A 56556-nucleotide genomic window follows, 5' to 3' on the forward strand; every position below is an offset into this window, starting at 1 on the left:
CTTCCTCCAAACTAAAACTGCCTGGATTGTTTTGAGCTAATCCTAAGGTCATAAAAAATAATGTGAAGACCGTTAAAAAAGTATTTCGCATCCTATTCTTGATTTGAGTTGATGATTGAATTTAAAACTTTCCTACCCTTGGGCGTTACAATGCCACGTAGGTGATATTCCAAAAAAATGTCTTGTAAAACCGTCATGGGAAACATTTGTACCGGGAATAATCTGTAATCTTTAATACTTGTTACGCCAGAGAAATAGATACGCGAAACAAAATCCACGTTTAGATTTTCCCTATAAATTCCTTGCTCTATACCTCTCCTAACATTGTCCACTACACAGACCTGCATTACCTCAAATTGTTTTTGCTTTAGGGTATTGAAGATTTTTGGATAGTATTTCTGTAATTGATATTGCGGAGAAGATTTTTCGTCCTTAAGATGAAGCATTACAAACTTTTTAATATCGTAAAGTTCCTCTATCGGATTCTTTTTTAAGGCTGATATTTGATCTATTCCATTAGATATGATCCAAAAAAGGCGCATTGTACTTTCTTCTACCAGTTGCGTTTTATTTTCGTAATGCGCGTAGATAGTTTTCTTGGAAATGCCCATTTCACTGGCCAAATCGTCCATTGTAACGCTTTTGAAACCCAGGTTCAAAAACATTTCCGTAGCCGTTACTAATATCTTTTCTTTCATAATTGGACGCCAAATATAGGCATGGAAACTCTAAAAACATTTAAAGTTTCCAAAGTTTTACATTTTTTTAACAATTACTTTTAGTTCTCTAAGAGCTATTGGAAATTTGGCTTAATTGGGCAAAGGTATTGCCCAGGGCATGGGTAGGACAATATAAAATGCCCAATTGGCTATACGCCCGTTGAACTGCCAAAAAACTCACCTGAAATGTACATGGACATATGGCAGGGATAATCTGAAGTATCGTGATACCTTACTTTTGGGGATTTAACCTATTTTTGAGGCAAATTTTGGTTTCAATGCAGACAATTGAACATTATCGTTCCGAGTTTATTACCTATTTGGCTTTAAAAACGAAAACTAGGCAGCCAAAAAATCTATATGAACCTATTACCTACATCCTGGGTTTAGGGGGTAAGCGACTACGCCCCGTATTGACCCTAATAACCACGGAAGTCTTTGGGGCGGATTATAAAAAAGCATTGGATGCAGCGCTTGCCGTGGAGGTTTTTCATAACTTTTCACTTATCCATGATGATATTATGGATGATGCGCCCCTACGTAGGGGACAACCAACAGTACATGAAAAATGGGACACCAATACAGGTATACTATCTGGCGATGCCATGCTTATAACCGCTTATCAGCTTTTTGAAAACTACGATAGCACTATGTTTCGCGATTTGGCGCAGCTGTTCAGTAAAACTGCGCTGGAAGTGTGCGAAGGGCAACAATACGATATAGACTTTGAAACCAGGGAAGATGTAACCATTGCTGAATATCTTAAAATGATTGAATACAAGACCGCTGTATTGGTAGGGGCGGCCATGAAAATGGGTGCTATTATCGCGGAGGCACCACTATCGTCCCAAGATGGGATATACGACTTTGGTAAAAACCTGGGTATTGCTTTTCAATTACAGGACGATTATCTAGATGCTTTCGGTAATCCTGAAACTTTCGGAAAGCAAGTTGGGGGAGACATCATAGAAAACAAGAAGACCTTCCTTTATCTTAAGGCCTTGGAACATTCCAGTGCACAACAACTTAGAGAGTTAAATCATTTATTTTCTCTTAAACCAGAGGATGCCGATGAAAAAATAGCGACCATAAAGGGTATTTTTATCGAGAGCGGGGCGGCAGACCTAGCAAAGAAAGAAATTGAAAGTTACACGCAAAAGGCTTTTAGGACCTTAGAACGTTTAGATATATCCAAAGATAGTATGCAATTGCTAAGGGAATTTGGGAAAAATCTTATGTACCGGGAAGTTTAGAAGATTCTTTTGAGCAGGGCTTTAATGAATGCCATTTTTGGTGCCGCAAAAATTACGGATAGGTCTCTAAAGAAATGGCTTTCCTCATCCAAAAATTCAAAGATATATTGCGGTTTTCTTTTCTTAAAAAGAGACTCAAAAATAGACTGCCCCATGGAATTGTCCATATGCAAAATGTCCAATAAAAGCAGATCATAATACCAAAACCTGTTCCTTTTGGCAAAAGAGTTCAGGGATTTTTGGTTTTTAAGATGCTGAACAAGTTTTTGGGTCTTTTTATGGGTGTTCCTAAAAGTATAACCCGTACTGGGTTTTCCCCAACCCCCCGCTGCTCCAATATGAAGCATATTCTTTGTATCGCCAACGCTAAAATTATAACAGGTCATCGGAATATTACCTTGTTCTTTGCCCAATATTTCATAGGACGTACAATGTAGATTTTCCTTAAGATAACTAGCAATGGCATTCTCGTAGGCTTCCTTTGGAAGAAGATTTTCCGAGAATAACGTATACTCTACCAAGGCCTCGGTTTCGGAAAATGGAAGCACATACATAAAACGGGTATTTCCTTTCTGAGGTATGGAAAAATCCATAAATGTGGCTACTTCTTTAGTAAAAATAGGGCGTTGTGTTTGCACAAACCACCCAACAAAATGTTGCTGTAAGACCGGAAATTTTTGCTGAAGTTTTGCCGGACCATAATCAAAAATACTATTGAAAACTTTATTGCCTATATAGACTTCGTTATTGGTAGTAATTAAAATTTCCCCATTTCTATCAGACACCTTGGAGACGGCCTCCACCACAAAATCAATATTGGGTGCCTCGGTTATGGTGGCCAGCATCGATTTGTAAAAATCGACCCCACGTATCATTTTGTAACCATAAGGTTTTATGGATAAGGTTTCGGCATATTCCTTACCTCCAAAATAGATTTGGTCCCAGCGTTTAAAAACAATATCATCAAAATGACCTTCATCTTTTTCCCAAAAACACCATGTACGATCATTGTTACTTTTTGTATCCTTATCCAATATCAAAATAGAACTTTGGGCAAAAAAGGTATCCTTGGCCATTGCTTTAGCCAGCATTAACCCCGCGGCGCCCGCTCCAATAATAATATAATCGTACCTCTTCATGGAAATGGAATAGCCCGCAAGATAATCAAGATAACCAACAAAAAATAACCAAAGTATTTCGGCAGAAGTATATGCTGCCAAGTGTAGTAAGGATGGTATGGAACATACCGGTGTATTGATTGAACCCTGCAAGCAATGAGCCAGCTCTAGGCCTTTGTTTGTATTGACGGCAATAAAATTTAGACAGGGCTAAAAATATGTTTTTACAAATAAAAATGTATTTTTGTTAAAAATTCTAAGTGACACATTCCGAGGAGAACTATCTAAAGACAATTTTTCATTTGGGGAGAAACGGTAAAGGATCGGTTTCTACCAATGCCATAGCGGAACAGGCAGAGACCAAACCTTCCTCCGTTACCGATATGGTGAAGAAGTTATCAGAAAAAGGATTGGTAAACTACAAAAAGTATCAAGGGGTATCACTAACCCCCAAAGGAACAAAAATGGCCTTGTCCATCGTACGTAAACATCGCTTGTGGGAAGTTTTTTTGGTAGAAAAATTAAATTTCAGCTGGGACGAGGTACATGAAGTTGCTGAACAATTAGAGCATATTAAAAGCGAAAAGCTGATCGATAAACTGGACGAGTTATTGAACTATCCAAAGTTTGATCCCCATGGAGACCCAATACCTTCAAAAACTGGCGAATTCCAAGAACGAAATAAGCAACTGCTAAGTATGATGCCCATTCCTTCCAAGGGCATCTGCGTTGGGGTAAAGGACTCTTCGGCAACCTTTCTCAAATTTTTGGACAGAAATAAAATAGCATTGGGAAATGTATTGGAAATAGTGGAGAAAGAAGCATTCGATAATTCCCTTCATATAATCGTTAAGGGAGAAAAATTACAGATTTCCAACCAAATTGCTTCAAACCTCTACGTAAAACCAAATGAATAATGATAGACCAAGTAGTTGATTATTTTGAAAGTATAAATCCCATCCTAGCTGCTTTTTATGCTACCCTGTTTACTTGGGGGTTAACCGCTGCAGGTGCCGGATTGGTGTTTTTCTTTAAAACGATGAACCGTGCCGTTTTAGATGGCATGTTAGGTTTTACAGGAGGGGTAATGGTAGCGGCAAGTTTTTGGAGTCTCTTGGCCCCTGGAATTGAAATGAGTCCGGGCGAGGGTTTCGAAAAAGTGATTCCCGCGGCCATTGGGTTTTTACTTGGGGCACTATTTTTATTTGGCCTGGATAAGGTACTTCCGCATTTGCATATCAACTTTAAAGAAAGTCAAAAAGAGGGTATTAAGACCCCGTGGCATAGAACTACCCTGCTTACTTTGGCCATAACCTTGCACAATATTCCGGAAGGATTGGCGGTAGGGGTTCTTTTTGGAGGAGTGGCGGCTGGTTTTGATGGTGCTACCATAGGGGGCGCTGTAGCACTCGCCCTTGGGATAGGACTGCAGAACTTTCCGGAAGGATTTGCCGTGGCCATGCCATTAAGAAGACAAGGGCTTAGCCGAACCAAAAGTTTTATGTATGGCCAGGCCTCTGCCTTGGTTGAACCTGTAGCAGCTGTTTTGGGCGCTTGGGCAGTACTAACGTTTCAGCCCATATTGCCCTATGCTTTGTCCTTTGCCGCAGGTGCTATGATTTTTGTGGTTGTGGAAGAGGTAATACCTGAAACCCAACAAGATAAATATACCGATATAGCCACCATGGGATTCATCGGTGGATTCATAATCATGATGTCTTTGGACGTAGGCCTTGGTTAACCCACTTCAATACGTTAAAGGACGTTCATAGTAGTGGTCTTCTCTTGTAATACTGTTGCTAATTATCTAAGTTTAGGGAATCAATTCTAAAATGGATGCTATGCAAGCCAAGATGTCTTTCTTTTCCCTAATTTTTCTGTTCTTCCTTTTTACCGGAAATGGCCAAAACAAAACCTTTTCCTACCTCGATATATTTGACCTTAAATATGTTTCCGACCCCCAAATAGCCCCTGCTAATGACTGGATCGTCTACCGTAGAATGGGGTTTGATATTATGGAGGACAAAGCTGTTGGTAATCTCTGGATGATAAAGTCCGATGGTTCTCAACATCAAAAATTAACCTCTAGAGAAGTTGATGAATTTGGCGCAAGGTGGTCGCCCAATGGAAAAAGACTTGCATTTATTAGTAAAACAGGGGAAGGATCGGAAATATATATGTATTGGCTAGATTCTGGTAAAATTGCAAAGATTACCCAGTTGCCACATAGCCCAAAATCCCTTACATGGTCGCCACAGGGAGATTTACTGGCCTTTTCTATGAACGTGGACAAAGAACAACCGGTCTTGGCAAAAATCCCCAAAAAACCCAAAGGCGCCAAATGGGCGGATGCACCTAGGATTACTGATAGGTTATATCATGAAGCGGATGGAAGGGGTTATATAAAACCGGGGTTCGATCATATATTCATTATCCCTGCAACGGGGGGCGCACCCAGACAGGTTACTTCCGATGATTATCACCATAGGGGACCCATTTCTTGGTCCATAGATGGAAAAAAACTTTACTTTTCTGCCAACCGCAATCCAAATTGGGAATACGATTTTAGAAATAGTGAAATATATTCGGTAAGCACAGTTACCAACGAAATTACCGCACTTACCTTTAGGAGTGGCCCCGATTATAACCCTACGGTATCTCCAAATGGAAAGTATATAGCGTATTTGGGTTTTGAAGATAAAGTGCAGGCCTATCAGCTTAGAAAGCTACATATAATGGAAATTGGGGGCGCCAATAAAAAGGTAATATCCCAAAATTTGGATCGTGGAATAAAAGATATTACATGGGATGCAAAAAGTGGCGGGCTCTATTTTTCATATGATGATAAGGGCAACAGCAAAATAGCACATATCTCCTTGAACGGAAAAATTACCGTATTGGCAGCTGACATGGGCGGCACCTCTATAGGAAGACCGTACCCAGGGGGGTCTTTTAGCGTTTCTCAAAACGGCACAATTGTGTACTGCCAAAGTAGGCCCCATTATCCTGCCGAGTTGGCAATTTTTAATCCTAAGCAAAAAAAAGTCTCAAAAATAACAGATTTGAACGGCCCCTTGCTAAGTTTTAGGAACTTGGGAAGCGTAGAGGAAGTATGGTATAAATCTACCTTTGATCAACGGGATATTCAGGGATGGGTAGTATACCCGCCAGGCTATGATGCTAGCAAAAAGTATCCCTTTTTGGTAGAGAACCACGGCGGTCCTATCCTAAATTACGGAGACCGCTTTTCTGCTGAAATGCAGTTATATGCCGCTGCTGGCTATGTGGTGTTTTATCCCAATGCCAGAGGTAGTACTGGTTACGGTGAGGAGTTTGGTAATTTGTTGTTCAACAACTACCCCGGGGAGGATTATAATGATGTAATGGATGGCGTGGACCATTGCATTGCCAAAGGTATTGCACATGAAGACCAACTTTTTGTTACCGGAGGCAGCGCAGGTGGTATAATGTCTGCTTGGATGATAGGAAAAAACAATCGTTTTGAAGCGGCAGTGGTGGCCAAACCGGTGATGAACTGGATAAGCAAAACCTTAGTGGCCGACAACTATTTCTATTATGCAAATTCTCGTTACCCGGGTCAACCATGGGAAAATTTTGAGGGGTATTGGAAATTTTCGCCCTTGTCCCTGGTAGGAAATATTGAGACCCCAACAATGGTGATGGTGGGCATGAACGATTTACGCACGCCTCCTAGCGAGGCAAAACAACTATATCACGCGTTAAAATTGCGAAAAATAGAAACGGTATTGGTAGAAATTCCGGGAGCAAGTCATGGTATTGCCAGCAAACCTAGTAACTTGATTACGAAAATTGCCCATACCCTGGCATGGTTGGAAAAGTATAGACATACCAAAGAAAAGTAAAATGATCATAAAAAGAAGGCGACATTGGTTTTGGAACCTGCTTATAGTACTTACATTGATTGTATGTGCCCTTGCCTTTATGGCTCATTACAAAAGCTGGACAAAAATAGAAAACGATACTTTTAAAGTTTTATCCGGAATTTATTATAAAGAGTTGCCTTTTTTGGAAATGGATAGTGTTGCAATGGTTGAAAAAATCCCACCAATGGAACGAATCAGTGGATTCTCGGTGAAGGCCATGGAAAAAGGAGTTTTCAAGGATTCCTTGTCCCAGGGCAAGACCTATGTCTTTGTAGATGACCTGCACAAGCATAAAATAAGGCTGGTATATAGGGACTCCCTAAAGCTCTTCCTTAATTTTTCGGATTCTACGGAGACCAGTAAAATGTATCTATTTTTGAAAGCCAAAATAGATACACTTCAAAAGTAATTTTTTCTAAAAAATGGAGTTAGTACATTTTATATGAAGCCATTTATGAAAGCGATACTAGTGCTCCTTTTTCTTATCCCTTTCTCTGGACTTTCCCAGAACACGCTTTCCGTTGTAGTGCAAAAAGTAAACAGTTCTTCGGGAAGAGTGAGTGTGGCCGTGTATAACGAATCTGAAGGCTTTTTAGATTTTGGGAAGGTGTATAGGAGTGGTTCCACCAGGGCAAATATGGGCACCACCACCGTAACGGTAGATGATTTACCTAACGGCATTTACGCCGTTGCCGTCTTCCACGACATTAATGACAATGACGAGTTGGATACCAACTGGATGGGTATACCCAAAGAAGATGTAGGTTTTTCCAACGCCAAGATGAAACTCTTTGGTCCCCCAACTTTTAAAGAATGCCGATTTACTATAAACTCGGATAGCGAGATCCAAGTATCACTGTAATCAACGACCCTCCCATTAGGTACATTACATAACCTCATCCGAGGCAAATAAAACCCCTTGAAAAACTAAAATAACGTTAAAACCTTTTTTGAAACGATAGTTTCAATATATATTTGTTGAGCAATTAGTATAAAATGGCAAGAGCGGAAGCATTTGATAGGGAATTGGTATTGAGGCAGGCCACCAATGTTTTTTGGGAAAAGAGCTATAATGGTACTTCTATGCAAGATTTGGTAGACGCCACTGGTTTAAACCGCTCTAGCATCTATAATTCCTTCGGATCAAAATTGGAACTTTATCGGACCACCCTGGACCATTACCAAAAGAGCAATAACAAGTATTTTCAAAATGCCATGGTAAGGGCCAATAACCCTTTAGAGGCCATTCAATTTATTTTTGAGGCATTCTTACCGGAGATGTTGGGTGAAGACAAAGATAAAGGCTGCTTTGTAATGAATTGCAAGTCGGAAATGGGAAATCAGCACCCCGATATAAGGAAGTGGTTGTTGGCCACCCAGGAGCGTAGTCTTTCTTTGTTTCAGGATCTTGTGGAAAATGGGCAGGAACAGGGCATCATAAACAAAAACCAGAACAGTAAAAGTTATGCGTATTATCTTTTTAACTCTTTTCAAGGTTTTCGTATGACTGGTATTCTGGTCAAGGATAGGAAAGTGTTACAGCAGCTTATAGATAATAGCCTATCCGTATTAAAGTAATTTTTTTAATTTAAAATGAAACGAACGTTTCAAAATAAACAATAATTAATATAATAATTCAGTAATGAGTAAATTTAAAGATAAGGTAGTAGTAATTTCCGGTGGAAATTCCGGAATTGGATTAGCATCGGTACAAGGATTTTTGAGAGAAGGTGCCAAAGTAGTGTTTTCGGGGAGGAGGCAAGAAGCTTTGGATGAGGTTTCGCTCACTTTGGAAGGAGATTTCAAAGCCGTTCTGGCAGATCAATCCAAATTGGAAGACAATAAAAAATTGATCGATGAAGCCGTAAGTACCTATGGAAAGATCGATGTGCTTTTTGCAAATGCAGGGGTGGCCTATTTTGTATCTAGTGATCAAATCGATGAGGATCATTTTGATACCCAATTCAACATCAATGTTAAAGGCCCGGCTTTTCTGGTTAAAAATGCCCTTCCGCATCTAAATGATGGTGGATCCATAATATTCAATACATCGATAGTAAATCAAAAAGGTTTTGAAGGTTCAGCGGTCTACAGTGCATCAAAAGGGGCATTGCGTTCCTATGCCAGAGTACTTACCACGGAGTTGGCACCTAGAGGCATACGAGTAAATTCTGTATCACCCGGACCTATTACCACACCACTTTTTGGTAAAATAGGTTTCTCGGAAGAAGTATTGGATGAGGTAGGCAAGGGCTACGCAGAGGCGGTTCCTTTAAAACGTTTTGGCGAGCCTAGGGAAATTGCAAATTCCGTAATGTTCCTGGCTTCGGAAGAAGCTAGCTTTGTAAACGGCATTGAGTTGGAAGTTGATGGAGGCCTAAGCCAAATTTAATTTCTTTTTCCTTAGTAGAGATACCCATTGGTTCTTATCAATGGGTATTTTTTGTTTTCTTTGGATATATCGCAATGGTTATCTTTGGAAAAACAAAACAATGATTCTTTTAGTACAGGTAATGGGTGCGGTTTATGGTCTGTTAGCCGTAATTTTTGGGGCTTTCGGGGCCCATGCGTTAAAAAAACGGTTTACGGACGAGCAACTCAAAAGTTTTGAGACCGGTGTTAAATACCAAATGTACCACGCCATATTACTACTTGTTTTGGGGTTTAACCTAGGGTTTACCACAACCATTGAGACCTCAATGGCCTACCTTTTTATTATTGGTACTTTCTTGTTTTCATTTAGCATCTATGCCCTATGCCTAAGTGCGGCAAAGGGCATGAAATTGAGATTTCTAGGGCCTATAACACCCGTTGGGGGACTACTGTTGGTTTTAGGTTGGGGACTGTTGCTTTATTTCTTTGTAAAAGGGTTTGTATAATTTACCAAATAGTTTTAAGATCCTTCACCTAAACTGAATGTAAAGTTAAAGTCGTAAATACATATTTCCGTTGATGGTATTTAAACGTAGCCTGCTAGCGGCATTATTAAAATGACCTTCCACTTTTTGGCCTACATGCCTATCCGTAGTTTTAAAACTTAGTTTTTCATCCGCATAGATATTACCGTGAATGGTCTCGGCAACAAGATCCGTGTTTATCATTTTTAGGTCAATTTCACCATTTATGGTACTCAAATCTAAATTTCCCACATACTTTTTTATTTCGATATTCCCGTTAATGAGATCGGCGGTAAAATCGCCTTCCACTAGTTCCGACTCCAAATTTCCATTGATACTGCTTACCGCGAATGTGGCATTTTTTGGAACGTACAACGTATAGTTAAATTCATACTCGTACCCACAATTGTAGTACTTTCTTTTGTTGTCCGGATTTTTTTTATACCGTTCTTCCTGAAATTTTTCAAAAAGAGGTTCCGCCTTGGAAACAATATCAATTCTCGAATTTCCCTCTTCTACGTGCAGCTCATAAAAATCTAGATATTTGCCTTCATGGGTGTTTAGATCTGCCTTAAAGTATACCGCGGATTTATCCCAAGTTTTTACTTCAATGTTCTCTGCAAATTTTACATCTAGATGGATAGTTTGATTTTTGTAATCAATGTTTTTTTCGATGATTTTTTGGGCATTAATAGGTGTCGATACCAATGCCAACAATAGGATGATTATTAAATTTTTCATGACGATCGTTTTTTTGATTATTGCTTTCTAAGATAAATATTCCCGTTGGTAGACCTCAATTTTATATTAACACCACCATTGTTGATAGTCCCTTTTATGTTTCGACCAGATATTGATTTTAGACCGTTCTTGTCGGGTCTTTTCAGGTCAAAATTGGTATATATTTCTCCATTGACCGAACTAAGTGTTAAATCTGCCGGCGTATTTGGGGGCATGGTGACATCCACTTCACCGTTAGTGGTATAAATTGAAATGGGAGAGTTTTGCTTCACGGTTTTAAATAATACATCCACCTCGCCATTAAGGGCGTTAGCCGTTACCGGTCCGGATACTTCACGAATATCAATACCTCCGTTTAATTGCGCGTCTGCCTCTATTTCACCTGTAAAACCTTCAATTTCAATATCTCCGTGCCAGGTGCTCTTAACAGAAATGTTTTGTGTGGCCGGAAGGAGTATTTCCGCATCTTCTGATTTTCGGAGACTTTTAACGATTAAATTGTTTCCTTCTTTGATGACATAGAAACCTACATCGGTATTGTCCGTACCTCCATTTGCCACCAATTTTAAACCTTTTGCTTTTTCGGGGGTTTTCATAGAAGAATTTACCTTGATCAATAGTTGGTTCTTACTGTGTGTCTTCACCGTAATATCTGCCTTTGATTCAATTTTCACCCATTCGATACCGTCCAAAGATTTGGTGTAATCCGTTTGGGCTAAAAGGGTGCTGGTAGCAATGCACATTAAAAAAATAATTGTTAACTGTTTCATGATTTTCGTTTTTTGATGTTTATATGATACTTGGTAAAAGTGATTTGATCTGTTCTTTGACAAAGGGTTGTGTATCTTCCCGCTCTAATAATTCTTTCATGGGGAGTATTGCTTTTCTCTCTTGGATCTTCACTAAGGCTTGAATAATGGTAATTTGGATACTTGGATCTTTTTCAGTCTTTAAAGCGGCTATAAAGGCACTTTTTACGGTTTCCGAAGCTGTAAATTTCCTCAAAGCGTCTACTGCGGTTAACCGAACATTGCTGTTTTCATCATAACGCATTCTATCTGCAAGGGCTTTTACGATATCTTCGTCCGGATCTGAAAATTCTTCTATATAGTTAACACCTTGAATACGTTTACTGGCCGATTTGTTTTCCATCAGCGACAGCATTGTCATCTGCTTTATTTCTAGGCGTTCATCCATTAATAGTGTAATCTCCTTATTGGATGCTGTTTCCTGTTGGTACTTGCCAAACAGGAATGCCCCTACCAATAAGGCAATACTGGCAGCGGTTTTTAAGGTGTTTATTACCCATGGATTTTTGCTCGGCTCCGCTTTAGGATTAAGGGCAACCAATTTGTGTTCATTTCGTTTTTCGTCCTCCAAAAGTGCATAAAAGTTGTCTCTCACCCTTGCGGATGGGGTAACTTCCTTTTCTTTTTTAAAAGCTCTGTAGAGTATTTTTAGCTCCTCCAATTCTTTTTTACAAGCCTCACATTCCTTTATATGTGCCTCCACCTCCTTTTTTTGGAAATTGCTAAGGGCGTTGTCCAAATATTCGGGGATTAAATCTGCGATATGGTTGTTCTTCATCACTAAATATTTTCAAAATAGATTACCTTCAATTTTTTTAGGGCCCTGCATACCTTTGTCTTTACAGCACCGGGGGTACTACCTACTATTAGGGCCAGTTCCTCATACTTTATTTCTTGGAACTTGTTCAGGATCAACAGTTCCCGATCAGAAGCTTCCAGACTATTTAGCGCCTTCTGTAGATATGAATAGTCCTCCTCTTTTTCCTCTTTTTTTTCCATCAATTTATAAGCTGCCACATCCAAATCAACATAGGCGTCCTTAGCTCTTCTAAAATGTGTTCTTAAACTGTTTCTGGCGATAGTAAATAGCCAGGAAATAAACTTGCCATTGTCATAAGATGTGCGGTACTTCATCAATTTATAAAACACTTCTTGTGTAATATCCTCGCTCAACATTTTATCGCCGCACATTTTATTTAGAAAGTTAAATACATGAACGTGATGTCTTTCAAAAAGAACACGGAGTGCATCCAAGTTTCCACCAGCAACTTCTGCCATCAATTTTTCGTCCGTTGGTTCTTTCAAAAGAGGATATTTTTAGTCGATCTTCATAAGTATATAACCAAAAATTTGCAAAAGGTTACATCTACCCTATAAATTTATATCAAGAATATCCATAGGAGGGTAAAATGAAGGATTAAAGAGAGTAATAAAATATGGAATTTGGAAGGACAAGTCTTAGTGACACCCGCAATCGTCCTGGCCACAGGCTTTGGCACTTTTCTTTTTAGAGGCAAACAGCGATTTAGGCAGGAAAAACTTTTTCGCAATAAAACCAATGGCTACTGCCAAAACAATATAAGTTAATATGGGTTGTACGTAACTCATGCTATTTAATGATTTGGTAGGCTACCAATGCTACAATATACGCAAATCCGCTCATAAAAACCAGTTGTAGGGTTGGCCATCTCCAACTGTTGGTCTCTCTTTTTACAATGGCCAAGGTACTCATGCACTGCATGGCAAAGGCATAAAAGAGCAGTAATGAAATCCCTGATGCCAAGTTAAACAACGGTTTTTTGTTTACCGCATTTACTTCGGCTGCCATTCTATTTTTAATGGTCTCTTCCTCGTCGCTCCCAACGCTGTAAATAGTGGCCAGTGTACCCACAAAGACTTCACGTGCCGCAAAGGAAGTGATGACGGCAATACCTATCTTCCAATCGTACCCCAACGGTTGTACAATGGGTTCAATGGCTTTACCGGCGTAGCCAATAAAGGAATGTTCCAATTTATAGCTGGCAATCTCCTGTTTTTGGGCACTAGCTTCCAAAAGGGCCCTTTTTATGGAGATAGAATCTTGCAAGATATTTAATGCCGCATTGGACTTATCTAAAGCACTAACCTCTGTATGCTGCTTATAGGCATCCAATTTGTTCTTTATGTAGTTCTGACTATAGGTAGAGAACCCGTTATTTGCTATGCGTTCGTTTACTATTTGCTCTGCATTTTTAAATTGGTCGGAATAACCATTGGAGCCCAAAAACCATAAAATAATGGATATGGCCAAAATAATTTTGCCTGCGCCATAAACAAAACTTTTGGTTTTTTCTAGAACCGTATAAGCCACATTTTTAAATAAGGGCAATTTGTAGTTTGGCATTTCCACAACGAAAAAAGACCTGCTCCTAATTTTTAGTATTTTATTCAATAGCATGGCAGATAGTATTGCCGCTCCAAAACCAATAAGGTACAATAGCATTAGGGTCAGTGCCTGATAGCTAAGTCCCAAGAATCTGCCGTCCGGAATTACCAAGGCTATTATTATGAGGTAAACTGGCAATCTGGCAGAACAGGTGGTAAACGGGGTTACTAAAATGGTAATGAGTCGCTCTTTCCAATTTTCGATGTTACGGGTCGCCATTACGGCGGGGATGGCACAGGCGGTACCCGAAATTAAGGGGACCACACTTTTACCGCTAAGTCCGAAGGGCCGCATCAACCTATCCATTAAGAAAACCACGCGGCTCATATACCCGCTTTCTTCCAGTAAAGCGATAAATAAAAATAGAAAAGCGATCTGCGGAATAAATATCACAATACCACCGATACCGGCCAAAATACCTTCAGCAATTAAATTGGTAAAAACCCCTGGGGGCAAAGTGTTCTTAACCCACTCACTGGCGGTGGCAAAGGACTCGTCTATAAAATCCATTGGATAACTGCTCCAATCATAGATTGCCTGAAAAATGGTAAGCAATATCATGAAAAAAATGAGGTAACCAAAAATCTTATGGGTAAGTACCTTATCCAAACCTGCCCTAAATCCCTTTGCGGCAGTCATATCTACCTTATAAGTCTCCTTTAAGGTGTCGTTTATAAACTTATAGCGAAGTATGGTCTCTTTTTGTTGCAATCGTTTAAGCTCTGGTTTTGATTTAGTATCAAAAGAAGAGGCGTTCTTTACCAGTTTTTTTTCGATCGGGGTAAAATTGACATCTTGGGTAATAACAAGCCAAAGTTTGTAAATATCTTCTTTCGGGAAGGCCGCTTGCAACCCTTTAAAATATTCCGGAGCAATACGTGTGGTATCGATATTTGAAGTTGCCGGCAAATTCTTATAATCGGCTATCAATTCCCTAATTTTTTCAATACCATCACCTTTTCGGGTACTTACCAAAGCAATTTTGGTATTCAATTTCTTCTCCAATAATGCTATGTCCAAAGAAATACCCTTTCTAGACATCCTATCGGCCATATTAATGATTAAGATGGTAGGAATCTTTAGGTCTTTGATCTGGGTAAAGAGCAATAGGTTTCGCTTAAGGTTTTCTACATCGGTAACAACCATGGCAACGTCCGGGAAATCCTTGTCGTTTTTGTTGAGTAAGAGTTCCGCCACTACGCTCTCATCCAAAGAAGTGGTATTTAGGCTATACGTGCCGGGAAGATCTAAAATGTGAGCCTTTAAGCCACGGGGGAGTTTACAGATGCCCTCCTTTTTTTCAACGGTAATACCAGGATAGTTGCCCACTTTTTGTTTTAAACCCGTAAGCTGGTTAAAAACCGAGGTTTTTCCGGTATTCGGATTGCCTATTAGCGCTACATTTATCTGCTTGCTCATAAGGACTTGGGAGATTCAACAATTTCCAACTCTATTTGAAGGGCCATGGATCTTCTTATGGCAATATGGGAGCCATTTACATTGATATAGATAGGATCTTTTAAAGGAGCTACCTGCACCAATTCTACAGTATTTCCGGGTAAGCACCCCAACTCTAATAGCTTAATGGGGAGTATGTCATCGGCCATTTCCTTTATAATACCCTTCTCACCTATTTGCAAATCTGCGACAGTGCTGCTCAATTTTTATTTAGATTGATTTTAAGTAAGGACAAAAGTAAAGGAAAAATATCAATTAAAATGGTAAAACTATGGTAAATATGAACGTGGCGGATTACTCTAAATAAGAAGCTTTAAGCACCTCTAGATCTTGCAGCAATGTAAGGATTTCCTCAGAATTTGTGCCGTCATACGTGCCCCTTATCCTTCCTTCCTTATCAATGAGCATAAAGTTTTCGGTATGGATCATATCAAAAGGTCCCCCATCACCATCGTGCTTTACCGCTAAATAAGATTTACGGGCCAATTCATAGATGTGTTTTTTATCTCCTGTAACCAGGTTCCATTTATAGTCTAACACTCCTTTTTCCAAGGCGTATTTTTTTAATTGGGGTACAGAATCGATTACCGGGGTAACGGAATGGGATAGTAGCAACACATCAGCATCATTTTTAATCTTTTCTTGGATCTCTGCCATGTTTTTGGTCATTATGGGGCAAATGGTTGGGCAAGTGGTAAAGAAAAAATCGGCGATATAGATTTTGTCCTTATAGTGGTCTTGGGTAATGGTCTCACCGTTTTGATTGAGGAGCGAAAAATTGGCTATGGTATGATATTTTTTTTTGGAATGTAAGGAGCTATCCACCAGTTCCTGATTAAAATCGGCAGGCTGATAAATGGGTAATTTTTTCTTAGGCTGCAAGGCGTTATAAAAAAGATAAATAATAACGACCGATAACCCTAAAAGGACTACACCGAAGAATTTGTATTTGGTAAAAAAAGAAAGCATAAGTTTTCTGCAAAGGTACAACTGCAGTAAAGATCATTCAAGAATTTAGTGCCGCTTTGCTGCCAAATCTTTCATAAAATGTTTGGGAGATACAGTGTTCCCTTTTATAAGACCCTGTAAAAGTGTACTTTTGTGCGTTTTAATTTTAGAAAAGTTAGATGAGCCCAATAATAGTACAGACCATACAATTCTTTTTAAGTCTTTCCCTACTGATAGTACTTCATGAGTTGGGTCATTTTATACCTGCAAAGTTATTTAAGACACGGGTAGAAAAGTTTTATCTTTTTTTTGACATAAAGTATTCGCTCTTCAAGAAAAAAATTGGTGAGACCGTTTATGGTATTGGATGGCTGCCTTTGGGCGGTTATGTTAAGATTGCCGGGATGATCGATGAGAGCATGGACACGGAGCAAATGGCAGAAGAGCCCAAACCATGGGAGTTTAGGAGTAAGCCGGCATGGCAACGCCTTATTATTATGTTGGGTGGGGTTACCGTTAATTTTGTTTTGGCAGTTATTATTTATATAGGGATGGCCTATTCTTATGGAGACCAGTATATACCATTATCCAGTCTTAAGGATGGGGTATGGGTAACGGAAAAAAATATCGGAGATAAATTAGGGATACAAACGGGGGACCATATTGTTTCCATTGATGGTGAGCAAGTAGAGAAATTCAATAGTTTGTTCGGGGGCATCATAAATGGAAATACAATAACTATAGAACGAGAGGGTAATACTATTGAGAAAGAGATCCCGATAGATTTTATTGCCACCCTTTTAGAAGATGAGGATCGAGTGCGTTTTCTAGGACCTAGAATTCCGTTCGTCGTCGGTAAAATTGCCAAAGAGTCTGCAAACAAGGACTCGGGCCTGCAGGAAAATGATCGTATTGTTGCCATTGGCGATAGTCCCATTACCTATTTTGATCAGGCCAAACCTTTGTTGGAAAATTATAAAGGAGCCACCACAACACTTACCGTTGATAGGGAAAATGAAATCCATAAGATTCCGGTAAGTATAAGCGATTCTGCTACCGTTGGCGTTACTCTGGGAGCTATGACTTTCGAAGACTTGGAATCTGAAGGGTATCTAAGTCTCAAAACAGAAAAGTATACGTTTTTAGAATCTATCCCTGCAGGAATAGATAAGGGAGTTACTACCTTAACAAGTTATGTAAAGCAACTAAAAAAAATCTTCAACCCACAGACCGGGGCTTATAAAGGTGTCGGTGGTTTTGCGGCCATCGGAAGTATGTTCCCGGATACTTGGAACTGGGCAGCTTTTTGGAGTACTACAGCACTGATTTCCATAATTTTGGCGTTTATGAACATATTGCCAATACCTGCTTTGGATGGGGGACATGTTATTTTCTTGTTGTACGAGATGGTTTCGGGTAGAAAACCAAGCGATAAATTTTTAGAGTATGCACAAATGGTAGGTTTTTTCCTTTTGATCGCCTTATTGTTGTTCGCAAATGGTAACGATATTTACAAATGGATAAGCAAGTAGAAAACTGCTTTTTTTTGTTTGGGGTAACTGAAAAAACATTTATATTTGCACCCGCCTAATCGATATAAAGGCAATTTAATTTTCCTCCTTAGCTCATCCCGATAGCTATCGGGAGGTTAGAGCATCGGGAAAGAAGTTCTTTTTAGATTTTGATAAATTGTGTTTACGTTATTTATTCGGTTGGTTTAGACCGTTTCTATGTGGGAGAAACTTTGGATATTGAAAAAAGGATAGCGGATCATAACACAGGGTTTTATAAGGGTTCTTGGACCACCCAGACCAATGATTGGGAGTTGTTTTTAAAGATAGCTTGCTCAAGCAGGTCGCAAGCCAGGAAAATAGAGGCCCACATCAAAAAAATGAAGAGTTCAAAATATATTCAGGACTTAAATCGATATCCTGAAATTGTGGAAAAATTAAAAAATAGATATAATTAATTTTCCTCCTTAGCTCATCCCGATAGCTATCGGGAGGTTAGAGCATCGGGAAAAAAGTTCTTTTTAGATTTTGATAAATTGTGTTTACGTTATTTATTCGGTTGGTTTAGACCGTTTCTATGTGGGAGAAACTTTGGATATTGAAAAAAGGATAGCGGATCATAACACAGGGTTTTATAAGGGTTCTTGGACCACCCAGACCAATGATTGGGAGTTGTTTTTAAAGATAGCTTGCTCAAGCAGGTCGCAAGCCAGGAAAATAGAGGCCCACATCAAAAAAATGAAGAGTTCAAAATATATTCAGGACTTAAATCGATATCCTGAAATTGTGGAAAAATTAAAAAATAGATATAATTAATTTTCCTCCTTAGCTCAGTTGGTTAGAGCATCTGACTGTTAATCAGAGGGTCCTTGGTTCGAGCCCAAGAGGAGGAGCAAGTAAAAAGTCAGTTTTAAAACTGACTTTTTTTGGTTTATTCTTAGCCCCGTAGTTCAAGGGATAGAATAGAAGTTTCCTAAACTTTAGATCCAGGTTCGAGTCCTGGCGGGGCTACTTTTTAGGGTTAAAGAATAACGATAAAACCCAAAACCTGTTGGTTTTCAATTACATAAGAATTTTTAACTTTTTTCGATTTCATTTAACACGATATATTTGAGTTCATAAATCGTTAATACCATTAAGGACAAAAGTTGAAATCCCTTTTAATAATGGGCTCACGGAGATAAGTGCGATTCTTGCCAGGGGCTACTTAATTTTCATTCGCATTTTCATTTAAACAAATCTTGTTTACCTTAGTGGAAAAGAATTTGTAATGTCAGAAAAGCCGTTAAAAAATGTGTTTGTAGCAGGAGCGATAAGCCCCGAGTTTATTGCAAACTCCATTGCCAAACATCAATCTAAAACACAAATAGGGGCACACAATATTTTTTTGGGTCAGGTACGGGCCGATAATATCGATGGCAAGATCGTACAAGCCATTGAGTATTCGGCCTATGAAGAAATGGCCAACCAAAAATTTCACGAGATACGCGAAAATGCCTTCGAAAAATTTAACCTCACCTGTATGCATATTTATCACAGTAAGGGCATTGTGAAGGTTGGTGAGGTCTGTTTGTTTGTTTTTGTGTCTTCTCCGCATCGTAAAGAAGTTTTTGAGGCTCTGCATTTTATTGTAGAAGAAATAAAAGTACAGGTCCCCGTTTTTGGAAAAGAACTTTTTGAAGACCAAAGTTATCAATGGAAGGTTAACAACTAATTATGGTAGACATAACCCACAAAGACCCCACCCTTAGAACGGCAGTTGCCCAGGCCATAGTAGGTGTTAGTAAACAAGCGACCATAGATGCCATACTACAAGGTACGGTTCCCAAGGGAGATGTATTCGCTATGAGCAAGGCCGCCGGCCTGTTGGGGGTTAAAAAGACGGCAGATCTTCTCCCAGATTGTCATCCACTTCCCATTGAGTTTACCCATATCGATTTTGAGATCAACGAGCTTCTTATCAAAGTTGTGATTACGGTAAAAACTATATACAAAACGGGTGTTGAGGTAGAAGCCATGCACGGAGCAAGCATAGTTGCCCTAAACATGTACGATATGCTGAAACCTATAGACAAGGGCATTGAAATACACCAAATTAAACTGCTTGAAAAAACAGGAGGTAAATCGGATATCAAAAATTGATTTTTTTCTAAGACTCACCTATAAAAAGTATTGAAACTCTTATTGGAGAAGTATCCAAATGGTTACTTTCTTAGATTCTTCAGCATTTCTTCCGTGGTTTTTTCTAGATTAAACCCTGGCTGCCATCCCCAATCTTTAGTAGCGCAAGAATCGTCTATACTATTGGGCCAAGAATCGGCAATGGCCTGTCTAAAATCGGGATTATAAGTTATCCTAAACCCTGGAATCTGCTTTTGTATACTTTTTGCAATTTCTGCGGGGGTAAAACTCATGGCCGCCAAATTGTAAGAGGACCTAATGTTGATATTTACTGCGTTACTTTCCATGAGATCGATGGTGGCCCTAATGGCATCGTCCATGAACATCATCGGTAATTTTGTGTCCGGATTCAAAAAACAACTATAACCCACCCCTGCGACGGCTTTATGAAATATTTCAACGGCATAATCAGTAGTGCCACCTCCAGGGAGTGTTTTCCAACTAATCAGCCCAGGGTATCGAACGCTGCGTACATCTACTCCATATTTATTATAGTAATAAGAACACCAGCGTTCTCCCGATTGTTTGCTGATACCATAAACCGTACTGGGTTCCATAATGGCACTTTGGGGCGTGTTTTCTTTTTGGGTATTGGGGCCAAAAACCGCAATACTGGATGGCCAAAACAATTTATTGATCTTTTGTTCTTTAGCAAGGTTCAAAACATTAAAAAGCGAGTTCATATTTAAGCTCCAGGCCCGCATTGGGAACTTTTCCGCCGTAGCGCTCAACATTGCCGCCATTAGATAGATCTCCTCAATTTCATAATGTACTACCACATCTTCCATGGCATCGTAATTTGTGGCATCCAATAGCTCAAAAGGTCCGGATGCCATAAGTTCATCGCCTCCTTCCCGTATATCACTGGCAATTACCCGATCGTTTCCGTACTTCTCGCGAAGGGCAAAGGTGAGCTCTGTACCTATCTGCCCGGAGGCACCCAATATCAATATTGATTTTTGCATCAAAGGGGGTTAATTTAGTTTCTGGTAAAGATAGCTTTTATTAAAATTTGTACATTCGTCCCATGAGAAAATTATACCCGCTTCTCGGTGCATTGGTGTTGATTATATCCTGTAACCAAGGAAAAGAAAATGCAGGGGAGGATGTTACTTCCGGTACTGATTTTGACATTGCACAGTTGCCAAAAAAAATAAATGCAAATGCAAAATCGAACGAGATTTTGCAGGCTTGGCCAGAGTACAATGCCTTGGAGACAAGTTTTGATCTACTTTACAATGCCAAAAACAAGGAAGATCTTAAATTGATGATCGAGGACCTTATCGAAAAGCAAAAACTATTGGAGGCTTCCGAATATCCCGAAACGTTTAACAAACCCCAAATAAAAAGTAGGCAAAAAGTATTTAAGACCTACGTGTTAAAAGTGAAAGCCAGTTTGGAAGACCGCAAGGAGACCATGACGCCCGCCAAGGAAATGGTGACAGCCTATAATGCGTTAAAAACCCAGTTCAATGTTATTGTTAACAATACGTTGGACACAACACTTATATTGGATGAATAGAATTTTATTGTTACTAGTTTTAGCTTGCTTTTCCCATCAGCTTTGGGCACAGCAAGGAGCTTCTGAAAAAGAGATAAACACTGTTTTGGATGCTTGGCACAAAGCTGCTTCGGATGCAGATTTTGAGGCCTATTTTGATAAAATGACCAATAATGGGGTGTTTATTGGCACTGACGCTTCCGAAAATTGGCAGAACCAAGCCTTTAAGGAATTTTCAAAACCGTATTTTGATAAAGGCAAGGCATGGAGTTTTACTGCCGTGGAGCGGAATGTTTATATAAATGACACTATGGACTTTGCTTGGTTTGATGAACTCCTGGATACCCAAATGAAGTTGTGTAGAGGCTCGGGGGTTCTTAAGAAAGAGGATGGTACATGGAAAATAGCGCATTACGTACTTTCGATAGCAGTACCCAACGAAAATGTTACGCAATTGATCGAATTAAAGAAAGAAAAAGACAGTCTGCTGATTCAGAAATTAAAGGTACAGTAGCAAAGTGATTACGTGAAATAAAAAACGGGGCAATTGCCCCGTTTTTTATCTAACCGCTATACTATTCTTTAGCTTCCGGTTGAGTTTTTCTAGATTCTAATGCCTGCTTGCTTAAGCTGGCCAAATTAAAATTGGGATCGAGTTTTAAGGCTTCATCAATGGAGGCAATTGCAGCATCAATATTGTCCTTGTTGTTATTGTATTCCACTAATCCTTTTAAGTGTAAAAAGGCCGCTTTTAGTGGTACCTCATAAGGCTGTTGTCTTTCGTAGAAGGCATACTTCATATCTTCTTTAGCATTGGTTATGCCATATTCTATGTTTATGGCAGCACCCGTGTTATCCCCGGTCTGTATCTTTAGATCTGCCAATTCATAGGCTAAATATGCCGAAGGTGTACGGGTATTTAGGATCTCGAACTGCTCTAACGCTCGTTTAGGTTGATTCAAAGCTTTTAAGGAAATGGCTTTAACCCGGACCGCTAAATCAGAATCTGTTTCGTTTTTCTCTATACCAATCGTATTGAGCGCTTGTAGATGCTGGTTGCTGTTTACATATACAAAGGCCAAAGTATCTCTCCTTTCTTTGGAGGGTGCCAGTACATTTAGGTGTGTCAACGCATTGATTACTCCGTTAACATCTCCCTGCAATCTCATTTCTTTGTAAAAAGCCTCGTAGTGCTTTTGCAAATCGCTCGTTGTTTGTGCACTCGCCACAGTACCTACGGCCAATAGTACAACAAAAAGGTATTTTTTCATTTTAGTTAATTTTGGTGCGCAAAACTATTAAAATATTTTTAGTTTATATGTTAATGAAACGCTTAAACCGTTATGAGTAAGTAAAAAAGAAGATGCAAGGTGCTATATGGCAGTACCTATCAATCCGTTACCGGGGTGGTAAATTGAAAGTCCTTAGCGTTGTTCAATTTGTTTGATACTACAATTTTTCCTGTTTTAGGCCCGCTTGCACCATAGGGAGGAGGAGGTAAATTCCTTTTTTTGGCCTCTAACGTATAGAACTCTTTTTTTGTGGGATGATAGGGGTAAACTCCATTAAAAATTTCGTTCCACCAGTCATGTTCTATAATGCTACCAATGATTTCCATACAATCATTCAAGTGTATTAAATTTATAGCGGCATTGCCATTGGTAAGCTTGGTCTTGTTGGATAAATGAACTATGGGATGCCTGTTTGGGCCAATGAGTCCACCAAAACGAACCACAGTGGTCATCAGCGTCTCATCTTCCTTAAAAATGTTTTCCGACAACAACAACTGCCTTCCAGATTCCGACTGGGGTTCTGGTATGGTATCTTCGTTTACCTCTCCATTAATTTCCCCATATACAGACGTACTGCTTACAAAGACTATTTTTTTTACTGTACTGGCAGCTATGGCCTCATGTAACCGCCGTATTTTTTTTACGTAGTTTTCCTTATTGCTACCTCTTAGTTTTGGCGGTATGTTGATGATCAGAATGGTTACTCCTTCTAAAAAATCACTGATCGATGCTGTTATTTTGCCTTCTTCCAAGACAAGCAAAAAAGGAACGATACCTGCCTTTTCTAAAGCTGGTATTTTTGCCATAGAGGTGGTACTGCCATGAACCGTATAGCCCTTCTTTACCAGAGCACTTGCCAAGGGGAAGCCCAGCCATCCACATCCCAAAATGCCTACAACCCTATTCAAACCGTATTTTTTTGGTCACCAAAATGGCGTCGTTTATTACAAAAGGCATGGCAATGTTGTCTTGCGGTCTTTCGGGTATTGTAAATAAAGAATTTTCCAAAAGATCAAAGGAAGACTCAAACACAATAAGTTCCATAACCGAATCTTTCGGGAAAGCAAGTTGCAATTCAGTGTAGGCATTATTACTTAAATGATGGGTAATCAATTGTGAAGCCCTTCTGTTTTGAAGACGCTCTTTTGGTATGGGGATATTGTTTATTGTGGCACTAGAGATACTGGTCTTTCCTTTGAATATATCCAACCGGTTTACCAGCCGTTGCGGTCTTATACATAGTTCTACAAATCTTGTGCCCGCAGCTATGGTATCCTTGGTTTTTTCGATCAATGATAAAGGAATGTCTTTTACCGGTGCTTCGGATACGTAGGTAAATCCGGAATTGTATTTGCTGGGGATGGTATTATTGGCCAGGGTTGTTGGGGTCTCTTTCTCGGAGCCAAGGTATTGTGCCGTCCATTCCGAAAGTACTTTTTCATAGGTGGCCCATTTAGCCTTTCCAGAATCGGCATCGAGAACATATAATAAGCTGGTGGGTTTTGGGGACGCTATAGAGAAATTTGAATTCCAATGCGCGGAGATCATGAACCCAATGAAGAGGAGTGCGCAGATAGATGCAAGCTTATTTTTTATTTTGTAGTAGCCAAAGACGGGCAGAAGCAACATAAAAGTAAGGGTGGTAAGCGCAGTTGCCGCCACCATCATTTTTAGGCCCAGGGCTACCGGGAACAATTTTATGTAAGGAGAAAAGATCAGCAAGGCCGGTAAAGCCAAAAAAGTGAGTAAATAGGGGCTAGGATCCTTTTGGTTTATAACAACAAGGAAAGATGCCAAGAGGGGAAATACCGGAACAATAAAGAAGCTGGCTCCGGGTAAATAAACAGCGATCGCCCCACAGATTATTAGCCATAAAAAGATAGGTGCTACCAATAAATTGGGCGTATCCACTTTTCTGAATTTATGATAGATCCAGAAGCATGTTCCTGCTGAAAACAAAACAAAGGCGGCTATATAGGTATACCCATTATAGGTAAAACCATGAAGAATATCCTTGTAGTGTGGGTAGAGCCATTTTAGAATGGACCAACTATAAAGGCCCACCACAACATTTATAATTAAAGCCAGGAGCAAGGGAACAAAGCCTTTTAGTATTTGCGGTAAGTGCAATGCTTTTTTTCGAAAACCGGCAATCAATAATACCAGGAACAAAACTATGGCCAAACCCAGCATGGGCCATATCCAGGTAAAAGGGTAGGTTACCAACCTAAAGAAAGGGATATTGAAATAGATATAGTCGTCCGATCTTTTAAGGTCGTTTAGCGATGTATTGCTAAAATGTTTCAATAAGGGCATCAGGTAACTGCCCTGATGTGCCAAGGTGTTTTGGTCTAATCGTTCTGCTATGTCGAGCTCAGTATGGTAGTCAAAATGATCGTCTATAAAAGCAAAATTAAAACCTTCTATATCACCATCTTCCCTAAATATGGTAAGGTCGGTATCATTTGGCAACATTTTGTAAACACTATAGGCAAGAGAGTTGGCCGCCGGATATTGCAGGTTTGCCGCTGCAAATTCTTCAATAAGCTTGCCGTTGCCGCCATTGGTTTCCATGAACATATAACTGGCCCCACCGCTACCCCTAGATTCGAAATTAAGGACCAATCCAACATCTTTGGCCCAAGGATGTTCATTAACGAATAGATGGGCACCGTTGAGGTCCAATTCTTCGCCATCCGTAAATAGGATGATAATATCATTCTTAAATTCTTGGGTTTCGGACAAAAATGCCCTTACACCCTCTAGTATGGTTGCAACACCACTTCCGGCATCACTGGCTCCAAATGAGGTATGGGGATCACTATCGTAGTGCGAAAGCAATAGAAGAGCTTTTCCCGTCTCGGAACCTTTCAATTTTGCCAAAATGTTGGTAGCTTGGCACAATTCCTCGTCCTCCAAACCAAGGGTTAGGCCTTCTTGTAAAGAAGTTTCCAGCCCCATTTCGTTAAGTTGGCCAACAATGTACTCCCTAACCGTGGTGTGTGCGGTAGATCCAACACCATGGGGTGCTATGGCAATGTGCTGTACATGAGCCATGGCCCGATCAGTAGAAAAGGAAGTATCGGGGAGCTCTATATCCTTTTGGTAGGTAGGAAGAGATGCCTCAAAACTCCAATAAATAGCAAGTAAAATTAGTAATAGGGTAGTGAGGGAAGCAAATTGTTTCATAAAAGCAAGTTATACCTTAAAAATATGAAATTCCTAAGGGTTGCCATATTTTATGCTAATTTTTTACGAAATTCATTAAAATTCACTATCTTTATTAATCAACCTAAAATGTAAATGTCATGGGGATCAAGAGTTTTCAAGGGATACGGAAGGCGACGAAAAAGGAGTTTGACGCCCCAATACTGGTAGAGGATTATATGACCACCAAGCTGGTTACCTTTAGTCCGGAACAATCAATTTTGGAGGTTATGGAGGCGTTTGCCAAGCATCATATTTCCGGAGGTCCTGTAATGGACGACAACGGTTTTTTGGTAGGCATTATTTCCGAGGCCGATTGCATGAAACAGATTTCAGAGAGTCGTTATTTCAACATGCCCATTTTGGATAAAAGTGTAGAAAGCTACATGACAAAAAATGTGGAGACCATTCCGCACGACATCAGTATTTTCGATGCTGCCGGTATCTTTGATAAGCATAACAGAAGAAGATTGCCCGTTATGAAAAAAGGTATTTTGGTGGGGCAGATAAGCCGTAAGGATGTGGTTGTGGCCGCACTTAAGCTAAGCGGTCAAAACTGGAAATAGCCGCCGCTACTCTCGCTTTACAATCATATAGAAATCGTTATCTAGGGGAAGATACCCCAGATCATACAAAAAATAGTACACCGTACCTTTTTTTGTGGTGTATATGTTGGTGAAATAATCAAAATCGAACCCTTTATCCAACAATCGATTTTTTGTAGTCTTGGTCTTATTTTCCTTTAATGGAAAACTGTCCAGTATCCTGTAGTTTTTGCGTAAACGGTTATTGATGTTTCGGATAAGGTTTTTGCTATCCTTGTTTATTTTGTTATTGTAGGCGTTACGACAATAATCCGAGCAGAATTTCTTATCTACCCTTCCCGTTATTTTCTCACCGCATTCCAAACATGTTTTTTGCATGTAGGCACTATTTTTTGTAATTGAATTTCACCTCTTCTTTAACACCATCACCCTGCGAAATTACAACATAAACATTCATTTCATTATCACTAATTCTTTCAAAGGTAAAATCATTGAAAAAGATTTTATCCGAGGTTATTTTGGCCAGTTTAAAATCTACGGTCTCATTTTTTTCTTCCCACCCTTTAAAATCGCTGTTGAAATGCTTCAATTGTAACAAAAGAGTTTCATCTACCTGTCTAATGCCTCCTACCTCATAGAACTGCACCTTGTCTTTTACCACCAATTTAAATACAAACATCATGGAACCTCCCAAAGGAGGGCTCCAAATTTCTTCTGTAATACCGCCAAAGGCTTCTCCTTTCCAATGGCCTGCTATCCATGATACTTGCGAGAGATCGGCAACGGGGGAGGTGCCCTCTTCGGGAAGTGATATGGTATTTTGTGCCAAACCGCTCATCGACACAAAGAAAACAAGCCCTAACAGATATTTCATCGTACCCGTTTTTAATGTTAATCAATCCGTTAAAATAATGGCCGGCAATTGCAATGTTTTATATAGGGTGTTAAATGCGGACATTTCTGTTTTTACAATGGCGTCCCTTTCGTTCTCAAAGGTCTTCCAATCTGCCATTAGGTCATTAAGACGTTCTTTGGCGCCTTGGGTAACTTTGGGCTCCGCGGTGTCTATAAATCCTTTTAGATACATCAACTCTGCGTTCAGTTGATTGTTGTAATTAATAACATCCTGAAAAGTCTTTTGTTTGGACTGTATTAGATTTTCTTCCCAGACGTTTATACGTTCTGTAAGTTGTTTTCCCTTGTCCAATAGTTCTTTGGCAGTGTCATTGTCCTTTAAGAGCTCGGCATAGGCTTTCAGTTGTTTTTTGGCCGATCGCATTTGATTTACGGATTCATGTATATTTAGAACTGTAGCTTCAATTTGCATTAAAACGGCCTGTTGCTGTTGATAATCGGCCGTGGAAGCCTGTACTTTGGGGTTTGGCAAGATCTTTACCTCGGTCTCCGAAATTTCATCCTCCAAGGTTAATCTTAGGGTGTAATTCCCCGGAGCTACCCGAGAACCATTGTAACCTCCAAAAACAAATACTTTGTTCACTGAAGGAAGGGTTTCTCGTCTAAAATCCCATGTAAACCTATTATAACCCTTCTTGGAGGGAAGTGCTTGGGGTTTTGAAGGGCCGCCGGGCCAAGACTTAAAATCCTTTTCTTTTTTGTTTGTAATGGTACGGATAACCTTTCCATTTTGCAGAACCTCTAGTTTTAAATCCAAACTATCCGCAGTTTTGCCCAAATAATAGTCGAAAGTTACGCCCTGTTTGGGGTTTTGTCCAAGGCCGGGAACGGGCTTGTCAGCACTCTCACCAAATAATCGATAGGTGTCCTTTGGTTTAAACAATGTTACGGATCCCTTTTGGGAAGTACTGTGCTGTATGGCCGCCAAATCATCCAAAATCCAAAACGAGCGGCCAGCGGTAGCAGCCACCAAGTCATTACTTTGAATAATAAGGTCATTGATCGGAACCACCGGAAGGTTTAGCTGAAACGGCTGCCAATTATTGCCTGCGTCCAAGGAAATATAAAGTCCCGTTTCAGTACCCGCATAGAGCAACCCTTTAGTTTTGGGATCTTCACGTACTACCCTTACAAATGTATGTTGGTCCGTTATTCCGTTTACGGTTTTTGTCCATGTTTCTCCGTAATCCGTAGTCCTAAAAATATAGGGTTTAAGATCCATGGACTTGTAGCGCATTACCGCCACAAATGCTGTAGCCGGATCGTGCGGAGAAACTTCAATGCTGTTAACAATGCCTTCTTCGAGATTGGGTGGGGTAACATTTTTCCAGTTTTGGCCGTCGTCTTTTGTAATATGTATCAACCCATCGTCACTACCGGCCCACAGCACGCCTTTTTCGTGGGGAGATTCGGTTAAATACATAATGGTGTTGTAATTTTCGCCACCTGCAGCCTCATTGGTATAGGGCCCTCCGCCCGGCCCTTGTTGCTCTTTGTTATTTCGGGTAAGGTCTTTGCTTATTATAGACCAGCTATTTCCGCTATCGGTAGTCTTAAATACTACATTGCCTGCATGGTAAATGGTGTTTCGATCGTGAGGAGAACTAATGATGGGAGCGTTCCAGTTGTATCGAAATTTAAAACCGTCCGGGGCATTGCCCAAGGCCAATTCCGGATATTCTTTGATCTCCTTACCCTCACGGGAGGCACGCACCCATTTTTCTATTATGCCTTGGTAGCAACCACCGAAGACAACTTCGGGATTATCCGGATCAAAGGCCAAATAGGCACTTTCGCAACCCGCTACGGAATACCAATCCTTCCATCCAACACCTTCGCCATTGGTTCTACTGGCAATTGCAATGGCAGAGTTATCTTGCTGACCACCGTACACATTGTAAGGAACCAGATTGTCCGTTATTACCCTATAGAACTGAGATGTGGGCTGGTTCCGTTGGGTGCTCCAACTTTTACCCTTATTGTTGGAAACGTTGGCCCCACCATCATTGGAATTGATCATTTTGGTATTGTCAGTAGGATTTATCCAGAGATGGTGGTTATCTCCATGGGGCGTAGGCAAGGGTGTAAAAGTTTTGCCACCATCTATGGATTTCATTACTGGGGCATTAAGCACATAGACGAGGTTCTCGTCCTGGGGATCGGCAAAAATCTCCATATAATACCAAGAGCGCGCTATGTTTACGCGGTTAGAATTTACCTGTTTCCATTTTTTTCCGGCATCGTCCGAACGGTATACCCCGCCCTCTTTATCTTTTGCTTCCACTACGGCGAACACCAGTTCTGGATTTGCCCTCGAAACCGAAATACCGGCCTTCCCAAATTGCTTTGGTAGGCCTTCCTTAAGTTTTTTCCATGTGGTACCCCCGTCAGTGGATTTGTATAGGCCAGACCCTTCCCCGCCCGATTCCATGGTCCAAGGATATCGCCGATGTTGCCATAGGGCCGCATATAATATTAAAGGGTTTTTCATATCCATGGATAAGGAAGATGCACCTGTATCGTTGTTTACGAACAGTACCTTTTCCCAGCTTTCCCCACCATTTGTAGAGCGATAAATGCCTCTTTCCGAGGTAGCGCCGTATTGTGCCCCTTGTGCAGCGATAAAAAGGATATTCGGATTTTTTGGATGGATGACAACGTCAGAGATATGGCGTGTTTTGTCCAATCCAATATGTTTCCATGTCTTTCCGGCGTCTGTAGATTTGTAGACACCATCGCCCATGGAGGTCATTACTCCCCTAGCGGCATGTTCTCCCATACCTACAACCACTATGTTAGGATTGCTCTCCGACACCGCAATAGCCCCAACCGTACCGGTTTTAAGGAAACCGTCGGAAACGTTCTTCCAGGTAATGCCGTCGTCTACCGTTTTCCAGACCCCGCCTCCGGTACTGCCCATATAATAGGTCATGGGTTGCCCAACAACTCCACTGGAAGCTACACTACGACCGCCACGGAACGGGCCTATATTTCGCCATTTTAATCCATGGAAGATAGAATCTTCCAAGACAATTGGGGCAGGAGCATTCTTGTTCTTTCTTTTTTGACTTAGTAAGGTGGTAGGTAATATCAATAGGGCAACTAGGAGTAGTTTGATAATCTTCACAGTGGTCGGTTTTTAAATTATTGAGGATGTAAAGTACAAAAAGTGCTGTAAAGACCAGTATGGGTAAGTATAGAATATCGCTATTTCCTTCGTCCGATAAGAAGTACGGAATCACCTTCGTCAAACTCCGCATAATTTTCTAGAAGCGCAACCTCAAAATAAGGCTCAAAAAATTGCCTTAAACCTGCCTTGGTATGGTAATTTACGAACAGGCCCTTAAATACTTCGGAGCCTTCACCCCTCCAAAACGAATGGCAGATAATACCATCAGCTTCTAGGATACTATGTTGTCGTTGAATGGAAGCTGCGAGCTCTTGGTCTTGGAGGTGATGTAATACTTTATTGGAGTATAGGGCGTAGAACTTTTTCTCAGTCTTCAGGGTAACCGCATCCAACTCTAAAAAACTACCTTTAGGAAATTTTGCGGAAAGGTATTTTAAGAACTCCAAAGAATTATCGGAACCTACGGTTTTATGGGTTTGGGAAAGTATGTTCCAATCCGTACCCGGACCAGATCCAATCTCCAGGATTGTGGCCTCGGCGGGGAGAAATACCTTCAATTTTTCAATAAGATCGCCACCATGGACATCTTTGGCAAGCTTGGCATATTCCGCCACAGATTCTTTGGTTTTATAATATTCTCCTTTCATAGATCTGTTTATAACGGGACGGTTACCCAGTACGGCTACTTATTGTATTTGCTCCGTAATCCAAGTTTTGTATGCACTTACGCGGGTATAGTTTTCTATTACACCATAAACTCCTTCCTGCCCATTGTCCATTTGATGCGAACTGACGCCCAATATATAACGTTCTCCTGCAATATCTACAAAAGCTGGGCCTCCACTGTCCCCAGGACCGCTAACGCCTTCCATGGGAGTGGCATTGTCGGAGCCAGGCGCATCAAACGTAAAATATATCCAATCTCCCCTAGTGCCATCTACCCTGTTGGTGGCCGCCCTGGTTATCTTGTCGGTTTTTTGCGGTCCGGTTAATCCCGTACCAAAATCGCCCCTGCCCACAAGAACAATCTGTTTTCCCTTTTCGTCTTTGTCATTGTATAACTTGGCAATTGGGATATGGGTTACTGCTTTTTTAATTTTAATTAGGGCAATATCACTTGTAATTGAGGTATTGGTCAGTTCAAAATTTGGGTGTAACACTACTTTTTCTACGGGGTATTGTTCTTCGTCTATAATGACTTCTGGTGTAAGCCCGTTGTCTAATTCCTCTTTTAATACAACTGCAGCATGTGCGGCTGTAAGCACCCAGTTCTGGGCTATAAGGGCACCTTCTCCATCTGCCAAATGACAAATTTGCGGATAATCTTTCCCTAGGGATATAAACTTATCCAAAGACACATCGTGCCTAACAATAAGACCCATACATAGATAGGATACTGTTAAAACAACAACAGCTAGAGGTAATTTTTTCATGTAGTAAATCTAAGATAGCAAGTTTAAATGTAAGGATTTTATGTTTACAAAAAAGGCATTGCTAATCACTGCAAAAAAATACAATAATTATGGAAATACAGTTATGACCACATTTCCCTTTTTATGACCTTTGTCAACGTATGCATGTGCCTGTACTATTTGGTCTAAGGGATAGGCGCGGTCCATTACCGGTTTTAGGACACCTTTTTCCACAAGATCCTTTATATAGAGAAGTGCTTTGGCCGTTTCGGGCGAGTTGTTACTCATCACCATTTTCTTTTTGGTGGTAATTGAAGCCCAGATCATGGCCCAGCTTGGGAACGGCTCGGTTACGTTCATATAAATTCCTTCCTTTTTTAAATGCTGATTACAGATGTGAAAGGGAAGTTTATCCACCGCCAAAAGAATGATGTCGTACTCTTCCAACTGTTGAACGAAGTCTTTTTTAGTATAATCAATTACCTTTTGAGCTCCTAGGGATTTTACCAAGTTTAGGTTGGTATCACTACAAACGCCGGTTACTTCTGCCCCAAAATGTTTTGCTAGCTGCACAGCATACGTGCCTACACTGCCTGAAGCTCCGTAAATCAAAACTTTTTGCCCTTCTTTTATATTTGCCTTTTTAAGAAAGTGTAAGGCGGTCCTTGCACCGATAGGGATGGCAGCAGCCTCTTCAAAACTGAGATTTATTGGTTTTAGAACCATGGGCCCATCTTGGGGTAGGCAGTTGTACTCGGCATAGGCTCCAAAGTTTTTTAGCGTGGCAGCAAAGATCTGATCACCTCTTTTAAATTTGGTAACATTGGCCCCTATTGCTTCCACCACCCCTGAGAGTTCCATGCCCAAGATGTCTTTTCGGGGTTTTTTAAAACCTAGGGCAAGCTTTACCAAGAACCTTACCGATTTGGGTACGGTAAAACTTCGGACCCTAAAATCCGCAGCCGAAACAGTGGTAGCATACACTTTTATGAGTACTTCGTTTTTTTGGGGAATTGGTTTTTTCAATTCCCGTAGTTGAAGAACCTCTGGCGGGCCATATTTGGTGCATACTACTGCTTTCATAAATGAAATAGATATGTTTTGATGTTCTTTTACGTAAGGATATCAACCTATATGAAGACGATTTATTAGAAGGTATGTTACAGGAAAGACCACCAAAAGATAAAATAGATCAATCCTAGGGATAGGGCAATAGAAACTAGAGTAATTATGATATCCTGCTTTACCGATTTACGATGCTGCCTTCTTATCCGTTGTTTAATGAGTGCTAATTCTTCCGGACTTACTTTTTTGAAATCTATTTTGGTCTTTTCCGATCCTTGTAAATAAAGATCACGAACTTCCTTGAAGCTGCGTTTTCTTAAAAGTGCTCTGTTTTGCTTTAGGCTCAGTATTGCACTGGCCATACTTCCTTCACCTCCCATAATATGTTAAGATTAGTTGTATTTATAGGTAGTTGTTAGGAGCACTTTGTTACACCAAGGTACTATTATTTTGAAGAAAACATGATGGGTTACCTAAGCAAAGGGATCATTTTCATTAATCTTCAGGATCGTTTAAATGAGCTGCCAGCCTTTCAAATACAGAACCCCAACCATTATAGAAGCCCATTTGTTCTTGTTGTTTGCAGTATTCCTCTGTGGCGTGCACACAATTAAAGGTAAAATGTGTCTTGTCCCCATCTTCCTGGAATAGTGCCTGTATTTCTACCCCTTCGGTCATGGGTTTAAAATCTGCTGATGAGATTATCTTTTCTAAAGCTACAATTTCCGAGTATACCCCTTCGGCGATAAATTCCTTGCCATCGGGCATGGTCATGGCATATTTCCACTGACCACCAACTTCAAAATTGTGTTCAATTACTCTGGTTTCCATTCCTTTGGGTCCCCACCACTGTGCAATATGCTGAGGTTGGGTCCAAGCTTCCCATACTAATGATATGGGCGCATTGAAGGTTCTTTTTAAGGTAAGGGTACGTTTAGAAATATCACTTGTTTTGGTCATCTTTATTATTTTTAGTTTTTAAAATATCGAGGTATTCTTCAAAAGAGTCTAATTTCTGTTCCCAGAGTTGGCGGTATTGCTCTAGCCAATCTGCTACGGTCATAAGTTGGTAAGGGTTAATTTGGCAATGGCGTTCCCTACCACTTTGGGTAATTTGTAGTAGCCCGCATTCATCAAGAATTTTAAGGTGTTTTGAAATGGCCGGCCTACTTATTTCAAACTGTTCCGCAATAGCATTGACGGTCATGGCCTCTTGTGCCAACAGCCCTATAATATCCCTTCTTATGGGATCTGCAATGGCCTGAAAAACGTCTCTTCTCATCTTAATGCGTAACTGATTGGTTACAAATATATATGTAATCATTTGGTTACGCAAATTTATTTGTAAAAAAAATTAGCTTAGATTTATTTTTTATTGTTAAAAGGAGTGAAGACAGGGGCGGGCAACTTCCCGTAAGGCATTTAACCCAAGGTAAGAAGTGATGCTACGTCAGTTAAAAAGTGTTTAACCAAAATCTGTTGCTTTCATCTCGCTATCGCTCCATTCGCATATTCTATCCAATACAGGTAACAGGGCCATTCCTTTTTCGGATAGGGAGTATTCTACCCTTGGCGGTATTTCCTTAAACTTTTTTCTTATCAATAACCCATCTTGCTCCAATTCTTTCAGTTGTTCCACAAGAACACGTTTGGAGATATAATGTAAAATGGCGTTTATTTTGCCAAAACGTAACGGCTTGTTACCGTTTTTTGTTCCTATAAGGTAAATAATCAGCGGTTTCCACTTGCTGCCTATAATGTTCATAGCCCTGGTGAGGGCACAGCCTGTAGGGTTGTCTATTATATTTCGTCCCATGGGTTGGTTACTTTTAAGTCACCAGAATTTTATCTGTAACGGCATTTTATAGTTACAAATTTAGACCAATAAAGGTAACTTTGGGGAACTAATATATGTGATGCAAAAAACCACTCATTTTATAGGTGCCAAGACAACCAGGGAAAAAATGTTCCAAGCCATAGCTACCCCAGAGGGACTTCAAAAATGGTGGGCCAGCAGTGCAAGCGGAAGTGTAGCGATTGGCGAAATGCTTCAACTGGATTTTAAAGAATTGACCACACTTTTCTTTAGGTGTGATGCGCTGGTTACAAACGAGCACCTGGTTTTGACCTGTTTTGATAGCTTTAAAACTTGGAACGATACCCAATTGGTTTTTGATATTGAAGAGAAGGAAGGGCAGGTATTCTTAACACATACACATCAAAATATAGCCGAAGAAGATCAGGAATCCCTAACGTATTTTACTTCTAAATGGACAGTTTACCTGCTAAGTCTAAAACAATATCTGGAGACCGGTGAGGGAACCCCATACCCTACGGAAACCAAACTTTACCATGGCGATTAGCGCATGTTTCAATGTATTGATAAAGATTCAAAATTTAGTTAATTTGAAGTTACTTTGAACCTGAGTACGGTTTTTAATTTTTCCGGTGTCACCTTTCTAAAATCCGACAGGTAAATTTCCCGGTGCACTTTTGAGGGTCTAACAAGGTTGTTCTTTTCCGCAAAGGTTTCCATTACCTCAAAAGTCTCCGACTCATTGTCATAGCTTCCCAAATGCATCATTTGAACACATTTACCCTCCGTTATTTTTTCAAATTTTACTTTTTCCAATAATACATGAGGCTTTTTCTCCTTTGTTAGTTGAATCATGCTTTCTACGAATTCTTTATTAACGAAGTTGGGCTGCCTTATCATTAAGGTAAAGACCAGATCGTCTTTGTTGATCTTGCCTTCATAAACTTTCTTGGCTTCTTCGTTAATATCCCATACCCCTTCCAAGGGATAAACGGTATAATCATAATACCCATGGGGCTTGGGCACTTTTTTCAAGGTCATTTTTATAGCATACGAGACCGCATACAACACACCTATATATTCCGAAAAGAATTTGCTGTTAGGATTACCTTCCCCAGCAATGGTAAGAAAATTGTATTCCTTAAGCGTTATTATTTCGGGCTGGGTTTTAGGCAGGTAAATGTGCTTTTCCTTTTTTCGCCACTCGTGTTTCATAAGTAATTCCGCTAACATTTTATAAAACAAATGTAAGGGGTAAAGGTGACAGCCCTATGTCAGGGGCTTTATTCCAAAGCTACTTCTTTAGTATTTAGGAACAACACCAAAATATTTGCAATTCCCGAGTAAACATTACAATTTTCTTAACATAAAACTTTAATTTGGAAATTGTAACTTTGGGATCGAATGAGCGGTTTTAAAAACTTGTTAGGGTTTTTCTTTTTCAGCACCTTGATTTTGGTTAAGGTGTCTGCCTTTCATATATACGCTCATGATGACACAAGTGCGGACAATATTGAAAATTGTATGGTCTGTGATGTGGCGCTTGAAAATTTGACGTCCGATATACATTTCTTTGTGGATGTTGAGGTTCTATCAGCGCCTGCAATAATGGATGATGTTCCTCGGACATTTTCTTATCGGCCATCTAAAACTGCAATTTATTACTTCCGGCTCTTTTCTAGGCCGCCGCCAGCTTCCTTGGTTTAATTCATACCAAGTCTTCTTAGGTTTCGTCTAAGAAACCTACCTAATTCATCATATTATTAAATTGAGAATGAAAGCACTGCTTTTAATCATTCTTTTGGCTATTACACCTTTGGGCTCGGTAGCGCAGGAATGCAGGAATACCCTAACGGGGAAGGTAACGGACTATCATAGCAAAGCACCTTTGGAAAACGCTAGAATAAGCATAGTAGGCAAATCATTGGAGATAGCTTCGGACTTAACGGGAAGTTTTATAATCTCGGATTTGTGCCCGGGACCATACCAGTTAGAAGTATCGCACCCCGAGTGCAAGACACTCTTAATCAATGTAGAGGTGGACGGAAACACCCAATTAAACATCAAATTGGAACATCATCTCGAAGAACTGGAAGAAGTTAAAGTTTTTGGGGATGTCATAAACGATAAAACCAATTCTGCCCAAGAGGAAAAATTAAAGCTAAAAACGCTGGAACTATATAGTTCTGGTAGCTTGGGTGATGCGTTGAAGGAATTGGGAGGGGTTTCTTCGCTCAATACAGGTGCCAACATTGTAAAACCAACCATTCATGGCCTAAACGGCAGTCGTGTTTTAATCTTGAACGATGGTGTACGAATGCAAGACATGGAATGGGGAGACGAACATGCACCTAATATTGATATCAACAGCGCAGGTTCCGTTTCTGTAATCAAAGGGGCTTCGGCACTGCAGTATGGTGGTGATGCTATAGGAGGTGTAATCCTATTGGATAGGGCAAGAATTCCCATCAAAGACACATTATATGGCAAAACCATGATCAACGGGGTCTCCAATGGCCGTGGCGGCAATGTTAACACTGAACTCGTTAGAGCCTTTAAAAATGGCTGGTTTATTAAGGGCCAGGGCTCCTTCAAACGATTAGGAGATCTTGAAGCACCAGATTATATATTGTCTAACTCCGGGATTCAGGAAACAGGAGGTAGTATAGAATTTGGAAAGCAAGAGTTTACCTGGGGATGGGATGCCAGATATAGCTACTTCAATTCAGAAATAGCAATTTTAAGAGCCTCTCATATAGGTAATGTAGATGATTTAATTAGAAGTATCAATAATGGGCAACCGGAGATTGTTAGACCTTTTACATACGATTTGCAAAACCCTAGACAAGAAGTTACCCATCATTTAGGGAAATTACGGTTTTATAAGCGGTTCGAAGGTCTTGGCAAATTGAATTTTCAGTACGATTACCAAAACAACCGAAGGTTTGAATTTGATGTTCGTAGGGGAGAAAGGGGAGACCGGGCTTCCATAGATCTTAAACTCGCAACACACACCCTGTCTACAGATTTTAAATGGGATGCCAAGGAAAAAGTTCAGTTGCAGGCCGGACTTTTGGGAAGATATCAGGAAAATTTTGCCAATCCCGATACTGGGGTTAGACGGTTGATACCAGACTATGAAAAATTCGATTTTGGCGGTTTTTTCACCGGGGAATATCAAATTGATGATAAGTTGTTGCTGGAGGGCGGTTTGCGGTACGATTTTACTAGGATAGATGCCAAAAAATTCTACCAAACCTCGCGATGGGAAGAAAGGGGATACGATACCGAATTTCAAGATCTGATTATCGAAGATCTTGGCACCCAATTACTGGTTAATCCGGTTTTCAATTTCCACAACGTTTCGGGAACCTTGGGGGGAAATTATAGCGTTGATAATGATTCTGGTTTAAAGGTCAATTATACCTTGGCCCAAAGAGCACCGAACCCCTCCGAATTATTCAGTGATGGGTTGCATCATTCAGCAGCAAGGATTGAATTGGGGGATTTGAGGGTAGATAGTGAAAAGTCGCACAAAATTGCCGCCTCTTACCATAAAGACTTCGCCAAATGGGGATTTAAGTTGGAACCCTTTGCGAATTGGGTAGACGACTTTTTATTGCTTGAACCCTCAGGTGTAGAATTTACAATACGGGGTGCCTTTCCCGTATGGGAATATCGTCAGACCAATGCAAGGCTGCTCGGTGTTGATACCTTTATCTATGCCGATTGGGAAAAACATTGGCGAACCGAACATCGATTTTCCCTAGTAAAAGGAAGAGATACCCAAAATGATATTCCGCTGATCAATATGCCTGCTGCCCGTTTAAGGAACAAAATAACCTTTGCCAAACCAGAATGGAAAAATTTTGAAGTTTCACTGCAAAGCCAATATGTATTCCGCCAAAACGAAGTTCCGGCCAACATATCCGTTTTTTCCCCAGAACAACAACAAAATGTGCTATTGGAAATCAATACCCCTCCAAAGGCCTATCACCTTATGGACCTTCGGGCCAAGATTGAATTTCCCCTAAGAAAGCATATGAACCTCACCACCTCACTTGTGGTGAATAACCTTTTGGATACCAAGTACAGAGATTACCTAAACCGTCAACGCTTTTTTGCTGATGATTTAGGCAGAAATATTATGATTCAATTAAAGTTTAACTATTAAATACAAATTATGAAAACAATCAAATTCTTATCTATGATGGCCTTTACAGGCACCCTATTTCTTGCATGTTCCGATGACGATGATGCAAATCCAGATCCAGTTAATGAGGAGGAAACCATAACCACAATGACAGTGACCTTAATACCACAAGGAGGTGGTGATACCGTTACATTAGTATCTAGGGACTTAGATGGCGATGGCCCTAACCCCCCAGAGGTAGACGTATCGGGAGACCTAACGGCAAACACCGTTTATGATGGTGGTGTAGTATTATTGAATGAGACGGAGACACCGGCGGAAAATGTCAATGAAGAGATAGAAGGGGAGGCAGATGAGCACCAATTCTTTTTCGTTGTTGGTGGAGGCCTAAATGCTACAATGGCTTACGAAGACGATGAGTCGGATTACGTATCCGCTGAAACGGGTGTAAACTTTACTTCAACAAATCCGGTTGGCATCGTTTTTACGGTTACAACAACCGATGCTAGTTCTGGAACCTTAGCGGTTACGCTACGTCACGAGCCTAAAAAACCCAATGACGGTACTTTGGCCGATGGAGGGGGTGAAACAGATATTACCCAGACATTTGACCTTACCATTCAATAGGGTGGTACCTAGTTAAAATCAATGAATCAATGAGAGTGGAGCTACTTCACTCTCTTTACACAATGAAAAGAGAAAAGACAAAAATATGGTATAGTCTGGCGCTAACAACTTTTATGTTGTTACAAGTATCTTTTCATACCTATCATGTCTTTACTTCTCACGTATCCGATGTTCATATAGAGAACAGCGCGTCCGATACGCAAATCCATGAGGCTAGCTTTGCCTGTGAACTCTGCGCAAAATTATCGGGTAAAACCTACTACCTGTTTTTTGTTCCCGTTATTTTTCATCTGATTATCGGTGTTTCTCCAAAAATATACTTCCGGAAATCACTTTTTTTCTGCCCATCATTTTCAGCTTACTCCCTTAGAGGGCCTCCTTTTAATTATTGAGATTCACTTATTTACGTTCGGATAAAGATTCTGTCTTTATCTATTGATTATGTGCATTTTGCGGCCAATATAATGACCGTATACATTTTACCACACCACCATTTTAAAATTTATAACTATGATTATTGCTAATAACCTTACAAAAAAGTACGGTGACCAGACGGCTCTGGACGAATTGAACCTTAGTGTAAAAGAAGGAGATATTTTTTGCCTTCTCGGAGCCAACGGTGCCGGAAAAACAACCACTATTAATCTCCTATTGGGTTTTATTGCCCCTACCTCGGGAAGCGCTTTTATCAATCAATTGAATGTCAATGAAAATAAAAGATCTACAAAGCGATTCTTGTCCTATATACCAGAAAACCTAATGCTCTATCCTAGTTTGACAGCCATGGAGAATTTGGATTATTTTTCTGGTATTGCCGGTAAAAAACTTACTGTGAATACCATGAAAGAGTTTTTGAATGAAGCAGGGCTTCAGCCTGAGGCATTCAATAAGCGTATTAGTACTTTTTCGAAAGGGATGCGCCAAAAAGTGGGCATTGCCATTGCCTTGGCCAAGGATGTAAAAGTACTATTGTTAGATGAGCCTACATCCGGATTAGACCCCAAGGCCAGTAATGAATTTGGTCAGTTACTGCAAAAACTAAGAGTAAAAGGAGTGGCCACACTTATGGCAACACACGATCTCTTCAGGGCCAAGGAGGTAGCCACACATATTGGAATTATGAAAGATGGCCGGTTGAAACAGCAATTTGTGGCGGATAATATTTCCCTCTCTGAACTAGAGCATATCTATCTTAAAACAATGGAATATAAAGAACTGGCGTCATGATTTTAAAAACACTTTTAAAGGAAATTAAGGAATTATTGCGTGAAGGTCGTGTTCGTATTGCCTTCCTTATTGTAATGCTACTGTTGGGAGTTGCGGTATGGATTAGTGCCAAACAGTATCAAAATGTTAATGAACAATATGCTGCGGCTAAAACCGCGGAACGTGCAATTTGGGATAACCAAGGTGAAAAAAACCCGCATTCGGCGGCACATTATGGCACATATGCCTTTAAACCAAAATATCCCCTTTCACTTGTAGATCAGGGAGTTGACAAATATGCAGGGACGTCCATCTTTTTAGAGGCCCATAAGCGCAACGAGGCCCAGTTCAGCGCAGCTGCGGATCAGACAGGTTTGGCACGTTTCGGGGAATTAACCCCAGATTTTATACTCTTGTTCATCATTCCCTTACTCATAATTCTATTGGGCTATAATAGCTTTACAAAAGAACATGAAATGGGTACTTTAACTTTGCTCAAAAGTCAGGGAATCTCAATCTGGAAGTGGGTTTTGGGAAAGTGGGCGGCATTGTTCCTGCCCATCTTTTTGGCTATAACCATTTTGTTTTTAGTTGCGGGGGTACTCCTAGGTAACCTAAGGGATTTTGGTGTGTTTAGTTGGAGTTCCTTGTTTATGATGTTTGTGGTTTATGTGTTATACTACATCATTTTTATCAATATAGTCTTACTTATTTCTGCAAAGACAAAAAAATCCGGAATCTCCTTGGTAGTATCGCTTAGTGTATGGATTATAGCTTGTTTGGCCGCACCCAAGGCGGCAAGTAATATCGCCGAAACCAAACATCCATACCCTACCCGGCAAGAGTTTGCGGCGAATGTAATAAAGAACAAGAAAGAAGGATTGGATGGCCATAACCCTTGGAGCAAGGAAGCCAAACTTTTGGAAGAAGAAGTACTCAAAGAATATGGCGTGGATAGTTTACAACAACTGCCTTTCAATTTTGATGCCTATCGGATGCAAAAGGGTGAAGAACACGAGGCAGAGGTCTATTTTAAACATTATAATTACCTGAGGGAGCAGTTTGTTCAACAATCAACCGTTTATAGAAATTTAGCGGCAATTTCACCTTATCTCCCAACCCGCTTTTTAAGTATGGCCATTGCCCAAACAGACTATGATACGCATTGGGGCTTTGCCGATGCCGCAGAAAACTACCGTATTGCCACCCAAAAGTTTTTGAATGAAAATTTTGCGGATAATTCCGAATATGGCAATTGGTCCTATAGGGCCGATGCGGACTTCTGGAAGAGCCTACCTGCCTTTGATTATGAACCAGCAGAACTACGTTCTATTTTATCCCAAAATACATCCAACCTGGAGATCTTGGGTCTCTGGCTCTTGGCTTCTTTTGGATTGTTATTATTCACCACAAAAACCATTTAACCATGTTACCATACAATTTTCAATACGAATTAAAACAGTTACTGCGTAGCCGTTGGATACAGTTGTTAAGTATCCTTTTATTACTGCTATTTGGGTTTTCGGCCTTTAACGGTAAACAAAAGGTACAAAAGCGTAAAAATGACATTGTCGCTGCCATTGATGAAGTGAAGGAAAATGATGAGATGATGTTAAAACTTTTAGACTCCGTAGAAAGAGGGATGACGGTTAACGTCTCTAGGTGGACTATTCCCACAAGCCCCATAGCGGTAGGGAATTATCATCCAAGGGTTGCAGCAATGGAACCCCAACCCATGGCTTTTCTTTCCACGGGCCAGGCCGACCTTTTTACCCACTACGTCAAACCTACCGTTTCTGGGGATGATTTTGCATTGAACTTTACCGAAATGACAAGTCCGGTACAGCTATTGTTCGGCAGTTTTGACGTGGCCTTTGTCATTGTGTATCTCTTGCCGCTGTTAATTATCGCATTTTCATATAATGTCCTCTCGTCCGAAAAGGAAAGCGGTACGTTAAAATTGCTGGCAGCCCAGCCCATAAGCATTCAAACTTGGGTATTGCAAAAACTTGCCCTACGTTTTTTTTGCCTATCCATTTTAGTAATTATCTCAATGACCATAGTTTTTTTGGTTTTAGGTCTAAACATTGGGCTACAAATTGAAGCCTTCCTAGGGGTGTTGGGCTTAATCCTTACTTATATGCTCTTTTGGTTCGCGCTTGCTTTTTTGGTGAACCTCCTGGTCGGTAGTTCGGCAAAGAACGCCATCTCTCTTTTGGGGCTATGGGTGGTTTTTGTATTATTAATGCCTTCCGTGTTAAATCAGCTGAGTAATACCCTCTATCCAATGCCTTCGCGGACTCTGATGATTAATGAGATGCGTAAAATGAAATCGGATGTAACCAAAAAGCAAGATGAGATTTTGGATAATTTTCTGAGGGACCATCCAGAATATGCCATAAACGACACTACGCAATCTCGAGGATTTTATCATCGCTATATGGCTTCCAAAAAATTGATTAAAAAAGAATTGGAACCAGTGGTACAAACCTATGAAATCCAACTGCGCAAACGACAGCGTTGGTTAGATCAATTCAAGTGGATTTCTCCTGCTATCATTACCCAGGAGTCCTTAAACGAGATGGCGGGTACAGCAACCGACGACTATGAAGATTTTAGGAAACAGGTCATTGGTTTTGCCAAGACTTGGCGAGAGCATTTTATGCCTTTCCTTTATAACAACAGAGACTTTTCCCAAAAGGATTATGCTGATTTACCCGAATTTGAATTTAAAGTTAAGTCCAAAAATGTCTTCACACAATCGCCTATTTTGATGTTGATCTCCCTAGGGTTGTTTGGGCTTGGATTTTTTGTTTCAAGAAAACTCGAAACAGATTCTATTTTAAACAATTTATAAGATGAATAGGATCTTTTTCTTTTTGCTACTTTTTGGCACTGAAATAATATTGGCCCAAGAAAATGAAACCGACAATTTTTCTCCTCCTGATGTTGCACTTCAAGTTGTGGTGAACAAAACAATTGGTGAAATTAAAATTGATGGGAATTTAGATGATGCAGATTGGGAGAACGCTAGCCGAACCACTGACTTTTTTAGGAGGGAACCCAGACAGGGCGGTACACTTAAGTATAAAACGGAAGTTAAGTTTCTATATGATAACAAAAACCTGTATGTAGGTGCCTTTTGTGCAGATTCGGTAGGTATTGAAGGCGTACGTATCCAAGATTTACGGCGAGACTTCGATTGGGGAGAAAACGATATTTTTGGGATTGCCCTAGATCCCCAGAATTTAAAACAGTATGCCCAAGGTTTCCAAACCACGCCCTATGGAAATCAACGGGATTTTCAAAATTTCAATGGAAATAGCTTTGATACAGGCTGGAATACTTTGTGGAGAGTAAGGACACAAAGAACAGAGAATGGGTATACCGTTGAAATGGCCATACCTTTTAAGTCATTACGTTACAATCTTCCCAAAACCGGTAATTTAATTGAGCTGGGTTTCACCTTGGTCCGTTATGCCAGAAGAGATATAGAAGTATCGTCCTTTCCGGCAATACCACAGTCCTTTACACCTTATAGAATGACCTATGCCGCCAAATTGACCGGTATTGAAGCTCCGCCCCCGTCAACAAATATTAGGGTTGAGCCTTATGCCCTTTATCAATACGATGAAAATAAGGAGGGTAGTATACTGACAGATAAACTGAACGAACCAAAAGTAGGTTTTGATGCCAAGTGGGCGGTAAACCCAAAAACAGTTTTGGATTTGACCGTAAATACCGATTTTGCACAAGCCGATGTGGATCTTGCTGTAAACAACCTGGAGCGTTTTAATATTTTTTTCCCCGAGAGACGGCAGTTCTTTTTGGAAAACTCAGGTATTTGGGCTGGCGGGCTACAACAATCTATTCGCCCTTTTTTTAGTAGGCGTATAGGGCTACAGGGAGAATTTAATGCCACCCCCGCACCTATTGATGTGGGCGCTCGTTTCACGCAGCGTACCGAAAAAAGTGCTTTGGCCGGACTTTTTGTACGTCAGCGCGAAACAGAAAATTCCGCAGGGTCTAGTTTTGGCGTATTTAGATACTTGAAAAACTATGGAAACGAAAATAATATTGGCTTAATGGTTACGCATCGGTTAGACGACGGTTATTCGGCGTTGGGCTTGGAAAGCAATAACAATACCACCATTACACTAGACGGACAAATACGGCCAACCAGTCAGTGGGACATCCAATATCTATTTTCGAGCTCCGTAGATGAACTTTCTGGAGAAACCGGGTACGCTGGGAGAATTTTTGTCGGAAACGACACCAATAAATATTATTATGGATGGGTAACTGAATACACCGATGCCAATTATAGTCCCAAGATGGGTTTTGTAAGACAGACCAATGTAATACGGCACAATCCTGGAGGATACTATATTTGGAGACCCAAAAAGCTAAATTGGATAAGACGTTGGGATCCTGGAATGTTTGTAAATTACAATCACGATGCTTCGGATCCAAGCAGTTTTCAACAGGCCAGCTTGTATATCTTTCCAATATTCACATGGTTTAAAGACAACAGTTTTTTGGAAATCTCCACCACGCCAACATGGCAAAACATTAATTTTGCTTTCGCTCCTCTGGGTCTGGAAATTGAAGAAGATAACTATTTCTATAATCGCTATTTAGTGCATTATAATACGGATCGCTCTAAAAAATGGTCTAGTGATATTGGAGTTGATTTTGGTAGTTTTTACAATGGAACCAGGACTACCATAAACGCAGCTGCACGTTTTGCACCTATTCCACATGCAACCCTTTCCTTGGATTATGAACACAATAATATTAATGGTGTGGGAGTCTTAAATGAAGATCTTAACACTGATTTATATACAGCCAATCTTCGATTGGCACTAAATCCTAGAGTACAACTTTCTACTTTTTATCAGTACAACAGTTTTAATGAGCAAGGCCGTTGGAATGTTCGTTTTAGTTGGGAATACATGCCGTTGTCGTTCATTTATTTGGTCTTCAACGATACACAAGTCGATGTTTTTGATCCGGTACGGCAGACTACCCAGTTTATTAGTAAGATTACGTTTTTGAAACAGTTTTAAACGTAGCGTCTAAAATCCATGGGAACCGGTTAAGATGTTTGCCCTGTCGGAATACGGACAGTATAAAATTTGGGCCCCATCCTCAATTAATTGTTCATGCTGTTGGCAAACGTTTTCTTAAAAGTCGAATAATTCTTTTAGTTCAATGTTTAGTGCTATGGCAATAGTGTATAGCGTGTAAGTATTGGCAGAAACCTTATGGTTTTCGATTAGTTCGATATGTTGTTTGTCCCTTTCACACATCCTGCCTAACTCAGCCTGAGAAATATTTCTATCCTTTCTTAGCTGTTTAATTCGGTCTCCTATTTTTATCGATAACTCTTGCCTTGTCAACATGGTATTATTACTAACAAAACAAAATTGAATAGATAAAATTAGAACGTAGTCATAATAAATTATGACTTATTGAAATAAATCAATATATTCGTGTCATAATTCTTTGTGACAATGGAAGATGGTTTCGAAACTCCGAAAGATGCGTATTTTTCTGAATTAATCAAAAACAGTTACGGCTCTTCGGAAGAATTGGCCAGGCATTTAGATTTGGGAATAGAAATGCTGTTTTATATAGAGGAAGATACTTTTCATCGTAAAGACCTTCAGGATGTAGTTGCTGCCCTAAGGGGCATTGTCCTTGCCTTAAGGAAGGGGAAATAGAGTAGAAGCAGTTTTTTTCCTGATTGCTATAGGACCATCCCCAATTACTTATAGCTTTTGTTGCCAGTAGTTTATTATTTCTTACTCATAGCTTTTTCAATTTCAGTCATAGCTTTTTTCATTTTGTTTCTAACATACAGCAATTGAAAGGGTGTTACGTTTTCGGAAAAACCATTTTTCCAATAAAAACTTACGTCTTGATTTTCCTTATGTACTAGAACTTCTATAGGGATGCCTTTTTCCATATCCATGAAAGAGAAATTCTCCGAATCTCGTAATATCAATGAATCATTTATAAAATATTCATATTTGATTTCTTTCATAAAAGGAGAATCCAATATTGTACTTGTCATTTTTGCGGAAATAATAACTCCTTGGACTTTATAAAATTCGTTCTCATTATATTCTGAAAATTGTTTTTCTCCGCATGATGAAAGTAAGTTTAAAAATAAAACAGCTATAAAATCAATAATTTTCTAAACATTTTTAAATCAATTACTTACAACGGTCTCGGCTATGAGTAGTTGCGTGGGTTAGCACTCAACTTTGCAAGTACACACCAAACTGAAAATCCGCGAGGATTTTCAGAAGTAGGCGATAACAAGCAATTACTTATAGCCATTGTTGTAAAACGTTTTTTTATAATTCAGCTTTGTATAGGTTTTCCATATTTTTTAATGGTCTTCCTAATAGTTTTTCTGCTTCTTTTTGTCCGTTTGCTTTTTGGTCAGAAATCAGTTTAGTTTCTAATTCTTGTATTTCTTTTACAATCTGTTGTTGTTGAATGTAAGAGAAGTCCTTTTTAAATTCATTGAATATTAAGAACCATTGATAGCTTTTAAAAATGTCTTTATCTAATTCTCCACCATCTCTATACATTTGAGCAAGCTGTAATCTAACTGACGTTATGTAACCGCTTTTTGTCAAATTCTCTGGGTTTTCAAGTTTTCCAAGTCGAGTTGCCCATTCCAACATTTTGTCCATATTCTTTTCAACTCCCATTCCTGAATAATAGCAGTTGATAACATTCCACATACAAGTTCCGTCTCCATTTTCGGCACATTTTAGTCCAAATTCAAATGCTTTTTTATAGTCTTGTTCAACTCCGTCTCCATTTCCGTAAGCCATCATCATTTGATAAAGTCCATCGTTAAATCCTTGCTCAGCAGATTTAGCAAACCACTCAATTCCCTTTTCCGTATTTTGCTCAACACCAGCTCCTGCGCGATAACAATAACCTAAATTATATTGTGCTTCAGCATTTCCTAATTCAGCCGACTTTTTTAGAATCGGGATTGCTTCTTCAAATTTCTGCTGTTCAATTAATTTTTTTGATTGTTCATTTAATTCGTCAGCAGTTTGTGCGAAAATATTAATGCTGATAAAAGTCAGAATCAGAAATGTTATTTGTTTAGTCATTTGGTTCTTCAAAATGTTTTACAACGGTCCTGTGTATGAAACGTAGCGTGAAAAAGGCACTAACTTTTCGGATTAACACAGAGCTGAATTTTTATATTTTGTTTTTAATTTCTCATTATCAAAAGCCAAATTAAAAATTTGGCGGTCTTTGCTGTAAGCGCTAACCTTTTGATTTAGCACTTATTAGCGATGTTTTATACACGTTGTTGTAGCACGTTTTTGAGTATTATGTAATTCTGGTAAACTAATCATAATTCACCTTATATGGCTTTTTGTATTGGAATGTATTTTCAAAATGTGTTTCGGATGTAGAGCCATCATCTTCAAGTAAAAGATATTCGCCATTATTATATTCAAAAATCTTAAAGAAATGACCGATTACCGTTTTTTTAGTAGGATTAAATCTTATTGTTGAATATTGGATAATAGTATTATGTCTCGTATGAGTTTGTATCATTAGATGTACAAATTGTGTGTAAATGTCAAACTTATATCCTGATTCATTAGTCAATAATTTAGGAACAATGTCTAATTGAAGGGCAAAAATCACTGCAGATTTCCAACAACTATTCATAATACTCTCATTACCATTAACAATGCTTTTAGGACATTTATCTAGAACATCTTGACTAAAGATTGCAGTTTCGACATTGTATATTGGGTAATTGGACTTACTAGTAATTATTAATTGAAATTTACCTCCTTGAACAGGTGCTACATCATATTTTATATATCCATCACCTGAATTTTGCTTTTTGATTTCTTGCTGTAAATCATCTAATTGTTTTTCAGCGTTTTTGGCTTTATTTGGTTCACCTAGTTTTAGGTGAAAAAAATAATGATACAATAGTGCTATTAGAATTAAAGCAATTCCAATTATTGGTTCATACTTATTTGGCAAAAAGAAATCTAATTCTCTTTCTAAAAATACTTCTGCTATTATTTCCCATAAGGGAGTCCCAATCAGACCGAGTCCTCCGAGAATTAAAATGATTGTGATTCTATTAATTCCAGATAATCTAAGTTTTTTATAAGTATCAATCCAAAATTCGAATTTATTCTTCAAATGTTATGGTGTTTTAAACTTGTTCAAATGTGCTACAACAATGGAATATAGTTATTAACTATATCCTGCTTATGTGGTTAATTTAATTACTTAGTATAATAGGTGCCAACTTCCCAATGGGCTTCCTTACCGCAACTGCTTACAAATTACAGCTTTTTGTTGATTTTTCTTACTACGTTTTTCGAGTTTATTATCCGACTACAAACGTTTACAAACGAAAATAAGCGCTTCCCAACCGAGTTAAACGTTCATCTGTCTCTATGTTTGCCCTGTCGGAATACGGACTTCCGATAGTATTAACTGTTTAACCTTAAATATTGTAATTATGAACGCACTTAGAAACAAAGTACAGTTGATTGGAAACCTGGGTAACGATCCGGAAATCATTGATTTGGAAAACGGTGGTAAATTGGCCAAGTTTTCCGTGGCCACCAACGAAACCTACAAAAATGCAAAAGGGGAGAAGGTAACCGATACCCAATGGCACAATGTGGTAGTCTGGGGCAAAACGGCAGAAATTGTGGAAAGCTACCTTACTAAAGGCAGGGAGGTAGCCCTAGAAGGCAAACTTACCAACCGATCTTACGAGACCAAAGAGGGCGAAAAACGGTACATTACCGAAATAAAGTGCAATGAATTGTTGCTCTTGGGGAAATAATTTAAAACACGGATTATCGATAAAGGGGGCGTTTTGCCCCCTTTCTTTTGTTGTAAGATTTCATTTATATAACTTAAAGCAACCTTTTATAGGATAATGGGTCTTATTAAAGAGAAGATAGTTCTAAAAAATGGAAAGGAAGATACATACCGCTAGGTTGCTCGTTATTGCCCTTGGTTGCTTGCCCTTTGTACTACAGGCACAGGGTAAGGCAGAACACGGTGATTCCTTTACCTATTTTACGGAATTGGCCAAATCCGATGCCGCCTTGGAGCATTCCATGCGCCATCTGAATGCCTCCGATGAGATGGACTATTGGGTGGATCAAAAGAATTTTGAAAAAGCGATTAAAAAACAGAGTTATAGTGGGTATGCCACCTATTTAGAAGGTAAACGGGATGCCTATTTGCAACACAAACAAGAATGTAATAAACATGGCAGTCATAGTACCTACTATTTTCAGATGGCCGCTTTTTACGTAAAGTATGGCACACCACGCACCACCTATGTAACATCCTTAACCGATACGGAACTAACAGGTTCGGCCGAGGTTTCTGTAGTGGGTAAAAAACACTTCTAATAGAAAAATTGCTAGGCTACTTTCTGCAAGAGGTCAAAACAAGGACAACGCTTACACCGTTTGCTCTCATTTTTCTCGTATTTTTTGCAACATTTGGTCTTACAACCTTGTGGAACCATTTCTTTTAGAATGGCCTTACGTTGTTGGGCAAGGGCTTTTTTAAGCTTTTTGTTTTCTTTCTTTAATGCAGTCTTCTTTTTGCCCACAGGAATTTTGTTAGTGGGTCAAAAATAGTTGTTTTTATTAAATCTAAATAAGATTAAATGTTAAAACTTATACATTTGGATCTGTTGCCGCACTATCGGCCGTAATCTGCATTACATCGCGATCAAATAAATAAAGTCCGCCCTTATCATTCCCTATAAGGTTTATTTTATCCAATATCGTGCGTGCCAAGGCCTCTTCCTCTATTTGTTCGGCTACGTACCACTGCAAGAAGTTATGGGTGGCATAGTCCTTTTCTTCCAAGGTTACATGCACCAGTTCATTGATACTTTTAGACACAAAAATTTCATGGTCATATAGCTCTTGGAACATGCTTTGAAAGTTGCCAAAATCGGTCTTGGGGGCCTTTAACTCCGAGATTAGGGCATGTCCGCCACGTTCGTTCACATATTTTACCAACTTTAACATGTGTTGGCGTTCTTCATCAGAATGCATATACATAAAACCCGCAATGCCTTCCAGACCTTTAATTTCTGCCCAAGAGGCCATAGAAAGATATACTTGAGAAGATTCTGCCTCTATACAGATCTGATTGTTGAGTGCTTTTTCTAGTTTCTTAGATAACATAGTGTTCTTTTTAAGATTATAAATTTAAGCATTTACCCGCTAAGAATGTACGATGGCAATAGGTAAAGTCTAGAATTAAAAACGGGCGACTATCCCCATTTGCCCAGGGGCAAAGCGGAGGTCCCAACTTATTTTTTTGTCTTGCGCATTATACTTTTCGCTATACTTTTTGTCCAGATACCGATCTATGGATTCTACGGTAAAGATACTGATGGCAACCCCTAGGGCCACATCGGTAAGCCAGTGTTCCCCATCCCATAGTCTAGAAACGCCCGGCACTAGGCCAACGGTGTAGATACCCGCTTTTACCCAGGGATTTTTAAACTGCTTTGCAATAGCGTAGGCATTGGTAAAGGCCAGCATGGTATGCCCCGAAGGAAAGGAATGGAAATCCCTGCTAGCATTGAACGGATCAAAAGTATCCTTGGTTTTGCCACTTACAGGGCGCGCCCTTCCGATCAGGGATTTGGTAAGTTGCTGTAGCAAACCGGCAGAAGTGGCAGATGATATTAATAATACCCCTGTTCGCCTAAGTTTTTCATTTTTTCCAAAGAGTCCGGTAAGGTATACACCTCCTGTAAACATATAGTTGTACTGCGGACTGCCAAAGTTGGTACCATAGGTTTTGATGAACTTGGGAATACCCCCACGTTGGTTTCTGGCAAATTCGGAAGTTTCCTCGTCAAAAATATACAGTAACCCTGTGCCCCCCATAGTGGCACCAAAGATTCCCCAATCTTTTCCCTGCCAATGTAAGGGTCTGGAATAGGAATAACCCACACCTCCAAAAACGTTGCCTATGTCATATTTGAACAGTTGCCAGGTTGTTGGGGATAGGTTTTCTTGAGCTCTTAAGGAGTTAAAGCAGAGTGTAAGGCATAAGGAAATAATGGCCTTATGGAATATTAATTTGTTGGTCATAGGTTAAAAATACAATTTTTGGGCTAATCTAAAGGTGTTGGCATGGGCTTCTACAATGGTTTTAATATCCGGGGAATATCCTCCTCCCATACTGCATTGTACGGGGATTTGTAGTTTTTTGCAAGTTTCCAGAACAAATAGGTCTCGTTGCATACAACCTGCTATTGTAAGCGAAAGGGTGCCTAGTTTATCGCTTTCAATAATATCTACACCACATAGGTAAAAGATAAAATCTGGGCGATGGCGTTCTAAAAGCGTGGGCAGAGTTTCCTCCAATATAGTTAGGTATTCCGTATTACCGGTACCTTTTTTTAGGGCGATATCCAAGTCCGACTTTTCTTTTTTAAAGGGATAATTGTTGGCGCCGTGCATAGAAAAGGTAAAAACCGAGGGGTCTTCTTTAAAAATCTGAGCAGTTCCGTTTCCTTGATGCACGTCTAAATCCAGGATGAGGATTTTTTTTGCCAATCCTTGGGCCTGAAGATATCTGGCACCAATGGCCTGATCGTTGAGCATGCAAAAAGCTTCCCCACGGCCTGTATAGGCATGGTGGGTACCCCCGGCAATATTCATGGCTATGCCGGTTTCCAAAGCAAAATGACAGCCTTTCATGGTGCCATCCGCAATGATTCGCTCTCGTTCTACAAGGTCTTCCGTTAGGGGAAAGCCTATTTTACGTGCTTCCTTGGGAGGAATTTTTATGTTGAGGAGGTCGTAGAAATATTCGGGTTCATGGACCGCAACAATATATTTATCGTTGGGTATTTCGGGTTCAAAGAAGTTATCTTCGGTACAGGTGCCTTCATGCATCAACTGTTGTGGCAAAAGTTCATATTTTATCATCGGAAACCGATGTCCTTCCGGCAGTGGATGGTTGTAGATAGGGTGGTAAGCTATTTTGAGCATGTATCAGCTAATGATCTCTCCGTTATTGACACCTTCTTCATCGGGGTTTACAAACACCAATTTACCGTTGTCATTTTCCGTCATAAGGATCATGCCTTCACTTTCTACACCTCTTAACGCCCTTGGCGCTAAATTGATCAAGACCGTAACTTTCTTGCCCACAATTTCTTCTGGGGTAAAGTTCTCCGCAATACCAGATACAATAGTCCTTGTATCCAAGCCAGTATCTACTTTCAGTACTAGTAATTTCTTGGCCTTTGGCATTTTTTCGGCGGCTACAATAGTACCGACACGCATGTCCAGTTTGGAAAAATCCTCAAAAGTAATGGTCTCCTTCTGTGCTGCAACTTCTTGGTTCATAGTTTCGTTGGCTTTTTTGGTCGCCTCCAGCTTTGCCAACTGGGCGGTTATTTCGTTGTCCTCAATTTTTCTAAAAAGCAGTTCGGCCTTTCCTATTTGATGTCCGGCTTGCAACAATTCTGTTTGGTTGCTAACGGTTTCCCAACTCATCTGCTTAGCCTCTGAAGAGATGGCCAGGATATGTCTTAATTTTTTTGAAGTAAATGGTAAAAAAGGTTCGCCCAATACCGTTAGCGCCGCCGTAATCTGAAGGGCTACGTACATAATGGTCCTTACCCTATCTTCATCCTCTTTAATGATCTTCCAAGGTTCTTCGTCCGCAAGGTATTTGTTGCCCAGGCGAGCCAGGTTCATCAGTTCCTGACCGGCTTCCCTAAAACGATATCGATCTATGGAAGCTGAAACACTATCCGGAAATTTTTTAAGTGCCCCTAGGGTTTGCTTGTCAACATCATTGAAATCCCCTGGTTTGGGAACAATGCCGTTGTAATATTTATTGGTGAGTACGGCAACACGGTTTACAAAATTCCCAAAAATGGCCACGAGTTCGTTATTGTTGCGAGCTTGAAAATCTTTCCACGTAAAATCGTTATCCTTGGTTTCCGGAGCGTTTGCGGTAAGTGTATAGCGCAGTACATCTTGCATATCGGGAAATTCCTCCAAATATTCATGAAGCCAAACGGCCCAGTTTTTTGAGGTAGAGAGTTTGTTACCTTCTAAATTTAGGAACTCATTGGCCGGCACGTTTTCTGGGATTATATAATCGCCATGTGCTTTTAGTATGCTGGGAAAGATGATACAATGAAAAACAATATTGTCCTTGCCGATGAAGTGAACCAATTTGGTGTCCTTGTCTTTCCAGTAGGGCTCCCAGTCCTTACCTTCCCGTTCTGCCCATTCTTTTGTTGATGAAATGTAACCTATTGGGGCATCGAACCATACATACAAAACTTTTCCTTCACCCCCCGGTACCGGTACGGGAATTCCCCAATCCAAATCGCGGGTTACCGCCCTAGGTTTTAGTCCGTCATCGATCCAAGATTTACATTGCCCATAAACATTGGCTTTCCAATCTTTCTTGTGACCCACCAAGATCCATTCTGTTAGGAATTCTTCATAATGGTTTAAAGGTAAAAACCAGTGTGTGGTTTCTTTGAGCGTAGGAACCCCACCGGTAATTGTAGATTTAGGATTGATAAGGTCCGTAGCATTTAATGAACTTCCACAATTTTCACATTGATCTCCATACGCTTCCTCATTGCCGCAATTTGGGCAAGTACCCACTACATACCGATCGGCAAGAAATTGTTTTGCTTCCTCATCGTAAAGCTGGCCTGTAGTCTCTTCTATGAAATTGCCCTGATCATATAATTTTTTAAAAATATCCGAAGCGGTTTTATGATGTATCGGTGCAGAAGTACGCGAGTAGTTATCAAAGGAAATCCCAAAATCAACAAATGATTTTTTTATAATCGTGTGGTACTTGTCTATAACCTGTTGTGGGGAGACCCCTTCTTTTTTGGCTTTCATGGAAATGGCCACACCATGTTCATCACTGCCACACACAAAGGCAACATCTTTTTTGGTAAGGCGCAAATAACGCACATAGATATCAGCAGGCACATAAACACCGGCCAAATGCCCAATATGAATGGGTCCGTTGGTATAAGGTAGGGCTGCCGTTATGGTATATCGCGCTGGGTTATCTAGATTTTGAGACATCAAAATTACATTTGGCCACAAAAATACAGATTTTGCCGTTCTCTAAACAGGGGTATACCAAAACATTAAAAAGAAAAAACCTTCGGTGTATTGAAAAAATCAATACTTCCGAAGGTTAAGTTGCATAGTGGGGTATAAATTAAGCAACCATTACCGATTTGCTCATTTTTTGATCTTGAACTTGAATTCGGTATATATATTTCCCCGTCGATAATTGGGTAGACATACGTTCCCTAATATTGATTTCCGTGGAACCTTCTAGCATCATTTCATTAAATACGGTACCCAGATTTTGCCCAAGGATATTGAACAATTGAATATCTACATGAGCGCTAAATGGCATTTCCAAGTAAATATGTGGTGTTTCCTTGGTAGGATAAAAAGGCTTATGAACTATAGCCTCTAACAACTCCGGATTTGCTTCCGGATCTCCTGGTGTAGGCAATGTAGGCTCCCCATCGCTATAAACGATATCTGGGAAATCTACACCGCTACAGTTAAACCCTAGGTTTACGGGGGCATAAGTATGATTAAGTAAATGTTGTTCTACTAATGGGATAGGGACACATAACCATTCTGCCATTACTGTGGCATAAAGGTCTCTAAAGTCCATTGTATATTCCAAATTTCCTCTTCCATTGGGGCTATCCAACGATGGATGATCGCCTACAAAAGCGCTTCCATTTAGACCAGACCCAAAGAAAAGGGTAGGGGCCGCCTTACCGTGGTCGGTACCGTTGGAACCATTTTCGAAGATTCGTCTACCAAATTCAGAAAAAGTCATGCTCAACACTTTTTCATCCTGATCGGTAAAGGCCAAATCCTCATAGAAATTATTTACGGCAACGGATAAATTGGTCATAAGACGTTCATGGGCCAATGGTTGATTACCGTGGGTATCAAAACCTCCCATGGATATCATATAAACCTTGGTTCCCAAGTTACCTTTTATCAATCTGGCCAAAAGGGCCAATTGTCTGGCAAAACCATTTTCCTGATACTCTACTTGGTTCTGTCCGTTTACATATGCCTGATGTATCTTACCGGCATATTCGTAGGTTGTATTGGCCACACCTCTTAAGAACTTTAGTTGGTCGCCATACATACATCCATTGAAAAGGGCGTCGTCCAAACCATATACCACACCATCTTCGGCTATTTGCTGTAATTGGTCAACATTATTGGTGACAAAGGCATAATTGGTCTCTTCTCCTTGAAAGACCAAACTTCCAAAGCTTCCTATTTGAATTGCCGCCGGCGCTGGGGGCGGACTTAACAGATAATCCGGGAAACACTGCTCAAAGTGTCTACCCATCCAACCCGTGTCCAAGCCTCTTTCGGCGGTAGTTGTTAAGTCTGTATTTGCAAAAATATCAGATCCTGTAAAATGGGATAAACTTTGGCCTTCATAACCAACACCGTGCACTGCCTTAAACTGCCCTTCGCCCCACATGGGTTCTACTGGGGACATATAGGAAGGTACACCGTATTCATCGGTAAGTTTTAACACTTTACTTTCTGGAATGTAAATATTTGGCCTGGCATTTCTGTAGGCGTCGTATTGTTCCATTG

General features: G+C 40.0%; 63 protein-coding genes and 2 tRNA genes (2 of these 65 running past the window's edge). 30 read left to right on the forward strand and 35 right to left on the reverse strand.

All coding sequences use genetic code 11. The features are described from left to right. Both ACEQ81_RS04190 and ACEQ81_RS04195 read right to left on the reverse strand, forming a co-directional pair. A protein-coding gene (locus ACEQ81_RS04190) for a TolC family protein (protein WP_411029593.1) crosses the window boundary here: on the reverse strand, window positions 1-91 show its start. 1241 nt of this gene lie to the left of the window's left edge; only the first 91 of its 1332 coding nucleotides appear in the window; its start codon is at window positions 89-91; its stop codon lies beyond the left edge, outside the window. A 1-nt stretch (window position 92) separates the two neighbouring features. Next, a complete protein-coding gene (locus ACEQ81_RS04195; RefSeq protein WP_411029594.1) occupies window positions 93-698 on the reverse strand; it encodes a TetR/AcrR family transcriptional regulator in 606 nt (201 codons plus the stop codon). 299 nt (window positions 699-997) lie between these two features. Between ACEQ81_RS04195 and ACEQ81_RS04200 the strand changes: the two genes are divergently transcribed. Continuing rightward, window positions 998-1972, forward strand: a complete 975-nt coding sequence (locus tag ACEQ81_RS04200) for a polyprenyl synthetase family protein (RefSeq protein ID WP_411029595.1) — start codon at window positions 998-1000, stop codon at window positions 1970-1972. On the opposite strand, the gene ACEQ81_RS04205 is transcribed toward ACEQ81_RS04200, so the two are convergent. Continuing rightward, window positions 1969-3192 (reverse strand): lycopene cyclase family protein, encoded by a 1224-nt coding sequence (locus tag ACEQ81_RS04205; protein WP_411029596.1) that lies wholly within the window; start codon window positions 3190-3192, stop codon window positions 1969-1971. The two genes, ACEQ81_RS04200 and ACEQ81_RS04205, sit on opposite strands and share 4 nt — an antisense overlap. Before the next feature lie 158 nt (window positions 3193-3350). Here ACEQ81_RS04205 and ACEQ81_RS04210 point away from each other — a divergent pair, with 158 nt between their 5' ends. The 8 genes from ACEQ81_RS04210 (at window position 3351) to ACEQ81_RS04245 (ending at window position 9874) form a co-directional block, all read left to right on the forward strand. After that, window positions 3351-4007, forward strand: coding sequence for a metal-dependent transcriptional regulator (locus ACEQ81_RS04210; RefSeq protein ID WP_411029597.1), 657 nt, complete (start codon window positions 3351-3353; stop codon window positions 4005-4007). Beyond that, window positions 4007-4831 carry a ZIP family metal transporter gene (locus tag ACEQ81_RS04215; protein WP_411029598.1) on the forward strand — a complete coding sequence of 275 codons (825 nt, stop codon included), beginning with the start codon at window positions 4007-4009 and terminating at the stop codon, window positions 4829-4831. The genes ACEQ81_RS04210 and ACEQ81_RS04215 overlap by 1 nt, the downstream gene beginning before the upstream one ends. Window positions 4832-4931: 100 nt before the next feature. Next, window positions 4932-6974 (forward strand): S9 family peptidase, encoded by a 2043-nt coding sequence (locus tag ACEQ81_RS04220; RefSeq protein ID WP_411029599.1) that lies wholly within the window; start codon window positions 4932-4934, stop codon window positions 6972-6974. A 1-nt stretch (window position 6975) separates the two neighbouring features. Beyond that, entirely contained in the window at window positions 6976-7404 is a 429-nt protein-coding gene (locus ACEQ81_RS04225) for a hypothetical protein (protein WP_411029600.1), read from the forward strand. 45 nt (window positions 7405-7449) lie between these two features. Next, complete coding sequence (locus tag ACEQ81_RS04230) at window positions 7450-7857, forward strand: DUF2141 domain-containing protein (RefSeq protein ID WP_411029601.1); 408 nt, start codon at window positions 7450-7452, stop codon at window positions 7855-7857. A 134-nt stretch (window positions 7858-7991) separates the two neighbouring features. Continuing rightward, window positions 7992-8573, forward strand: a complete 582-nt coding sequence (locus ACEQ81_RS04235; RefSeq protein WP_411029602.1) for a TetR/AcrR family transcriptional regulator — start codon at window positions 7992-7994, stop codon at window positions 8571-8573. A gap of 64 nt (window positions 8574-8637) precedes the next feature. After that, the gene (locus tag ACEQ81_RS04240) at window positions 8638-9387 is read left to right on the forward strand and encodes an SDR family oxidoreductase (RefSeq protein ID WP_411029603.1); all 750 of its coding nucleotides are present in this window, start codon (window positions 8638-8640) and stop codon (window positions 9385-9387) included. Between the two features lie 100 nt (window positions 9388-9487). Continuing rightward, window positions 9488-9874 (forward strand): DUF423 domain-containing protein, encoded by a 387-nt coding sequence (locus ACEQ81_RS04245; RefSeq protein ID WP_411029604.1) that lies wholly within the window; start codon window positions 9488-9490, stop codon window positions 9872-9874. Window positions 9875-9919: 45 nt separating this feature from the next. On the opposite strand, the gene ACEQ81_RS04250 is transcribed toward ACEQ81_RS04245, so the two are convergent. The 8 genes from ACEQ81_RS04250 to ACEQ81_RS04285 all read right to left on the reverse strand — a co-directional run bounded on the left by ACEQ81_RS04250 (window position 9920) and on the right by ACEQ81_RS04285 (window position 16294). Further along, window positions 9920-10633: a hypothetical protein gene (locus ACEQ81_RS04250; protein ID WP_411029605.1), complete on the reverse strand. Its 714-nt coding sequence runs from the start codon at window positions 10631-10633 to the stop codon at window positions 9920-9922. A gap of 17 nt (window positions 10634-10650) precedes the next feature. Continuing rightward, window positions 10651-11403 (reverse strand): DUF4097 family beta strand repeat-containing protein, encoded by a 753-nt coding sequence (locus ACEQ81_RS04255; protein ID WP_411029606.1) that lies wholly within the window; start codon window positions 11401-11403, stop codon window positions 10651-10653. Window positions 11404-11422: 19 nt separating this feature from the next. Then, the gene (locus ACEQ81_RS04260; protein ID WP_411029607.1) at window positions 11423-12220 is read right to left on the reverse strand and encodes a HEAT repeat domain-containing protein; all 798 of its coding nucleotides are present in this window, start codon (window positions 12218-12220) and stop codon (window positions 11423-11425) included. A 2-nt stretch (window positions 12221-12222) separates the two neighbouring features. Then, window positions 12223-12747 (reverse strand): RNA polymerase sigma factor, encoded by a 525-nt coding sequence (locus tag ACEQ81_RS04265; protein WP_411029608.1) that lies wholly within the window; start codon window positions 12745-12747, stop codon window positions 12223-12225. 153 nt (window positions 12748-12900) lie between these two features. Continuing rightward, window positions 12901-13050 carry a hypothetical protein gene (locus tag ACEQ81_RS04270; protein ID WP_411029609.1) on the reverse strand — a complete coding sequence of 50 codons (150 nt, stop codon included), beginning with the start codon at window positions 13048-13050 and terminating at the stop codon, window positions 12901-12903. 1 nt (window position 13051) lies between these two features. Continuing rightward, window positions 13052-15286 carry a ferrous iron transport protein B gene (feoB, locus tag ACEQ81_RS04275; protein WP_411029610.1) on the reverse strand — a complete coding sequence of 745 codons (2235 nt, stop codon included), beginning with the start codon at window positions 15284-15286 and terminating at the stop codon, window positions 13052-13054. Then, window positions 15283-15528 carry a ferrous iron transport protein A gene (locus tag ACEQ81_RS04280; RefSeq protein WP_411029611.1) on the reverse strand — a complete coding sequence of 82 codons (246 nt, stop codon included), beginning with the start codon at window positions 15526-15528 and terminating at the stop codon, window positions 15283-15285. Before ACEQ81_RS04280 ends, feoB begins: the two co-directional genes overlap by 4 nt. Window positions 15529-15619: 91 nt before the next feature. Further along, the gene (locus ACEQ81_RS04285; RefSeq protein WP_411029612.1) at window positions 15620-16294 is read right to left on the reverse strand and encodes an SCO family protein; all 675 of its coding nucleotides are present in this window, start codon (window positions 16292-16294) and stop codon (window positions 15620-15622) included. Between the two features lie 158 nt (window positions 16295-16452). On the opposite strand from ACEQ81_RS04285, the gene rseP reads away from it, so the two are divergent. The 7 genes from rseP to moaC all read left to right on the forward strand — a co-directional run bounded on the left by rseP (window position 16453) and on the right by moaC (window position 19926). Then, window positions 16453-17805, forward strand: coding sequence for an RIP metalloprotease RseP (gene rseP / locus ACEQ81_RS04290; RefSeq protein ID WP_411029613.1), 1353 nt, complete (start codon window positions 16453-16455; stop codon window positions 17803-17805). Window positions 17806-17954: 149 nt separating this feature from the next. Next, a complete protein-coding gene (locus ACEQ81_RS04295) occupies window positions 17955-18242 on the forward strand; it encodes a GIY-YIG nuclease family protein (protein WP_411029614.1) in 288 nt (95 codons plus the stop codon). 70 nt (window positions 18243-18312) lie between these two features. Then, window positions 18313-18600, forward strand: coding sequence for a GIY-YIG nuclease family protein (locus ACEQ81_RS04300; protein ID WP_411029614.1), 288 nt, complete (start codon window positions 18313-18315; stop codon window positions 18598-18600). A gap of 3 nt (window positions 18601-18603) precedes the next feature. Further along, window positions 18604-18677, forward strand: a tRNA-Asn gene (locus ACEQ81_RS04305). Window positions 18678-18723: 46 nt separating this feature from the next. Continuing rightward, window positions 18724-18795, forward strand: a tRNA-Arg gene (locus ACEQ81_RS04310). Window positions 18796-19054: 259 nt separating this feature from the next. After that, on the forward strand, window positions 19055-19498 hold the full coding sequence (locus ACEQ81_RS04315; protein WP_411029615.1) for a molybdenum cofactor biosynthesis protein MoaE: 444 nt from the start codon (window positions 19055-19057) through the stop codon (window positions 19496-19498). A 2-nt stretch (window positions 19499-19500) separates the two neighbouring features. Next, window positions 19501-19926: a cyclic pyranopterin monophosphate synthase MoaC gene (gene moaC / locus ACEQ81_RS04320; RefSeq protein WP_411029616.1), complete on the forward strand. Its 426-nt coding sequence runs from the start codon at window positions 19501-19503 to the stop codon at window positions 19924-19926. A 62-nt stretch (window positions 19927-19988) separates the two neighbouring features. Here moaC and ACEQ81_RS04325 read toward each other — a convergent pair whose 3' ends face one another. Further along, window positions 19989-20930, reverse strand: a complete 942-nt coding sequence (locus ACEQ81_RS04325) for an NAD-dependent epimerase/dehydratase family protein (protein WP_411029617.1) — start codon at window positions 20928-20930, stop codon at window positions 19989-19991. 62 nt (window positions 20931-20992) lie between these two features. On the opposite strand from ACEQ81_RS04325, the gene ACEQ81_RS04330 reads away from it, so the two are divergent. Then, window positions 20993-21487, forward strand: a complete 495-nt coding sequence (locus ACEQ81_RS04330; RefSeq protein ID WP_411029618.1) for a hypothetical protein — start codon at window positions 20993-20995, stop codon at window positions 21485-21487. After that, window positions 21480-21980: a nuclear transport factor 2 family protein gene (locus ACEQ81_RS04335; protein WP_411029619.1), complete on the forward strand. Its 501-nt coding sequence runs from the start codon at window positions 21480-21482 to the stop codon at window positions 21978-21980. The genes ACEQ81_RS04330 and ACEQ81_RS04335 overlap by 8 nt, the downstream gene beginning before the upstream one ends. Before the next feature lie 61 nt (window positions 21981-22041). Here ACEQ81_RS04335 and ACEQ81_RS04340 read toward each other — a convergent pair whose 3' ends face one another. The 3 genes from ACEQ81_RS04340 to ACEQ81_RS04350 all read right to left on the reverse strand — a co-directional run bounded on the left by ACEQ81_RS04340 (window position 22042) and on the right by ACEQ81_RS04350 (window position 25947). Next, window positions 22042-22737, reverse strand: coding sequence for a hypothetical protein (locus tag ACEQ81_RS04340; RefSeq protein WP_411029620.1), 696 nt, complete (start codon window positions 22735-22737; stop codon window positions 22042-22044). 119 nt (window positions 22738-22856) lie between these two features. After that, the gene (locus tag ACEQ81_RS04345) at window positions 22857-23666 is read right to left on the reverse strand and encodes an SDR family oxidoreductase (RefSeq protein ID WP_411029621.1); all 810 of its coding nucleotides are present in this window, start codon (window positions 23664-23666) and stop codon (window positions 22857-22859) included. Next, window positions 23659-25947: a M28 family peptidase gene (locus tag ACEQ81_RS04350; protein WP_411029622.1), complete on the reverse strand. Its 2289-nt coding sequence runs from the start codon at window positions 25945-25947 to the stop codon at window positions 23659-23661. Before ACEQ81_RS04350 ends, ACEQ81_RS04345 begins: the two co-directional genes overlap by 8 nt. Window positions 25948-26066: 119 nt before the next feature. Here ACEQ81_RS04350 and ACEQ81_RS04355 point away from each other — a divergent pair, with 119 nt between their 5' ends. Next, window positions 26067-26531, forward strand: a complete 465-nt coding sequence (locus tag ACEQ81_RS04355; RefSeq protein ID WP_411029623.1) for a CBS domain-containing protein — start codon at window positions 26067-26069, stop codon at window positions 26529-26531. A 6-nt stretch (window positions 26532-26537) separates the two neighbouring features. Here ACEQ81_RS04355 and ACEQ81_RS04360 read toward each other — a convergent pair whose 3' ends face one another. From ACEQ81_RS04360 to ACEQ81_RS04405, 10 genes are all read right to left on the reverse strand, one after another. Continuing rightward, window positions 26538-26888, reverse strand: coding sequence for a hypothetical protein (locus ACEQ81_RS04360; RefSeq protein WP_411029624.1), 351 nt, complete (start codon window positions 26886-26888; stop codon window positions 26538-26540). Between the two features lie 7 nt (window positions 26889-26895). Continuing rightward, window positions 26896-27384 (reverse strand): DUF6265 family protein, encoded by a 489-nt coding sequence (locus tag ACEQ81_RS04365; RefSeq protein ID WP_411029625.1) that lies wholly within the window; start codon window positions 27382-27384, stop codon window positions 26896-26898. 21 nt (window positions 27385-27405) lie between these two features. Beyond that, complete coding sequence (locus tag ACEQ81_RS04370; protein ID WP_411029626.1) at window positions 27406-30552, reverse strand: VPS10 domain-containing protein; 3147 nt, start codon at window positions 30550-30552, stop codon at window positions 27406-27408. 80 nt (window positions 30553-30632) lie between these two features. Further along, the gene (locus tag ACEQ81_RS04375; protein WP_411029627.1) at window positions 30633-31202 is read right to left on the reverse strand and encodes a class I SAM-dependent methyltransferase; all 570 of its coding nucleotides are present in this window, start codon (window positions 31200-31202) and stop codon (window positions 30633-30635) included. A gap of 39 nt (window positions 31203-31241) precedes the next feature. Further along, window positions 31242-31988, reverse strand: coding sequence for a S1 family peptidase (locus ACEQ81_RS04380; RefSeq protein WP_411029628.1), 747 nt, complete (start codon window positions 31986-31988; stop codon window positions 31242-31244). An 87-nt stretch (window positions 31989-32075) separates the two neighbouring features. Then, on the reverse strand, window positions 32076-33050 hold the full coding sequence (locus ACEQ81_RS04385) for an NAD(P)-dependent alcohol dehydrogenase (protein ID WP_411029629.1): 975 nt from the start codon (window positions 33048-33050) through the stop codon (window positions 32076-32078). Window positions 33051-33127: 77 nt separating this feature from the next. Continuing rightward, window positions 33128-33412: a hypothetical protein gene (locus ACEQ81_RS04390; RefSeq protein WP_411029630.1), complete on the reverse strand. Its 285-nt coding sequence runs from the start codon at window positions 33410-33412 to the stop codon at window positions 33128-33130. Window positions 33413-33527: 115 nt separating this feature from the next. Beyond that, window positions 33528-33992 carry an SRPBCC family protein gene (locus ACEQ81_RS04395; RefSeq protein ID WP_411029631.1) on the reverse strand — a complete coding sequence of 155 codons (465 nt, stop codon included), beginning with the start codon at window positions 33990-33992 and terminating at the stop codon, window positions 33528-33530. Next, complete coding sequence (locus tag ACEQ81_RS04400; protein WP_411029632.1) at window positions 33976-34356, reverse strand: ArsR/SmtB family transcription factor; 381 nt, start codon at window positions 34354-34356, stop codon at window positions 33976-33978. The genes ACEQ81_RS04395 and ACEQ81_RS04400 overlap by 17 nt, the downstream gene beginning before the upstream one ends. A 141-nt stretch (window positions 34357-34497) precedes the next feature. Next, complete coding sequence (locus ACEQ81_RS04405) at window positions 34498-34848, reverse strand: winged helix-turn-helix transcriptional regulator (RefSeq protein ID WP_411029633.1); 351 nt, start codon at window positions 34846-34848, stop codon at window positions 34498-34500. Window positions 34849-34948: 100 nt separating this feature from the next. Between ACEQ81_RS04405 and ACEQ81_RS04410 the strand changes: the two genes are divergently transcribed. After that, window positions 34949-35395 (forward strand): SRPBCC family protein, encoded by a 447-nt coding sequence (locus ACEQ81_RS04410; RefSeq protein WP_411029634.1) that lies wholly within the window; start codon window positions 34949-34951, stop codon window positions 35393-35395. Window positions 35396-35433: 38 nt separating this feature from the next. Here ACEQ81_RS04410 and ACEQ81_RS04415 read toward each other — a convergent pair whose 3' ends face one another. Further along, on the reverse strand, window positions 35434-36081 hold the full coding sequence (locus ACEQ81_RS04415; protein WP_411029635.1) for a GyrI-like domain-containing protein: 648 nt from the start codon (window positions 36079-36081) through the stop codon (window positions 35434-35436). A 541-nt stretch (window positions 36082-36622) separates the two neighbouring features. Between ACEQ81_RS04415 and ACEQ81_RS04420 the strand changes: the two genes are divergently transcribed. The 7 genes from ACEQ81_RS04420 (at window position 36623) to ACEQ81_RS04450 (ending at window position 45903) form a co-directional block, all read left to right on the forward strand. Then, complete coding sequence (locus ACEQ81_RS04420) at window positions 36623-39022, forward strand: TonB-dependent receptor (protein WP_411029636.1); 2400 nt, start codon at window positions 36623-36625, stop codon at window positions 39020-39022. A gap of 9 nt (window positions 39023-39031) precedes the next feature. After that, window positions 39032-39628 (forward strand): type 1 periplasmic binding fold superfamily protein, encoded by a 597-nt coding sequence (locus ACEQ81_RS04425; RefSeq protein ID WP_411029637.1) that lies wholly within the window; start codon window positions 39032-39034, stop codon window positions 39626-39628. Between the two features lie 29 nt (window positions 39629-39657). Then, window positions 39658-40020 (forward strand): hypothetical protein, encoded by a 363-nt coding sequence (locus ACEQ81_RS04430; RefSeq protein ID WP_411029638.1) that lies wholly within the window; start codon window positions 39658-39660, stop codon window positions 40018-40020. 118 nt (window positions 40021-40138) lie between these two features. Then, window positions 40139-40855: an ABC transporter ATP-binding protein gene (locus ACEQ81_RS04435; protein WP_411029639.1), complete on the forward strand. Its 717-nt coding sequence runs from the start codon at window positions 40139-40141 to the stop codon at window positions 40853-40855. Beyond that, window positions 40852-42258 carry an ABC transporter permease gene (locus ACEQ81_RS04440; protein ID WP_411029640.1) on the forward strand — a complete coding sequence of 469 codons (1407 nt, stop codon included), beginning with the start codon at window positions 40852-40854 and terminating at the stop codon, window positions 42256-42258. Before ACEQ81_RS04435 ends, ACEQ81_RS04440 begins: the two co-directional genes overlap by 4 nt. Before the next feature lie 2 nt (window positions 42259-42260). After that, window positions 42261-43691, forward strand: coding sequence for a DUF3526 domain-containing protein (locus ACEQ81_RS04445; protein WP_411029641.1), 1431 nt, complete (start codon window positions 42261-42263; stop codon window positions 43689-43691). Window position 43692: 1 nt separating this feature from the next. Continuing rightward, window positions 43693-45903 (forward strand): DUF5916 domain-containing protein, encoded by a 2211-nt coding sequence (locus tag ACEQ81_RS04450; RefSeq protein ID WP_411029642.1) that lies wholly within the window; start codon window positions 43693-43695, stop codon window positions 45901-45903. A 117-nt stretch (window positions 45904-46020) separates the two neighbouring features. Here the strand turns inward: ACEQ81_RS04450 and ACEQ81_RS04455 are convergent, their stop codons facing one another. After that, a complete protein-coding gene (locus ACEQ81_RS04455; RefSeq protein WP_411029643.1) occupies window positions 46021-46239 on the reverse strand; it encodes a helix-turn-helix domain-containing protein in 219 nt (72 codons plus the stop codon). 111 nt (window positions 46240-46350) lie between these two features. On the opposite strand from ACEQ81_RS04455, the gene ACEQ81_RS04460 reads away from it, so the two are divergent. After that, window positions 46351-46560, forward strand: coding sequence for a hypothetical protein (locus ACEQ81_RS04460; RefSeq protein ID WP_411029644.1), 210 nt, complete (start codon window positions 46351-46353; stop codon window positions 46558-46560). A gap of 74 nt (window positions 46561-46634) precedes the next feature. Here ACEQ81_RS04460 and ACEQ81_RS04465 read toward each other — a convergent pair whose 3' ends face one another. The 3 genes from ACEQ81_RS04465 to ACEQ81_RS04475 all read right to left on the reverse strand — a co-directional run bounded on the left by ACEQ81_RS04465 (window position 46635) and on the right by ACEQ81_RS04475 (window position 49045). Further along, window positions 46635-46883, reverse strand: coding sequence for a hypothetical protein (locus tag ACEQ81_RS04465; protein WP_411029645.1), 249 nt, complete (start codon window positions 46881-46883; stop codon window positions 46635-46637). A 316-nt stretch (window positions 46884-47199) separates the two neighbouring features. Further along, window positions 47200-47979, reverse strand: a complete 780-nt coding sequence (locus ACEQ81_RS04470; protein ID WP_411029646.1) for a tetratricopeptide repeat protein — start codon at window positions 47977-47979, stop codon at window positions 47200-47202. 244 nt (window positions 47980-48223) lie between these two features. Beyond that, the gene (locus ACEQ81_RS04475) at window positions 48224-49045 is read right to left on the reverse strand and encodes a hypothetical protein (protein ID WP_411029647.1); all 822 of its coding nucleotides are present in this window, start codon (window positions 49043-49045) and stop codon (window positions 48224-48226) included. Between the two features lie 325 nt (window positions 49046-49370). Between ACEQ81_RS04475 and ACEQ81_RS04480 the strand changes: the two genes are divergently transcribed. Together ACEQ81_RS04480 and ACEQ81_RS04485 are read left to right on the forward strand one after the other, a co-directional pair. Continuing rightward, window positions 49371-49703, forward strand: a complete 333-nt coding sequence (locus ACEQ81_RS04480) for a single-stranded DNA-binding protein (protein WP_411029648.1) — start codon at window positions 49371-49373, stop codon at window positions 49701-49703. A 130-nt stretch (window positions 49704-49833) separates the two neighbouring features. Next, complete coding sequence (locus ACEQ81_RS04485; RefSeq protein ID WP_411029649.1) at window positions 49834-50283, forward strand: hypothetical protein; 450 nt, start codon at window positions 49834-49836, stop codon at window positions 50281-50283. A gap of 273 nt (window positions 50284-50556) precedes the next feature. Here ACEQ81_RS04485 and ACEQ81_RS04490 read toward each other — a convergent pair whose 3' ends face one another. The 5 genes from ACEQ81_RS04490 to ACEQ81_RS04510 all read right to left on the reverse strand — a co-directional run. Next, complete coding sequence (locus ACEQ81_RS04490; RefSeq protein WP_411029650.1) at window positions 50557-51075, reverse strand: ferritin; 519 nt, start codon at window positions 51073-51075, stop codon at window positions 50557-50559. 75 nt (window positions 51076-51150) lie between these two features. Further along, window positions 51151-51996, reverse strand: a complete 846-nt coding sequence (locus tag ACEQ81_RS04495; RefSeq protein WP_411029651.1) for a phosphatase PAP2 family protein — start codon at window positions 51994-51996, stop codon at window positions 51151-51153. 3 nt (window positions 51997-51999) lie between these two features. After that, entirely contained in the window at window positions 52000-52902 is a 903-nt protein-coding gene (locus ACEQ81_RS04500; RefSeq protein ID WP_411029652.1) for a histone deacetylase, read from the reverse strand. Between the two features lie 3 nt (window positions 52903-52905). Then, entirely contained in the window at window positions 52906-54984 is a 2079-nt protein-coding gene (metG, locus tag ACEQ81_RS04505) for a methionine--tRNA ligase (RefSeq protein WP_411029653.1), read from the reverse strand. A 139-nt stretch (window positions 54985-55123) separates the two neighbouring features. Then, window positions 55124-56556 carry the 3' portion of a DUF1501 domain-containing protein gene (locus ACEQ81_RS04510; protein WP_411029654.1) on the reverse strand. The gene runs 253 nt beyond the window's last position, so only the last 1433 of its 1686 coding nucleotides appear in the window; its start codon lies beyond the right edge, outside the window — the gene reads right to left on this strand; it ends in the stop codon at window positions 55124-55126.

Origin of the sequence: Spongiimicrobium sp. 3-5 (assembly GCF_046557915.1) — a bacterium.
Classification (GTDB): domain Bacteria; phylum Bacteroidota; class Bacteroidia; order Flavobacteriales; family Flavobacteriaceae; genus JBHEBG01.

What these genes read in the sequence shown, in the direction of transcription:
- ACEQ81_RS04410 (WP_411029634.1), top strand. Translation starts at nt 34,949, where the DNA reads ATGCAAAAAACCACTCATTTTATAGGTGCCAAGACAACCAGGGAAAAA.
- ACEQ81_RS04400 (WP_411029632.1), bottom strand. Translation starts at nt 34,356, where the DNA reads ATGATTACATATATATTTGTAACCAATCAGTTACGCATTAAGATGAGA.
- ACEQ81_RS04195 (WP_411029594.1), bottom strand. Translation starts at nt 698, where the DNA reads ATGAAAGAAAAGATATTAGTAACGGCTACGGAAATGTTTTTGAACCTG.
- feoB (WP_411029610.1), bottom strand. Translation starts at nt 15,286, where the DNA reads ATGAGCAAGCAGATAAATGTAGCGCTAATAGGCAATCCGAATACCGGA.
- ACEQ81_RS04405 (WP_411029633.1), bottom strand. Translation starts at nt 34,848, where the DNA reads ATGGGACGAAATATAATAGACAACCCTACAGGCTGTGCCCTCACCAGG.
- ACEQ81_RS04340 (WP_411029620.1), bottom strand. Translation starts at nt 22,737, where the DNA reads ATGAAAAAATACCTTTTTGTTGTACTATTGGCCGTAGGTACTGTGGCG.
- metG (WP_411029653.1), bottom strand. Translation starts at nt 54,984, where the DNA reads ATGTCTCAAAATCTAGATAACCCAGCGCGATATACCATAACGGCAGCC.
- ACEQ81_RS04365 (WP_411029625.1), bottom strand. Translation starts at nt 27,384, where the DNA reads ATGAAATATCTGTTAGGGCTTGTTTTCTTTGTGTCGATGAGCGGTTTG.
- ACEQ81_RS04480 (WP_411029648.1), top strand. Translation starts at nt 49,371, where the DNA reads ATGAACGCACTTAGAAACAAAGTACAGTTGATTGGAAACCTGGGTAAC.
- ACEQ81_RS04220 (WP_411029599.1), top strand. Translation starts at nt 4,932, where the DNA reads ATGCAAGCCAAGATGTCTTTCTTTTCCCTAATTTTTCTGTTCTTCCTT.
- ACEQ81_RS04490 (WP_411029650.1), bottom strand. Translation starts at nt 51,075, where the DNA reads ATGTTATCTAAGAAACTAGAAAAAGCACTCAACAATCAGATCTGTATA.
- ACEQ81_RS04260 (WP_411029607.1), bottom strand. Translation starts at nt 12,220, where the DNA reads ATGAAGAACAACCATATCGCAGATTTAATCCCCGAATATTTGGACAAC.
- ACEQ81_RS04445 (WP_411029641.1), top strand. Translation starts at nt 42,261, where the DNA reads ATGTTACCATACAATTTTCAATACGAATTAAAACAGTTACTGCGTAGC.
- ACEQ81_RS04250 (WP_411029605.1), bottom strand. Translation starts at nt 10,633, where the DNA reads ATGAAAAATTTAATAATCATCCTATTGTTGGCATTGGTATCGACACCT.
- ACEQ81_RS04270 (WP_411029609.1), bottom strand. Translation starts at nt 13,050, where the DNA reads ATGAGTTACGTACAACCCATATTAACTTATATTGTTTTGGCAGTAGCC.
- ACEQ81_RS04330 (WP_411029618.1), top strand. Translation starts at nt 20,993, where the DNA reads ATGAGAAAATTATACCCGCTTCTCGGTGCATTGGTGTTGATTATATCC.
- moaC (WP_411029616.1), top strand. Translation starts at nt 19,501, where the DNA reads ATGGTAGACATAACCCACAAAGACCCCACCCTTAGAACGGCAGTTGCC.
- ACEQ81_RS04215 (WP_411029598.1), top strand. Translation starts at nt 4,007, where the DNA reads ATGATAGACCAAGTAGTTGATTATTTTGAAAGTATAAATCCCATCCTA.
- ACEQ81_RS04430 (WP_411029638.1), top strand. Translation starts at nt 39,658, where the DNA reads ATGAGAGTGGAGCTACTTCACTCTCTTTACACAATGAAAAGAGAAAAG.
- ACEQ81_RS04470 (WP_411029646.1), bottom strand. Translation starts at nt 47,979, where the DNA reads ATGACTAAACAAATAACATTTCTGATTCTGACTTTTATCAGCATTAAT.
- ACEQ81_RS04285 (WP_411029612.1), bottom strand. Translation starts at nt 16,294, where the DNA reads ATGCTTTCTTTTTTTACCAAATACAAATTCTTCGGTGTAGTCCTTTTA.
- ACEQ81_RS04335 (WP_411029619.1), top strand. Translation starts at nt 21,480, where the DNA reads ATGAATAGAATTTTATTGTTACTAGTTTTAGCTTGCTTTTCCCATCAG.
- ACEQ81_RS04200 (WP_411029595.1), top strand. Translation starts at nt 998, where the DNA reads ATGCAGACAATTGAACATTATCGTTCCGAGTTTATTACCTATTTGGCT.
- ACEQ81_RS04355 (WP_411029623.1), top strand. Translation starts at nt 26,067, where the DNA reads ATGGGGATCAAGAGTTTTCAAGGGATACGGAAGGCGACGAAAAAGGAG.
- ACEQ81_RS04375 (WP_411029627.1), bottom strand. Translation starts at nt 31,202, where the DNA reads ATGAAAGGAGAATATTATAAAACCAAAGAATCTGTGGCGGAATATGCC.
- ACEQ81_RS04390 (WP_411029630.1), bottom strand. Translation starts at nt 33,412, where the DNA reads ATGGGAGGTGAAGGAAGTATGGCCAGTGCAATACTGAGCCTAAAGCAA.
- ACEQ81_RS04360 (WP_411029624.1), bottom strand. Translation starts at nt 26,888, where the DNA reads ATGCAAAAAACATGTTTGGAATGCGGTGAGAAAATAACGGGAAGGGTA.
- ACEQ81_RS04425 (WP_411029637.1), top strand. Translation starts at nt 39,032, where the DNA reads ATGAAAACAATCAAATTCTTATCTATGATGGCCTTTACAGGCACCCTA.
- ACEQ81_RS04435 (WP_411029639.1), top strand. Translation starts at nt 40,139, where the DNA reads ATGATTATTGCTAATAACCTTACAAAAAAGTACGGTGACCAGACGGCT.
- ACEQ81_RS04325 (WP_411029617.1), bottom strand. Translation starts at nt 20,930, where the DNA reads ATGCAAAAATCAATATTGATATTGGGTGCCTCCGGGCAGATAGGTACA.
- ACEQ81_RS04350 (WP_411029622.1), bottom strand. Translation starts at nt 25,947, where the DNA reads ATGAAACAATTTGCTTCCCTCACTACCCTATTACTAATTTTACTTGCT.
- ACEQ81_RS04395 (WP_411029631.1), bottom strand. Translation starts at nt 33,992, where the DNA reads ATGACCAAAACAAGTGATATTTCTAAACGTACCCTTACCTTAAAAAGA.
- ACEQ81_RS04420 (WP_411029636.1), top strand. Translation starts at nt 36,623, where the DNA reads ATGAAAGCACTGCTTTTAATCATTCTTTTGGCTATTACACCTTTGGGC.
- ACEQ81_RS04240 (WP_411029603.1), top strand. Translation starts at nt 8,638, where the DNA reads ATGAGTAAATTTAAAGATAAGGTAGTAGTAATTTCCGGTGGAAATTCC.
- ACEQ81_RS04495 (WP_411029651.1), bottom strand. Translation starts at nt 51,996, where the DNA reads ATGACCAACAAATTAATATTCCATAAGGCCATTATTTCCTTATGCCTT.
- ACEQ81_RS04380 (WP_411029628.1), bottom strand. Translation starts at nt 31,988, where the DNA reads ATGAAAAAATTACCTCTAGCTGTTGTTGTTTTAACAGTATCCTATCTA.
- ACEQ81_RS04465 (WP_411029645.1), bottom strand. Translation starts at nt 46,883, where the DNA reads ATGAAAGAAATCAAATATGAATATTTTATAAATGATTCATTGATATTA.
- ACEQ81_RS04415 (WP_411029635.1), bottom strand. Translation starts at nt 36,081, where the DNA reads ATGTTAGCGGAATTACTTATGAAACACGAGTGGCGAAAAAAGGAAAAG.
- ACEQ81_RS04315 (WP_411029615.1), top strand. Translation starts at nt 19,055, where the DNA reads ATGTCAGAAAAGCCGTTAAAAAATGTGTTTGTAGCAGGAGCGATAAGC.
- ACEQ81_RS04385 (WP_411029629.1), bottom strand. Translation starts at nt 33,050, where the DNA reads ATGAAAGCAGTAGTATGCACCAAATATGGCCCGCCAGAGGTTCTTCAA.
- ACEQ81_RS04230 (WP_411029601.1), top strand. Translation starts at nt 7,450, where the DNA reads ATGAAAGCGATACTAGTGCTCCTTTTTCTTATCCCTTTCTCTGGACTT.
- ACEQ81_RS04440 (WP_411029640.1), top strand. Translation starts at nt 40,852, where the DNA reads ATGATTTTAAAAACACTTTTAAAGGAAATTAAGGAATTATTGCGTGAA.
- ACEQ81_RS04460 (WP_411029644.1), top strand. Translation starts at nt 46,351, where the DNA reads ATGGAAGATGGTTTCGAAACTCCGAAAGATGCGTATTTTTCTGAATTA.
- ACEQ81_RS04455 (WP_411029643.1), bottom strand. Translation starts at nt 46,239, where the DNA reads ATGTTGACAAGGCAAGAGTTATCGATAAAAATAGGAGACCGAATTAAA.
- ACEQ81_RS04255 (WP_411029606.1), bottom strand. Translation starts at nt 11,403, where the DNA reads ATGAAACAGTTAACAATTATTTTTTTAATGTGCATTGCTACCAGCACC.
- ACEQ81_RS04225 (WP_411029600.1), top strand. Translation starts at nt 6,976, where the DNA reads ATGATCATAAAAAGAAGGCGACATTGGTTTTGGAACCTGCTTATAGTA.
- ACEQ81_RS04235 (WP_411029602.1), top strand. Translation starts at nt 7,992, where the DNA reads ATGGCAAGAGCGGAAGCATTTGATAGGGAATTGGTATTGAGGCAGGCC.
- ACEQ81_RS04245 (WP_411029604.1), top strand. Translation starts at nt 9,488, where the DNA reads ATGATTCTTTTAGTACAGGTAATGGGTGCGGTTTATGGTCTGTTAGCC.
- ACEQ81_RS04500 (WP_411029652.1), bottom strand. Translation starts at nt 52,902, where the DNA reads ATGCTCAAAATAGCTTACCACCCTATCTACAACCATCCACTGCCGGAA.
- ACEQ81_RS04450 (WP_411029642.1), top strand. Translation starts at nt 43,693, where the DNA reads ATGAATAGGATCTTTTTCTTTTTGCTACTTTTTGGCACTGAAATAATA.
- rseP (WP_411029613.1), top strand. Translation starts at nt 16,453, where the DNA reads ATGAGCCCAATAATAGTACAGACCATACAATTCTTTTTAAGTCTTTCC.
- ACEQ81_RS04485 (WP_411029649.1), top strand. Translation starts at nt 49,834, where the DNA reads ATGGAAAGGAAGATACATACCGCTAGGTTGCTCGTTATTGCCCTTGGT.